Origin of the sequence: Micromonospora matsumotoense, assembly GCF_900091525.1 — a bacterium.
GTDB lineage: Bacteria > Actinomycetota > Actinomycetes > Mycobacteriales > Micromonosporaceae > Micromonospora > Micromonospora matsumotoensis.
Genome location: NZ_FMCU01000003.1, coordinates 1 through 57,671 on the forward strand (window position 1 = coordinate 1; position 57,671 = coordinate 57,671).

Below are 57,671 nucleotides of genomic sequence, written 5' to 3' on the forward strand. Positions count from 1 at the left end.
GGGCGGAGGGGCAGGAGGCAGGAGGCTGGGGTCAGGGGGTCAGGGGGTCAGGGGGTCAGGGGGCTTCGCGGCGGGCCCTGGCGCGGCGTTTTCCCTCGTGCATCGCCTGCACCCGGGGCACCGGGATGGTGCGCCCCTCGGCCACCAGGTCGGCCGGGAGCCGCTGCGGTGCGGGCATCGCTTCGGCCCACGGGTCCCGGTCACCGAGCAGCGCGGGGACCGTCCGCACGGTGAAGTCGCCGGGGGTGATCCCGTCGAGGTCGTCCCAGGCCACCGGGAACGACACCGGCAGCCCGGGACGCAGCCGGGGGCTGTACGCGGCCACCACGGTCGCCCCACCGGCCCGGGTCGGGTCGACGAAGACCCGACCGCCCCGGTCCTCGCGGATGAAGGCGGTGGTGGCGGTCTCCGGATCGAGGCGTGCGGTGTGCACCGCGAGCGCCCGGGTGGCGGCGGCCACCTCCTCGGCGGTGGTGTCCGGGTGCACCGGGACGAAGATGTGCAGCCCTTTGGCGCCACTGGTCTTCACCGCGCCGGCCAGCCCCACGGCGGCCAGCGCCCGGCGGACCGCCCCGGCGACCCGGGTCACCGCCGCGAAGGCGTCCCCCTCGGGTGGGTCGAGGTCGAGCACGAGATGGGTGGGCTGCTCCGGGCGGGTCGCGGTGACCAGCGCCGGGTGGTACTCGATCGCCCGCTGGTTGGCGAACCAGAGCAGGGTACGTCGGTCGTCGCAGAGCGCGTACGACACCTGGCGGTGGGAGGTCTCGGCCCAGATCGCGGTGCGGCGTACCCATTCCGGGGTGTATTTCGGCAGGTTCTTCTGCATGAACGGCTCCTGCCCGCGCAGCAGCCGGACCACCGACAGCGGCCGGTCGCGCAGGCCGGGCAGGATGCGGTCGTGCACGGTGTCCAGGTAGTCGACCAGGTCCCGCTTGGTCACCTCGTCACCGGCGAGCAGCAACTGCTCCAGGTTGGTCAGGCCGACCCCGTCCCGCGTCTCCTGCGCCCCCGCCATCCACCCACCCTCCCGGCCTCGCCGGCCCGGCGCAACCCCGACACGGGCGGGCCGGTACGGAACCGGTCGGCGAGGGCGGGACGGCGACGGGTGTGCCGGCGGGAGGCGGGACAGCGGCTGCACGCTGCGCGAGGCGCTGGACCGGGTGGGCGAGGTCGGTGCCCGACCCGGGGCCGGGCGGGCCTGTGGTGAACGCCACCGCCTTTCTCTGACCGATCGGTCAGGATCTGACCGATCGGTCAGGCATGCTGGAACGCATGATCCGTCGCACCCCTCGCACCCATGGCGAGATCCTCGCCGCGGCGGCCCGACGGTTCGCGGTGACCGGTTACAAGGGCACCTCGTTGCAGGACATCGCCCGCGAGGTGGGCTGTTCCAAGGCGGCGGTGCTCTACCACTTCGCCGGCAAGGAGGCCCTGCTCGCCGAGCTGATGGCCGGGCCGATCTCGGTGCTCTGCGAGCTGGACGAGCGGATCTCCGCGCTGACCGGGGCAGCGGCGCAGCGGGTGGCGGCGGAGGGCTTCGTCGACCTCGCGGTGCGGTTCCGGGGCGAGATCGCGCTGCTACGCGGGGAGTTCCCGGAACTGCTCGCCCAACCGGCCTTCGCCCACATCCAGCGCATCTCGGAACGGCTGATCGAGGCGATGACCGGCCCCGACGGCGGGCAGGACGCGCGGGTCGCCGCGCTGGTGCTGCTCGCCGGCATCGCCGAGGGGTGCGGCGCGTTCGCCGACATCCCCGACGAGGAACTGCGTCCCGCCCTGCTGGCCGTCGCCCAGCGGGTGCTCGTGACTGCCGCACCGCCGCCACCACGGCCAACTCTCGACCACCAACACCAGGATTGAGGACAAGGATCTGATGGCGACCCTGCTGTACCGGCTAGGCCGGGCATCGTTGCGCCGCCGGCGACTCGTCGTCGTCGTCTGGCTCGTCGTACTCGTCGGCCTCGGCATCGCCGCAGCCACCCTGAAGGGCCCGACGGCCAGCAACTTCACCATGCCCGGCACCGAATCGCAGCAGGCGTTGGACCTGCTCGCCGAGCGGTTCCCGGCGGCCAGCGGCGCCACCGGCACCATCGCGGTGAAGGCGCCCGCCGACGGCCAGTTGACCACCCCCGAGGGGCAGTCCGTGGTCAAGGGGGTCGTCCAGGAGGCGGCGACCCTGCCCGGCGTGGTCGGCGCGGTCGACCCGTACCAGTCCCAGGCGATCACCCCCAACGGCCGGTACGCCCTGATCCAGGTGCAGTTCGCCACCGGCGGGGACGACGTCACCCCCGAGCAGCGCGAGGCGTACGAGAAGGTCGGCGCGCAGGCCGAGGCGCAGGGTTGGCAGATCGCCCCCGGTGGTGAGGTGCTCAACTCCGAGCCGGAGGTCGGCTCGACCGAGGCGCTGGGCGTACTGGTCGCCGCGATCGTCCTGATCGTCACCTTCGGCTCGCTGGTCGCGGCCGGGATGACCATGCTGAACGCGCTGATCGGCGTCGGGGTCGGAATGGCCGGCCTGTTCGCCCTCAGCGGCACGGTCGAGCTGACCAGCACCGCACCCATCCTGGCCCTGATGCTGGGCCTGGCGGTCGGCATCGACTACTCGCTGTTCATCACCTCCCGGCACCGCCAGCATCTGCTCGAAGGGCTCACCCCGGAGGAGGCGGTCGGCCGGGCCGTCGGCACCGCCGGTTCCGCCGTGCTGTTCGCCGGCGCGACAGTGGTCATCGCGCTCGCCGGCCTCGCCGTCGTCGGCATCCCGTTCCTGACCGTGATGGGTCTGGCCGCCGCCGGCACGGTCAGCGTGGCGGTGCTGGTGGCGATCACCCTCGCCCCGGCGCTGCTCGGTTTCGCCGGCCGCCGGGTCCTCCCCCGCAAGCTGCGCAAGGTCGAGGCCGCACCGGCCACCGAGGCGGCCCCCGAGGGCACCCCGGCCACCGAGGCCGCCGAGGACCGCTCCGGTTTCGGGTTCCGCTGGGCGCAGTGGGTGACCCGGCTGCGCATCCCGGTCATCCTGGTCGGCCTGCTCGGCCTCGGGCTGCTCGCCCTGCCGGCCCAGGACATGCGGATCGCCCTGCCGGACGCCAGCACCGCGGCCGTGGGCAGCCCGGCCCGCACCAGCGCCGACCTGATCCGGGAGGGCTTCGGTCCGGGCTTCACCGGCCGACTCGCCGTGGTGGTCACCTCGGACTCCCCGCAGGACACCGCGACCGCCGTGCCGCAGGTCGCGGCGCTGATCCAGCGTACCGACGGGGTGTTGGCGGTGGCCCCGCCGCAGCTCGACCCCTCGGGGCGGACGGCGCTGATCGGGGTGATCCCGAAGAGCGGGCCGACCGACGCCGCCACCGAGACGCTGGTCCACGACATCCGGGACCGGGTCGGCTCGGTCGGCAACGCCGAGGTGCTGCTGACCGGGGTGACCGCGATCGGCATCGACGTGTCCGAAAAGCTCTCCGCCGCGATGCCGGTCTATCTGCTGCTGGTGGTGGGGTTGTCGATCCTGCTGCTGATGCTGGTCTTCCGGTCGATCCTGGTGCCGGTCAAGGCCGCGTTGGGCTTCCTGCTCACGGTGGCCGCCACCTTCGGCATCACCGTCGCGGTGTTCCAGCAGGGTCACCTCGCCAGCCTGGTCGGTCTGGACAGCCCCGCCCCGCTGATCAGCTTCCTGCCGATCCTGCTGATCGGCATCCTGTTCGGCCTGGCCATGGACTACGAGGTCTTCCTGGTCTCCCGGATGCGGGAGGACTTCGTGCACGGTGACACGGCCCGGCAGGCCACCATCAACGGGATGGGCCACGGGGCCCGGGTGGTGACCGCCGCCGCACTGATCATGATGTCGGTCTTCGGGGGCTTCGTCTTCCTCGACGACCCGGTCATCAAGTCGATGGGCTTCGCGCTCGCGGTCGGTGTCGCCATCGACGCCTTCGTGGTCCGGATGACCATCGTGCCCGCCGTGATGTCGCTGCTGAACGCCAGGGCCTGGTGGCTCCCCCGCTGGCTCGACCGGGCGCTGCCCAACGTCGACATCGAGGGCGAGGGCCTGCGCGCCCACCTCGACAAGCAGCCGGTCAAGGTCTGACCCCGCCGATCGTGGGATTGTGGTGCCGGGCAGGGATGGCGACAGCCGCCCGGCCCGGCACCACCACTCCGTGATCCATCACCCACCCCAGGCACCAGCGACGATGACGGCCAGGACCGGCCGCACACCGGTCAGACGCCGGCGGGGTAGGTCGCCAACTCACCGAAGGTGGTCAGGGCGGGCAGCGGGTGCAGGGCGGTGGAGTCGTCGCACCAGATGAAGGCGTCGTAGCGGTCGGCCAGCCGGCTCGGGACGTAGTTGCCCCAACGCTCGAAGGTCGGGTCGTAGACCACCCCGATGGCCCGGTGGTCGGCCACCCCGGTGACCCAGTCGGGCTGGTCGGGGCCACCGAAGACAAGCACCGCCCGCTCCGGCAGCAGCTCGTGCAGCCGCCACTCCACCGAACCCTCCCGGGCCGGCGGCACCGTCATCACCTCGGCCGGTGAGCCCCAGTGCGGGGCGGCCACCACCGTCCCCTGGTAGCCGCCGAGACCGATCAGCGCCACCGCGTCCCGGCCCAGCCGTTCCCGGGCCAACTGGCCGATGTTGACCATCCCGTCGCCGGCCATGTCGGTGGCACGGGCGTCCCCGATGTGGGTGTTGTGCGCCCAGACGATCCCGCGCGATCCCGGACCGTAGCGGGTCAGCAACCGGGCCAGGGTGTCGGCCATGTGGATGTCGCGCACGTTCCAGGAATCCGGACCGCCGTGCACCATCGCCCGGTAGTACCGCTCCGCACCGGCCACCACCTCCGCGTTCTGCCAGGCCGCGAAGGCGTCCGGGCCGTCCGAGACGACATGCGCCCGGGTACGCGCCAACAGCCGGATCACCTCCTCCTCGCAGCGCGCCGAGACGAACCGGCTGGCCGCGCCGTACTCCTCCACCCGCCCGCCGTACGGCTCGAAACACCGGTACGCGTCCTGCGCGGCGTCCATCGACTTCGGGTCCTCCTCGCCGAGATAGTCGAAGATCGCCTGCATGGACTCCCACAGGCTGTAGACGTCCAGCCCGTGGAAGCCGGCCCGTTCCCGCTCCGGACGCTCCAGGTTCCACGCCCGCAGCCAGTGGCAGAACCGGTCCACCTCGGCGTTCGCCCACATCCAGGTCGGCCAGCGGGTGAACCGCCCCAGCGCGGTCCGCGGGTCCTGGGCGCCACCGGGGGCGCCGACCACCGACCGGTGCACCCGGTCGCAGTCCGGCCAGTCCCCCTCCACCGCCACGAAGTCGAACCCCTGCTCGGCGATGAGCCGCCGGGTGAGCTGCTCACGCAACCGGTAGTAGTCGTAACTGCCGTGCGTCGCCTCACCGATCATGACCACGCGGGCGTCCCGGACGCGCTCCAGCAGCGGGTCGAAGTCGCTCGGCGTACCGAGCCGCTGTACCAGCATGGGCAGGGCTACCCGGCAGAGTCGGCGGACAAACCGCCGATAGGGGTGGCAGGGCCGGGCGGCGGCGGGGGCGGCCGGCCGGTGTGGCGGCGGACGGAACGGGTAGCCGGCGGCATGAGCGTCACCGGGCTGCAGTTGCAGGAGTACCTGGCCGGGCTCGACTACCCGGTCTCCCGCGAGGATCTGGTCCGGTGGGGTCAAGAGAACGGGGCGAGCACCGAGTTGCTCCAACTGCTGCGGGCTCTGCCCGCCGAGCAGTTCAACGACCCGGCCGACCTGAACGAGGCCCTCACCACCCTCGCCTGACCCCGCCGCCCGGGAACCTGAGCCCGCTGCCTGGTGAGCTGACCCCCACGCCCGATGGGCTGATCCCGCCGCCTGGGGACCTGAGCCCACCACCCGGGGAACGCTCACCGGCGGCCGGTGACCTGCCCCCACCGCCCCGGGACCGCTCATCGGCGGCGACCGCCGGACCGGCCCGGTGCCGTGGGGGCGTGCAGCAGCCGGAACAGCACCAGCCACTGTTCCGGCCAGACCAGCCCGACCGGAGTGGCCGGGTCGATCCGCGCCGCCTGCAGCGCACCGTCGACCCGCCGACCGAGATGGGCCGCCCGCAGCGAGGCCGCGAGCGACCCGCCCGCCCCGCCGAACCCCAGCTCCACCATCCGCCGGTACGCGGGGAGCCCGGCCACGGCCAGCAGCGGCTCCGGCCGACGGTCGATCCGCAGGATGCCCCCGTCGACGGCGGGCACCGGACGGAAGGCGGTGCGGGACACCCGGCCGGCGAGCCGCCATTCGTACTCCGGCCAGGTCAACACGGTCAGCCGGCTCCACCGGCCGAGGTCACCGGTGCGCTTGCGGGCGTACTCCCACTGGGTGAGCAGGGTGGCCGCGCGCAGCCGGGGCGCGGCCAGGCACCAGCGGACCACCGCCGCGGTCAACGACCACGGGATGTTGCCGACCACGGCGAACGGCTCGGCGGGCGGCGCGGCGGTCAGGAAGTCGGCCTGCCGGCGCTCGACGTGCGGCAGCGCCGCGCACACCGCCGCCAGCTCGGGGGCGACGGTCGGGTCGACCTCGTAGGCGATCAGCCGGCCACACCGTCCGGCCAGCGGCCGGGTCAGCTGACCTCGTCCGGCGCCGACCTCCAGCAGCAGGTCGTCCGGGCCGGTGCGGGCCGCCCGGACCATCCGCGTCACGGTGGCCGGGTCGACGAGGAAGTTCTGGGACAGTACGCGACGGGACCGGTCGCGTGCGGTGGTGCGGTCTCGGCGGGGCGCCACGGGTTCGTCCTGTCTGTCGCCGCTCGGCGACGGTACGGACAGGCGCAGCACGACGCGGGGCCTGTCCGAGTGGATCGGGACTCGGACGACCCTGGAGATCGGCGGGGGACGCGACGCGGTGACGGTGCAGGCGGCGATGAGACCGAGGCGGTGATCAGGCGGTAGACCTGCTCAGTTAAGCCGTGAGCAGGGGCGGGCGTGATCAGACCGAGGCGGTCATCAGGTCAGGCGCGGTGGGCGTCCCGGCCGGCCAGGGCCGGACGCCGGACTCGCGGGCGGGCCACCAGGAGAGGGCCCCGCGCGGCCGACGTGACGGCCACGGTGATCAGGGCGTGCATGCACATGGCCGCCACGCTAACGCACTCCCCACGTTCCGCAAGGCATTTCCCCACCGGCCCACAACCCCGCCGGCCCACGACCCCACCGGCCCGCGTCACCTGACCGGGTGAGCACCCGTGCCACTACCCGCCGGTCCGGCACGATCGGCCGCGCTGACGGTGCTGGGCAGGACGGTGCCGACCAGCGCCGCCGTCGGGCAAGTGCGCACCATGGCCACCAGGTACCAGACGTGACCCCGGCAGGACACCCATTGCCCACGGCACCCGATGGGCCCGACGCCACGACAAGGCCGACCCACGACATGCCGGAAGGGTCGGGGGTCAGCGGTGGAGGTCGACGGTGCGGGCCTCGGTGCGGGCGGTCTCCGCCGCCGCCAGGACGGCCACCACCTCACGGCCGAAACGGACGTCACACCGGTGGTCCCGACCACCCGAGTCGATCTCCGCCAGCAGTTGGTCGACGGCCGTGCCGAAGGCGGTCAGCGCGTTGCCGTCGCCGGGCGGGACGGACTCGACGCCGTTCTCGCCATAGAAGACGAAGTCCCGGGTCACCGCAGTCGGCGGAGCGTCCAGGGTCAGCGACAGCGCACTGGTCGCACCCCCGTCGTGGGTGAGCAGCAGGTGCACCATCCCCCCGGGGCCGTCCAGCGCGGCGACCCGGGTGACCCGGCCGAGCACCGGCACGACGATCGACAGCGCGTGTGGGCCGATGTCCCACAGCGCCCCCTGCTCCCGCCGCCAGCGGGAGTCGCCGTACGGGCTGCCGGGCTGGTAGATCGAGGCAAACTGGGTGGCCCGGGCGTGCTGCCACCCGCCGGCCGCAGCGGTGGCGGCGAGAAAGCCGTTGACGTTGGGGTGGAACCGTTGGGTGAAGAACACCACCGAGGCGACCCCGGCGGCCTGCACGGCGGCGACCACCCGATCGGCCTCGGCGAGGCTCAGCGCGAGGGGCTTGTCCAGCAGCAGGTGCCGGCCGGCCGTGGCGGCCCGTACGGCGATCTCGGCCTGCACGTCCGGGGGCAGCGCCACGGCCACCGCGTCACAGGCGTCGAGCAGCGCGTCGACGTCGTCGAACGCCGGTACGCCGTGCCGGGCGGCCAACGCGGCGGCCCGGTCAGGGTGACGTCCCCAGACACCGACCAGTTCGGCGCGCGGATGCGCGTCCAGCCCGGCGCCGTGCGTCTGCGCCGCCCAGTGACCGGTGCCGAACAGGCCGAACCGCAGCACGGGGTACCCCCGGTCTCGTCGGGCCACGCCCGATCGTGGCCGTGATCCACGCTAGTCGCCCATCCGCACCGCCGCAGCCCGCACCGCCGGACGTCGCCCCCCAGCACCGCGAACGCCGACGGGCCACAGACCGCAGCCCCCGGAGACCAGGGACGGCAGGCCGCAGGCCGGGAACCGAAACGACGGCAGACCGGGGACCGGGACGGCAGCGATTACTACACCGGTTAGTAGGCTGTGCCGGTGACCGAGACACCCATCGGATGCCCGCGATGACCGGCGCGGCGTCGGCCGGCTCGCCGGTGGACGGACTACTCGCCACGGTGACGATCGGGCTGTCGCTCGTACTCGCGCTGTGGAGCCTGGTGGCGGCGGTCCGGCACCGGCCGCCGGACCTGGCGCAGTCCATCGGCCTGGGCCTGCTGGAGGTGGCGCTGCTCGCGCTGACCGTGCTGGCACTGGTCGCCGTCGCCGGCGGCGAACGGGCCGGCGAGCCCGGCGCGTTCTTCGGGTACCTGGTGACGTTGGTCTGCCTGCCCCCGCTGGCCTGGGTGCTGGCCCGGATGGAGCCGACCCGGTGGGGGTCGGCGATCGTCTGCGCGGTCTGCCTGGTCGTCCCGGTGGTCGTGGTCCGGCTCCAGCAGACCTGGGAGGTCGTCGGTGGTTGATCCCCAACCGTCGAGGCGCGCCCCCGACGCCAAGCCGACGCACGCCACCGACGCCGGGCCGACGCACGCCACCGACGCCGGGCCGACGCACGCCACCGACGCCGGGCCGGCACGCGCCACCAACGCCGGGCCGGGGCGGCTGCTGATCGCCGTCTACATCCTGTTCGCCATCGCCGCCACCTCGCGGGCCGGTCTCCAGATCGCCACGAAGTTCGACGAGGCGCCGGTGGCCTACCTGCTCTCGGCGGTGGCCGCGCTGATCTACATCGTGGCGGCGGTCGGGCTGGCCCGGGCCGGGCACACCGGCCGCCGGGTCGCGCTGGCCTGCTGCTCGGTGGAGTTGGCCGGGGTGGTCGGTGTCGGCGTGCTCAGCCTGGTCGACGCCGAACTCTTCCCCGACGAGACGGTCTGGTCCGGCTTCGGCAGCGGGTACGGCTACATCCCGCTGGTGCTGCCGGTGCTGGGGCTGCTCTGGCTCTGGCGCACCCGCACCCGCACCGGTTCCGGCACCGACGCCCCCATCGCCGCCTGACCGCCGCCGACACCGCACGGCCGCCTGACCGGCACCACCGTCCGACCGGCCGCCTGACCGGCACCGCCGCCCGGTGCGGACCGGACGGCGGTGCCGGGTCGTACCGGTCAGTCCTTCGGGCCGCCCGCGACGTAGATGACCTGGCCGGAGACGAACGACGCGCCCTCGCTGACCAGGAACGAGATGGTGTGCGCGACATCCTCCGGCCGGCCGGGACGGCGGACCGGGATCTCGGCGGCGGCGTGCTTCTGGAGGTCGTCGAAGTCGACCTTCATCCGGGCGGCGGTGGCGGCGGTCATGTCGGTGACGATGAAGCCGGGGGCGACCGCGTTGACCGTCACCCCGAACGGCCCCAGCTCGATGGCGAGGGTCTTGGTGAAGCCCTGGAGACCGGCCTTCGCCGCCGCGTAGTTGGCCTGGCCCCGGTTGCCCAGCGCCGAGGTGCTGGAGAGGTTGACGATCCGGCCGTACTTCCGCTCGACCATGTGCCGCTGAGCGGCCTGGCTGAACAGGAACGCGCCACGCAGGTGCACCCCCAGCACGGTGTCCCAGTCGGCGTCGGTCATCTTGAACAGCAGGTTGTCCCGCAGCACCCCGGCATTGTTGACCAGCACGGTCGGCCCGCCCAGCTCGGTGGCGACCCGCGCGACGGCGGCCTCCACCTGGGCCCGGTCGGCGACGTCCGCGCCGATGCCGAGGGCCCGGCCGCCGGCGGCGGTGATCGCGTCCACGGTCTGTCCGGTCGCCGCCTCGTCGATGTCGACCACGGCGACGGCCATCCCGTCGGCGGCCAGCCGACGGGCGGTGGCCGCGCCGATGCCGCGCGCGGCTCCGGTGACGATGGCGACGCGGGACTCCTCCGACACGATTACCTCCCGGTAACTTGTGGCTCGATCGGAGGAGCTTAACCCAGCGGCAGGCCGGACGACCCGGTCGCCGGCCGGCACCACGGCCGACCGGCGACGGGTACGGCGGTCAGTAGGCGGTGGACCGGCGGAGCCGGATCCAGCGGTAGCCGTGGCCGCTCAGCTTCAGGCTGTCCAGTTTGCCGACATCGCCGTAACCCCGGTCGGTCAGGACGTCTATCGGCAGGTCCGCCTCGGCGGCCAGGGTGCTCAGATCCACCTCGACGTCCTCGGTGCCGAGATTGTGCAGGAAGACCATGGTGCCGGTGGGTCCGTCGGCACGGTGGGCGAGCACCCCGGCCGGCATCGGCACGTCGATGTGCGAGGTCGAGCCGGAGCCGATCTCCGGGGCCTCCCGCAGCGTCCGGATCATCCGCTCGAACCAGGCCAGCAGCGACGTCGTGTCGCCCCGTTGGGCGGTGACGTTGACCTGCTGGTAGCCGAAGTCACCCTGGTCGATCACCGGGCGGATCAGCTTCTCCGGGTCCGCCGTGGAGAAGCCGGCGTTCTCCTTGTACGACCACTGCATCGGGGTACGGATCGCGTCCCGCCCGTCCAGCGCGAGGTTCTCCCCCATCCCGATCTCCTCGCCGTAGCGCAGCACCGGCGTGCCGCGCAGCGAGAACTGGAGCGCGTACGCCAGTTCGATGTGCCGGCGGTCGTTGCCGAGCATCGGGGCGAGCCGCCGCCGGATGCCCCGACCGTAGAGCTGCATGTTCTCGTCCGGCCCGAACTTCGCCAGCACGTCGTTGCGCTGGTCGGCGGTGAGCCGGGACAGGTCGATCTCGTCGTGGTTGCGCAGGAAGGTCGCCCACTGGCCGCCGGTGGGCAGCTTCGGGGTGTCGCGCAGCGCGTCGACGATCGTCTCCGGGTCCTCCCGGGCGAGGGCGAGCATGAGCCGGCCGTTGAGCATGAAGTCGAAGAGCATGTGAATCCGGTTGCCCGAGCCGCTGCCGTCGCCGAAGTAGACCGGCAACTGGTCCGGTTCGACGTTCGCCTCGGCCAGCAGCACCGCGTCGCCGCGTCGCCACTGCACGTGCTGGCGCAGGTCGGTGAGGAAGTCGAAGTCCTTCGGCGCGTTCGGGTTGCCCGGCTCGGTCTGCTCGATGATGAACGGCACGGCGTCCATCCGGAACCCGGAGACGCCGAGCTGGAGCCAGAACGAGGTGATCTTCTTGATCTCGGCGCGGACCTTGGGGTTCTCGATGTTCAGGTCCGGCTGGAACGTGTAGAAGCGGTGGTAGAACCACGCCTTGGCGGTCCGGTCGTAGCTCCACGTCTCGTGCTGCTCGCCCGGGAACACCATGCCCTGGTGCCGGTCCGCCGGCTCGTGGTCGGCCCAGACATACCAGTCACGGTACGGCGAGTCGGGCGAGGACCGGGCCGACTGGAACCACGGGTGCTGGTCGGAGGTGTGGTTGACCACCAGGTCGATGATCACCCGGATGCCCCGGTTCTGCGCCTGGTGCAGCAGTTCGGCGAAGTCGCCGAGGGTCCCCAGCCGGGGGTCGACGTTGTAGAAGTCGGTCGCGTCGTAGCCGTCGTCCTGGTTGGGCGAGGGGTGGATCGGGTTGAGCCAGAGGCAGGTCACCCCCAGTCGCGCCAGGTAGTCGAGCCGGCCGATGAGGCCACGGAAGTCACCGACCCCGTCGCCGTCGGAGTCCGCGTACGTGTCGACGTCGAGGCAGTAGACGACCGCCTCGGAGTACCACCTGTCACCCATGCCGGCCTAATGTCTCCGATCCACCGCCGCCGCAAACGCGAGCCCTCCTCCGACGGGTCCGGGGTACGGTGCCGACATGGCTGATCATCCGACGGACGGCTCCCGCGCGGTCGACTGGAACGAGGGCCGGTGGCTGCACCCCCCGGTGCGGGTGGACCGGACCGACGACGGTGACCTGCTGGTGGAGCCCGGGGCGGAGAGCGACCTGTGGCGGCACACCAGCTACGGCTTCGTCCACGACGATGCCCCGGCGCTGCTCGCCGCGCTGCCCGCCACCGGCGCGGTCGAGGTGAGCTTCGTGCTGGACTATCCGGCGCAGTTCGACCAGGCCGGGGTGCTGGTCCGGGTGGACGAGCGGAACTGGGTGAAGGCGGGGGTGGAGATCAGTGACGGGCTGCCGCAGGTGGGCGCGGTGGTCACCCGGGAGTTCTCGGACTGGTCGGTGGCGCCGGTGCCACAGTGGCGCGGGCGCGAGGTGACCGTGCGGGTCAGCCGGGACGGCGACGCGTTGACGGTCCGGGCCCGGGCCGACGGCGAGGCGTGGCGGTTGGTCCGGCTGGCCCCGCTCGCCCCGGACGCGGTCGCCCTGGCCGGGCCGTTCTGCTGCTCACCCTCCCGGGGCGGGCTGACCGTCCGGTTCACCGGCTGGCGGCAGGGGCCGGCGGACCGGGAGCTGCACCCGACGGACTGAGCCCCGGATCAGGCCGCAGGCGGTGGCCCGGCTCACCGACAGGTGTAAGTGGCGGCCGGGCGGGTACCACTGTCCGATCCCGCCCGGCTCGTGGAAGGACGCCCATGGCTCTCGCCCAGAACGTCGACCCGAACCGGTTCACCGGGCTGACCGGCTGGGTGGCCGGCGTCATCGACTCCCTCGGCGCGGTCGGCGTCGCCTGCCTGGTGGCGCTGGAGAGCATCGTCCCGCCGATCCCCAGTGAGATCGTGCTGGCGATGGCGGGCTACCTCGCCGCCGAGGGCCGGTTCCACCTGGCGGTGATCGTGCTGGCCGCGACGGTCGGCTCGCTGGTCGGCGCGCTGGTGCTCTACTGGCTCGGCGCCGCGCTCGGCGAGGAACGGCTCAAGCGCTGGCTGGACCACATCCCGCTGGTCGACCGGGAGGACCTGGAGAAGGCCGACCGGTGGTTCGAACGGCACGGCCGGTGGGCGGTGCTGATCGGCCGGCTGGTGCCGGTGGTCCGCAGCCTGGTCTCCGTCCCGGCCGGCGCGAACCGGATGCCGATGGGCGAATTCGTCCTGCTCACCACGCTGGGCAGCGGGGTGTGGAACGCACTGATCGTCGGTCTCGGCTACACGCTGGGCTCGCGCTGGCAGGACGTGGAGAAGTACAGCGACTGGTTCAACTATGCGATCTTCGCGGTCTTCGCCGTCATGGTCGGGGGCTGGGTGGTGAAGAAGGTCCGCACCCGGCGGGACCGGGGCGACCGGCAGTCGGTGACCGCCGGCCGCTGACCGGGTACGCCGGGCCGGTGGGGGTCCGCACCACGCCGGCCCGGACCCCCGCCGGGCCGCCTCAGCGGCGGAAGGTGAACCAGTTGACGTTGACGAAGTCGGCCGGCTGGCCACTGCTGAAGGTGAGATAGACGCTGTGCCGGCCGGTCACCGCCGACACGTTGCCCGGCACCGACCGCCAGCTCTGCCAGCCGCCGGTGTTGGCGAGGGCGAAGCTGCCGATCGGGGTCCCGGTCGGGCTGTCCAGCCGGACCTCGACCAGGCCGCCCACCCCGCCCGCCGCCCCGGAGGCCACCCGGGCCAGGAAGTCGCGCGGCCCACCGGTGCCGAAGTCCACGTTGTCGTAGCGGGCCCAGTCGCCGTTGCGCAGCGCGGCGATGTTCTGGCCGCCCTCGGCGCACGTCTCGACGGCCACCCCGTTCTGCCCGGAGAACGCCTCGGCCTGGATCATGCCGTAGGCGTCCACGGTGCCGGACGGCGGCGGCGTGGTCGGGGCCGGCGTGGTGGGGGTCGGCGTCGGGGTGGAGCCGCCGCCCCGGCGGTAGACCGCGACGTAGTCGACCACCATCGGCCGACCGGAGACGGTGGCGCCGGTCGGCGTGACGGCACCGGCCACCCCGTCCGGGAAGGAGCCGCCCATCGCCACGTTGAGCAGCAGGAAGTAGCCGCCGTGCCCGGTCATCTGGGCCCAGTAGCCGGCACCGACCTGGGTCTGGGTGACGGTGTGGAACAGCTGCCCGTCGACGTACCAGCGCAGTTGCTGCGGGCTGACCGAGGTGTCCCACTCGGTGCGGTAGGTGTGGAAGGCGGCCTGGCAGGCGCTGCCGGGGCAGACCCGGGTGGCGCCCAGCCCGCTGAACTCGTTGCACGGGCCGCCCGGGGCGACCCCGCAGTGCAGCGCGCCCCAGACCTGGTTGAGCCCGTTGACGTTCTCCATCACGTCGATCTCGCCGATGCCCGGCCAGTTCTGGTAGTTGCCCCGGTAGGGCGCGCCGAGCGCCCAGAACGCCGGCCAGTAGCCGGCCGCCTGGGCCCCGGTGACGTTGGGCATCTGGATCCGCCCCTCGATCGCCAGCACCCCGCCGGACGGCGGCGTGAAGTCGGTGCGCACGGTCTCGATCCGGGCCGAGGTCCACCGGCCGGCGGAGTCGCGCAGCGGGGTGATCCGCAGGTTGCCGGAGCCGTCCTGGGCCAGGTTGGTGGTGCTGCCGGTGTACGTCTGGATCTCGCCGGTGCCCCAGTTGGCCGGGCCGCCGGGGTAACTGGTGCCGGTGTCGACGATCCAGTTGGCCGAGGACGGCAGGGTGCCGGCCGTGCCGGTGAAGTCGTCGCTCCACATCAGGTTCCACCCCGACGGCGGCGTCGGGACGGCGGCCTGGGCGGCGACCGAGACGCCGGTCAGCGCGGTGGCGGCGGCGAGCGTGACCGCCAGGGCGAGCCGGCGGCGGGGCCGGCGCGGGGCGGTGGGGGCGACCGGAGCCGCCGGGACAGCGTTCATCGGGATGCCTCTCTGGAGGACGGGAGCAAGAGAGCGCTCTCTGAGCGGTTTTCTACGCCCCCGCCCCACCAGTTGTCAACGCTCGTCGATGGCTCCGGCCGGCACCGGTTGCGGCCGACGCAGCAACGCGTGCTCCGCGGCCGTCCACCCGGTGGTGGTGACCAGATAGAGCACCGCCGCCAACGGCACCACCAACGCCAGCAGCACCGTGCCGTACGGCAGCAGCGGGATCACCCGGGCCAGCAGCGCCGCCCCCGGCTGGCCCGTCGGGGCGCCCGCCGACGCCGCCGTCCGCTGCGCGCGCCAGGACAGGAACCGGGCCAGGCCGAGCAGGGCCGCCAGCAGCACCCCGAAGACCACCAGCACCGACGGCGACAACCCGTCGCCCAGGTGCCAACCCAGCGGCACCCCGGCCAACCGTGCGTCGAGCAGCCCGCCGGCACCGTCACCGGTGCCGAACAGGCGGTACATGACCAGGAAGAAGGGCGCCTGGAGCAGCGCCGGCAGACACCCCGCCACCGGCGACGCCCCGGCCCGGCGGTAGAGCGCGAACATCTCCGACTGCAACGTCGCCGGGTCGCCCGCGTACCGCTGCTGGAGCTGACGCAGTTGCGGGGCGAGGGCCGCGCGGCGCCGCTCCGCGCGGACCTGGGCGACGGTGAGCGGCGAGATCAACAGTCGGACGGCGATGGTGAACAGCACGATCGCGGCGGCGGTGGCGGCCCCGCCGCCGAGCGGCGTCAGCAGTTCGGCGAGCCAGCCGACGACGGAACCCGCGGCGGCAGCTGCGTCGTGCACAGGTGAGAAGGCGAGCATGGGGGAACCCCTCGGTCCGATTCCGGAAGTCCGCACGGGACGGGCGCCGGCGGCCCCGTCAGGGGCTGCCGGTGGTCCACCATGGGACGGATGACGACGGAACCGGTCGGGGTCGGCGGCGCGCGGACTCAGCCCGCGACCGGGGACCACCCGACCGGAGGGGAACCCCCGGGTGCCCGGGGACGGGGTCGACCCGCCGCGTCCGGATCGACCTGACGGGGCACGCGCCGACGCCGGGCCCGGTCCCGCAACCCGACCGCCCGCCGCCGCCCGCATCCCGGGCCGGTCCTCGGTCGGGGCCGGGCCGCCAGCGCGACGACGAGCAGCAACGCCGCCACCGCCGCACCGGCCAGCAGGTCACCCGGCCGGTCCGCGAGCAACGTCAGCCCGATGAGCGCGTACGCCCACAGACCCGTCACCAACCGCAGACCCGACATGCGCGTCAGCCTAGGACCCGCTGTCACGTCCGACCGCCGCGACGGCGTCGGCCACCACCGCCGGCCGGTCCACGTGCAGCAGGTGCCGGGCGTCCCGGAACACCTCCTGCCGCCCGGCGGGGAAGCTCGCCGCCAGCCGGGCGTGCCCGACCCGCCACGCCGCCCGGCCTGCCGCGGTGGGCACGTCGCCGAGCACGGTCAGCACCCGCACCGGGAGCGTCGGCGCGGGCGTCACGGCACGCAACGCCACCAGCTCCGCCGCCACCGCCGGATGCGCCAGCCACTGCACCAACGCGCCTACCAGCACCGTCCCCGAGCCGTACGGCACCGCCGACGCCGGGTCGGGTGGCCGGACGCTCATCCGGCGTACCGCCCGACGCCAGGCCCACGGGCCGCACCGACGGGCCAGGCCGGAGCGGTCGAGCACTCCCACCAGCACCGGGGCGACGGTGGTCACCGCACCCGCCGACCACGCCGACCACGCCGACCAGCGCGCCCAACCGACCGCCCGGGTCCCGCCCGGGTCCACCAGGCTCGGGTCCACCAGGCTGGGGTCCACCAGCACCAGCCCGGCGAGCCGCCCCGGGTGCCGCCGGGCGTACGCCTCGGCGGGCAGCGCCGCCGCCGAGTGCGCCACCAGCACCGGCCGTCCCAGCCCGGCCACCCCGGCGTCGATCCGGGCCACCTCGTCGGTCAGGGTGGGCGCGCGACCGTCCGCCGGCCCCGGCCGGTCCAGCAGGCCCACCCGATGCCCGGCGGCCCGCAGCAGGGGGACCAGCCGGTCCCAGGTCTCCGCCCCCTCCCCCATCCCCGGGCAGAGCAGCACCCCCGGACCACCGGCCCCGCCCGCCCGACCGACCACGTCGGTGCGCGTCGCCTGGTCGGTGCGCGCCGCTTGATCACTGCGCGCTGCTTGGTCGGCGGCAGCGGGCCGGTCGGCGGCAGCGGGCCGGTCGGCGGCAGCGGGCCGGTCGGCGGCAGCGGGCCGGTCGGCGGCAGCGGGCCGGTCGGCGGGTCGGCCGGTCACCGGGGCTGCTCCGGGCGGGGGCCCCAGCGGGCGACGACGGCGGCGAGCAGCAGCCAACCGGACAGCCCGGTCAGCTGGGTCCGCTGCCACAGGCCCAGGCCCAGCTCGGGGCGCACCGCGGCGACCAGCGTCCCCACCGTGCCGACCGCCACCACCACCGCCACCACCAGCCCGGCCCGACGGCGGGCCGGGCCACGCAGCACGGCGAGGATCACCACCAGGGAGAGCAGCGCGCCGGCCACCGCCACCGACGAGGTGACGGTGTGCGCCTGGTGCCGCCAGGACAGGTCGCCCAGCTCCTCCAGCCGCGCGCAGCGGGCGTCCACCGAGGGGGCGCAGTCCATCGAGGTCCGGCCGCCGTCCACGGCGGTGGCCACGCCGAAGACCAGCAGCCCCCACCAGGCCGGCCGGGGCACGTCCCGGGCCCACCGGGCCAGCAGCAGCCCGGCGACCGTCGCGCAGATCCCGGTCGTCACGTCGCCGAGCTGGAACACCAGGTGGTACGGCTGGTCCCGGGCGGCCAGCTCGCTCAGGTAGCTCTCGACCGGCCGCAGCCCCGGGTTGAGCACCGGGCCGAGCAGCCAGGAGGCGTAGCAGACCGCGGCCAGCACCAGCGCCACCGCCGCCCCGGTCCGGGCGGCCGGAGAGTCCGCACCGGCCCGACGCCCGTCGCCGTGACGGTCGTCCCCCCGGGCGGCCGGGCCGGACGCCGCCGCACCTGGCGTCCCGGCCGACGGGTGCCGGGCCGGCCGGTGCGGCCGGCGGGCCGGGCCGGGGCGGTTCACGAGGACTCGCGGACCATCGGGAACGGCAACGTCTCCCGGATGGACCGGCCGGTCAGCAGCATCACCAGCCGGTCCACGCCCAGCCCCAACCCACCCGTCGGCGGCATCGCGTACTCCAGCGCGGTGAGGAAGTCCTCGTCCAGCTCCATCGCCTCCGGGTCGCCTCCGGCCGCCTTCAGCGACTGGGCGGTCAACCGCCGCCGCTGCTCGGTCGGATCGACCAGCTCCGAGTACGCGGTGCCCAGCTCCATCCCGAACGCCACCAGGTCCCACCGCTCCGCCAGCCGGGGGTCGGCCCGGTGCTGACGGGTCAGCGGCGAGACGTCGGTCGGGAAGTCCAGATAGAACGTGGGCACGTCGGTACGCGCCTCGACCAGTCGCTCGTACAGCTCCAGCAGCAGCTCGGCGCGCTCCCAACCCGGGGAGTACGGCACCTTGGCCGCGTCGGCGAGGCGGCGCAGCGCGACGGTGTCGGTGTCGACGGTGACCTCCTCGCCCAGCGCGCCGGAGACCGCCTCGTGCACCGTACGCGCCGGCCACGGCCCACCGATGTCCACCAGCTCACCGGTGCCCGGTCGACGGGCCAGCGGCGCACCGTGCACCGCCACCGCCGCCGCCACGATCAACTCCCGGGCCAGCTCCCGCATGTCGTGGTAGTCGGCGTACGCCTGGTACGCCTCCAGCACGGTGAACTCCGGGTTGTGGCTGAAGTCGACACCCTCGTTGCGGAACACCCGGCCCAGCTCGTACACCCGCTCGACGCCGCCCACGGCGAGCCGCTTCAGATACAGCTCGGGGGCGATCCGCAGGGTCAGCCGCAGGTCGTAGGCGTTGCTGTGGGTGACGAACGGGCGGGCGTTGGCACCGCCGTGCACCCGTTGCAGGATCGGCGTCTCCACCTCCAGGAAATCCCGGGTCACCAGGGTGTGGCGCAGGCTGGTCAGAGTGGCGCTGCGGGCCCGCAGCAGGTCCCGCGCCTCGGTGCTGGTCGCCAGGTCCAGGTAGCGGCGGCGGACCCGCGCCTCCGGATCGGCCAGGCCGTGGTGCTTGTCCGGCAGCGGGCGCAGACACTTGGCGGTGAGCCGCCAGTCGGCCACCCGGACCGACACCTCGCCGCGCCGGGTGGCGTACACCTCGCCGGTCGCGCCGACGTGGTCGCCGATGTCGACGGTGGCCCGCCACCGGTCCAACTCCTTCTCCACCATCAGTTGCAGGTCGCCACTGCCGTCGCGGACGGTGACGAAGCAGACCCGGCCGTGGTCGCGGACCAGCAGCACCCGGCCCGCCACCGACACCGTCTCCCCGGTGCCGGTGTCCGGGGCCAGCCCGGCGTGCCGCTGTCGCACCGCCGCGCAGCCGTCGGTACGCGGCCACCCCACCGGGTACGCCTCGACGCCCTGCGCCCGCAGCCGGTCCAGTTTCGCCCGACGGACCCGGACCTGCTCGGGAAGCTGCTCGCGGACCGGTTCGGGGCTGACCGCGTGCACCGCTCCCGCCTCGGGCGGCACGAACCCCACCCCGCCACCGGCCGGCGGCACCCCGTGCAGCGGGGACGGTCGGCCACCGGGCAACGCCAGGAAGCCCTCCGCGACGGCGGCGGCCAACCCCACCCGGGCCAACTCCCGCCGCTCCCCGAAGCACAGGTAGCGGGGCGTCCAGTGCGGCTGGTACTTGGCGTTGGACAGGTACAGCGACTCCAACTGCCACCAGCGGGAGAAGAACAGCAGGGTACGCCGCCACAGCCGGATCACCGGGCCGGCGCCGATCCGCGCGCCCTGCTCGAAGACCGACCGGAACACGGCGAAGTTCAGCGACACCCGCTCGACGCCCAGCCGGGGCGCCGCACCGAGCAGCGCGGCCACCATGAACTCGGTGACCCCGTTGTCGGCGGTGCGGTCCCGACGCATCAGGTCCAGCGACAACCCGTCGGTGCCCCACGGGCTCAGCGACAGCAGCGCCCGCACCCGGCCGGTGCCGTCCCGGGCCTCGACCAGCACACAGTCGCCGTCGGCCGGGTCGCCGAGCCGGCCCAGCGCCATCGAGAAGCCCCGCTCGTGCTCGGTGTCCCGCCAGCGGGTGGCCAGCGCGGCGAGGTCGGCCAGCTCGTCCGGCGGGATCTCGGCGTGCCGACGGACCAGCGCGGTGTGCCCGGCCCGCTCGACCCGGTGCACCGCCTGCCGGACCGGACGCATGTCCCGCCCGCCCAGGTCGAACTCCCGGGCCAGCAGGATCGCCTCGTCGCCCAGTTGCAGCACCTTCAACCCGTGCCGGTGGTAGGCCCGCGCGCCGACCTCGCTGGCCCCCATCACCGCCGGGGTCCAGGCGTACTCCCGGGCCTGCTCCAGCCAGGCGGTGATGGCCGGCCCCCACGCCTCCGGATCGCCGACCGGGTCGCCGCTGGCCAGACTCACCCCGTTGACCACCCGGTAGGTCAGCGCCGCCTTGCCGCTGGCCGAGAAGATCGCCGCCTTGTCCCGCCGGGTGGCGAAATAGCCGAGCGAGTCCCGGTCGCCGTAGCGGGCCAGCAACTCCCGGATCCGCTGCTCCTCGTCGGGGTGCAGCACGGCGGCGGCGCGCTGCGAGCGCAGCAGGGTGAACAGGCCGGCCAGGAAGGCGACCGCACCCATCCCGCCGAGCAGCAGGTTGACCCAGCCGGGGGCCTGGCCGTGCCGGGTGACGTCCAGGGTGATCGCCCCACCGAAGACCTTCTCGATGGCGTACCCGACCCGGTCCAGCCAGCTGCGCAGGCTGCCGGGTACGGCGGTGAGCAGCAGGTAGCCCAGCCCGACGGCCGCCGCGGCGAGGCCGAAGAACACCCCGAGGGCGCGGCGGGTGCTGCCGCTGCGCACCCGGGCGTAGAACTCCCGCCGGGCGGCCAGCAGCAGGGCCAGGGCGGCGGCGGCGAACCCGATCCCCACCCAGACGCCCACGGTCTCGACCAGGGTGAACAGCCGCCGGCCAGTGTCGTCGGTGAGCCGGTCCGCGCCGACGGTCACCAGCAGCAGGCCGGTCAACACGCCGACGATCAGGCTGAGGATGAAGTAGACGACCAGCACCCAGTACGCCAGCCGCTTGCGGCGCAGCACCGCCGCAGCGAGGGTGCCGAGGAAGACCGCGTACGCCAGGTTGGCCGGCGCGGGCACCAGCAGCGTGTCGATCGTGGTCCGGATCGGCTGGAACTCGGCGTTGGCCGCGCTGCTCACCGCCGCCAGCGCACAGATCGCGGCGATGAACCACAGTAGCGCCGCGAGCATCCGGGGCACCTGCCGCCGCCAGTCCGCGCCGGCCCGCCGGGCGTCGCCGGGCCGGCGCGCCGGGGTCGGGGGCGCCACCCGGGGCACCGTCGTCGGGGTCACCTGACCTCCCTCACGTCCCCGCCCCGACCCACCCCAGGTCGGGGCGGGGGTGCGGCAGGGCACCGGTCGGCGGGACCGGGTCATGGTAAGCATCCGGCGCGATGGCGTGCCGTGTCGCGTTTTCTCGGCCGGACACTCTGGGTAATGGGCCGGGCAGCACCGCGGCGAAACCGCCGTGGCGGAACGGGACGGACGGTGATGGCGATGACCAGTGGGGTGGCGGTCGGGGCGACGGCTCCGGAGCGGACCGGGCCCGACCGGCTCACGGTGGGCGTGGAGGAGGAGTTCCTCCTGGTCGATCCGCACACCGGCGCTGCGGTGCCCGCCATCGACCTGGTCATGGCGCAGGTGCCGGCCGAGTTGCGCGGTCAGGTGGAGCGGGAGTTCCAGACCAGCCAGATCGAGATCGGCAGCCCGCCCGGGTTGGAGCTGAGCTCGATCCGGCACTCGCTGGGCGTGCTGCGCGGCGCGTTGGCCGACGCCGCCGAGCGGGCCGGCGTACGGGTGCTGGCCATCGGCACCGGCCCGGTGGCGGGACCGGTGCCGCCGGTGGTGGACAAGCCCCGCTTCGACCGGATGATCGCACGGTTCCGGCTGCTGGTGCCCGGCCCCGGCAACAACGGCATGCACGTGCACGTGGGTGTCCCGGACCCGGACACCGGGGTACGGGTGCTCAACCACATCCGGCCGTGGCTGCCGGTGCTGCACGCGATGACCACCAACTCGCCGTACTCCGAGGGCGTCGACACCGGCTACGCGAGTTGGCGGTCGGTCGAGTGGGAGCGCTGGCCGTCGGTGGCCCCCACCCCCTACCTGGAGTCGTACGCGCACTACGAGCGGCTGATCCGGCAGTTGATCGCCAGCGGGGTGATGCTCGACGAGGGGATGCTCTACTGGTACGCCCGGCTGTCGGCGAAGTACCCGACGGTGGAGGTCCGCATCGGTGACGTCTGCCCGTCCGTGGACGACGCAGTGCTGGTGGCGGGGCTGGTCCGGGCGCTGGTCGCCACCGCCATGGCCGACGTGGCCGCCGGCCGCCCGCCGGTGAACACCGACCACCACCTGCTGGTCGCCGCCCACTGGCGGGCCGCCCACGACGGGTTGGAGGGCGACGGTGTCGACCTGGCCACCGGCGAGCTGCGGCCGGCCTGGGAGTTGGTCGACCAGCTGGTCGAGCGGGTCCGCCCGGCGCTGGAGGCGCACGACGACCTGGCCGAGGTCACCGACCTGCTGGCCGGGTTGCGTCGGCACGGCACCGGGGCGGCCCGGCAGCGGGCCGTGTTCGCCCGGTCGGGCCGGCTGGAGGACGTGGTCGCCGAGGTGGCCCGGCAGACCCGTGGCTGACCGCCGAGGTGACGGCCGGCGCGTGGACGACCGGACCGTGCGTGAACGGCGTGCCGCCCGGCGGCCCGGCGGTGGCCGGTCCGGGGGTTGCCGGCGTGTCGGGGGACGGCCCGTGGACGGCCGGTGCGTGGAAGACTGGGCGTCGTGACCGAGCGGCTGATCGTGGTCGGCGGGGACGCCGCCGGGATGGCGGCGGCCTCCCAGGCCCGTCGCCGCCGGGGCGTCGACGACCTGGAGATCGTGGCGTTCGAGCGGGGGCACTTCACGTCGTACTCGGCGTGCGGCATCCCGTACTGGATCAGCGGGCTGGTCGAGGAGCGGGACGCGCTGATCGCCCGCGACCCGGCCACCTTCCGCGACGACTTCGCCATCGACGTGCGGCTGCGTACCGAGGTCACCGGCATCGACCTCGACCGCCGGGAGGTCACCGCCCGCCGGCTCGACGACGGCGGCGAGGTGCGCGAACGGTTCGACACCCTGATGTACGCCACCGGCTCGGTCCCCAACCTGCCGGACTGGGCGACCGGTGACGTCGACGGCATCTTCGGCATCCAGACGCTGGACGACGCGGCGGGACTGCGCGGCTGGCTGGACGCCACCCCCGCCCCCCGCCGCGCCGTGGTGGTCGGCGGCGGCTACATCGGGGTGGAGATGGCCGAGGCGCTGATCCAGCGCGGGCTCGCGGTCACCCTGGTCGAGCGGGGCGAGCAGCCGATGGCCACGGTCGACGAGGACATGGCCGGCCTGGCCGCCGAGGCTATTCGCGGCCTGGGCGTCGAGATCCGTACCGGCACCACGGTGAGCGGGGTCGAGCAGCGCGACGGCCGGGTGTCCGCGGTGCTCACCCCGGCCGGCCCGGTGCCGGCCGACGTCGTGGTCCTCGGCCTGGGCGTACGCCCCAACACCGCGCTCGCCGCCGCCGCCGGCTTCCCGCTCGGCCCCACCGGCGGGGTACGGGTGGACCGGCGGATGCGGGTGGCCGGGGTGCCCGGCGTCTGGGCGGCCGGCGACTGCGTGGAGACCCTGCACCGGGTCACCGGCATGTCGGTGCACATCCCCCTCGGCACCCACGCCAACAAGCAGGGCCGGGTCGCCGGGATCAACATCGGCGGCGGGTACGCCACCTTCCCCGGGGTGATCGGCACCGCCGTGACGAAGGTCTGCGACCTGGAGGTGGGGCGTACCGGGCTGCGGGAGCGGGACGCCACGGCGGCCGGGTTCGAGTTCGTCTCGGTGATCGCCGAGTCGACGAACCGGGCCGGCTACTACCCGGGGGCCGAGCCGATGACGGTGAAGCTGATCGCCGAGCGACCCACCGGGCGGCTGCTCGGCGCACAGATCGTCGGCCGCTCCGAGGCGGCAAAGCGGATCGACGCGCTGGCCGTGGCGTTGTGGAACGAGATGACGGTGGACGAGATGACCGCCCTCGACCTGGGCTACGCGCCGCCGTTCGCGCCGGTCTGGGACCCGGTGCTGATCGCCGCCCGCAAGGCCGTCGACGCCCTCGGTCGCTGACCCACCACCTCCTCTGTGGAGAGTTCTTGTCGCCGGGGCGGCAAGAACTCTCCACGATCGCCACAATGGGCGGGTGGAGCTTCCGGCGGGGTTGTCGTGGGTGCGGCAGCGGCCGGACGGGCGGGAGTGGCTGGCGGCGTTGCCCCGATGGCGGGACGAGTGCGCACAGCAGTGGTCGCTGCGGCTCGGCCCACCCTTCCCGGATGCGTTCGCCTCGCTGGCCATGCCGGCCGACCTGCCCGACGGCACCCCGGCGGTGCTGAAGTTGCAGTACCCGGACCCGGACAGCCGGCACGAGGCCGACGCGTTGGCGCACTGGGACGGCGAGGCGGCGGTCCGGCTGCTCGCCCACGACCCGCAGCGGCGGGCGCTGCTGGTGGAGCGGTGCCGACCCGGTTCACCCCTGCACGAGCTCGCCTGCGACGAGGCGGTGGACGTGGTGGCCGACCTGCTGCCCCGGCTCTGGCGGCGGGCGCCCGGGCCGTTCATCCCGCTCGCCGAGGAGGCCACCGGCTGGCGGCACCGGCTGCCCGAGAAGTGGGAACGGGCCGGCCGGCCCTACGAGCGACGGCTGGTCGACGCGGCCCTCGACCGGCTCGCCTGGTTGATCGACAGTCAGGGCGAGCAGGTGCTGGTCAACCAGGACCTGCACGCCGGCAACGTGCTGCGGGCGACCCGCGAACCGTGGCTGGTGATCGACCCGAAGCCACTGCTGGGCGAGCGGGAGTTCGCGGTGGTGCCGATCGTGCGCGGCGTCGAGCTGGGGCACTCCCCCGAGGCGGTACGGCGGCGGCTCGACCGGATCAGCGGCGCGCTCGGGCTGGACCGGGAGCGGGTGGCCGGCTGGACGGTCGCGCACTGCCTCGCCTGGAGCCTGGACGGCGACACGGTCTTCACCCCCCAGGTCGAGGTGGCCCGCTGGCTGGTCGACGGCCACTGAGTCAGGGTTGGCAGGTGGGGCACCAGTAGAGGTTGCGGCCGGCCAGCCCGCCCCGGCTGACCGGGCTGCCGCAGACGTGGCACGGGGCACCGTCGCGGCGGTAGACGTACACCTCGCCGCCGTGCCGGTCGACCCGCGCCGGGCGGCCCATCGCCTCGGGCAGGTGGCCGTCGCGGACGGTGTCGATCCGACCGCGCGCCACCGCCAGGGTCATCAGCGCCACCAGGTCGGCCCAGAGCGCCGCCCAGCCGACCGGGGTGAGCTGCCGGCCGGGCACCGTCGGCCGCAGGCCGGCCCGGAACAGGGCCTCGGTCACGAAGATCAGGCCGGTGCCCGCGACCACCGACTGGTCCAGCAGCAGCGCGGCGAGCGGGGTGGCACTGCGCCGGATCCGGGCGTACGCACGGTCGGGGTCGGCGTCGGCGCGCAGCGGGTCCGGGCCGAGCCGGCCGCGTAGCGCCGCCACCTCGGGCGGGGTGAGCAGTTCACAGGCGGTGGGTCCGCGCAGTTCGAGCCAGTGCCGGTCACTGGCCAGCCGTAACCGGATCTGCCCCACCGGCACCGGCGGCTCACCGTCCCCGTCGGTGAACCTGCCGTACAGGCCCAGGTGGACGTGCAGGGTCCGCTCGTCGGCGTGGTGGTGCAGCAGATGCTTGCCGTACGCCTCGGTGCGGTCGAGGACGGTGCCGGAGATCAGGGCGGCGCCCTCGGTGAAGCGGCCCTGCGGGCTGCTGGCGGTGACCTTGTCGCCGGCGAACAGCTCGGCGTGCCGGGCCGCCAGCCGGTGGATGGTGTGTCCCTCTGGCACGGGTGCCAAGGGTAGTCAGGCGGCCGGGCCCCACCGACGCCGGTGCCACGGCCCGCCGATCGGAGTGTGGTCGATCGACGCGCGGGGTACGTACCGGTCGTTCCCGCGTGGCGGCCACCGGCCCTTCCGAGGGCTCCACGCATCGACAAGGAGGTGTAGTGGTGAACGTTCCTTCGCTCCTGCGACGCCGTACGGCGCAGGACAGCAACGGTGACGGGGTGGTCGACGCGCGCGACGGGCAGCCGGTGGTGACCGACCGGGACGCCGACCGGGCGACGTACCGCAGCGGGTCGCTGGCCACCGACGACGAGCGCGACGCCGACGCGGCGCGACGCACCGCCGAGCGCGACGCCGACGCGGGCGGGGTCGGCGGCCGACCGACCGGCGAACGCACCGTGGACGCCGGGCCTGACGCCGACGCCGAGCGGCGGGCGGCGGAGCGCGGCGCGCTGGCGCGGGCGGCGACCGCCCGCAGCGCCGTCGACGGCACGCGGAGCGCCGCTGCCGCCCGGCCCTCGACCGTCGACGACGAGCCGCGCACGCCGACCGACCCGATCCGGGTCGCCGACGCCGGCCCGGTCCGCACCGCACCGCGCCCGGTGGACGCCGACCGCCCGACCGACCGGGACCGGAGGACGCCCGTCGACCCGACGACGCCCACCGCCGGCGTCGCCACCCGCCCCGCCGACCGGGACCGGGTGGCCGCCGACGAGGCCCGCCCGGAACCGCCGGTGGTGGCCGGTCCGAAGCCGAGGGCCAGCCTGCTCGCCACCCTCGGCCTGATCGTCTCGGTGGTGGGCGCGGCGTTCGTACTCACCGGCTCCCTGGCCGGGTACGGCATCGCGCTCGGCGCGCTCGGCGCGGTCTTCTCGGTGCTGGGCCTGATGGCGACCCGGCGTCGGCACGTGGCCGGCACGACGGACGCGCTGATCGGCGTGCTGGTCGGCCTGGCCGCGGTGGTGCTGGGCGTGCTCGCCTTCACCGGCCAGTTCGACTGGCCGACCACCGACGGCGACTGGGTGGCCCGGTTCCGGGAGTGGCTTGACTCACAGTTTGTGGACCGGTTCTGACGGGCACATTTGATCTCGCCGGCGGTTCGCCGGCGACGTTGGACCAGCCGGTTCGCCGGCACCGCCCGACCAGTCTGGTGGTTCACCAGCCGGGCACCCCATCGTTCGGTGGCAGCGGTTCGCCGCCACCGATGCGCACAGGGGCCGTCACCTCCGCTGAGGTGACGGCCCCTTCGCTGTGCGCTGCCACGCAACGGATCGCCGCCGCGCTCGGGCCACACGCAACGAACCACTGTCGTACGCAAGCCTCGGTGGTGGTTGTCGCACACCCGGGCCGCATACCGTTGACCCACGGCGCCAGCCCGTGGGCCACGGAGGCCGGGCGCGCCCGACCCCAGGAGCAGGACAATGACGATGGACGCCACCAGCCAGCGCTTCCTGATGTGCCGGCCGACGTACTTCGCCGTCGACTACGCCATCAACCCGTGGATGGACCCGACCGCACCGGTCGACACCGCGCTGGCGATCCGGCAGTGGGAGCAACTGCGCCGCACCTACCTCGACCTCGGCCACACCGTCGAGCTGATCGACCCGGTCGCCGGCCTGCCGGACATGGTCTTCGCCGCCAACGGCGGCACGGTCATCGGGGACCGCGCGATGGCGGTGCAGTTCCGCGACCCGCAGCGCGCCGACGAGGCCCCCGCCTACCGGGCCTGGTTCGAGGCCGCCGGCTTCGAGGTGTACGACCCGAAGCACGTCAACGAGGGCGAGGGCGACGTCCTGCTGGTCGGTGACCACCTGCTCGCCGGCACCGGGTTCCGCACCGCGCACGCCTCGCACGCCCAGTTGCAGGAGGTGTTCGGTCACCCGGTGCTCACCATGCAGCTGGTCGACCCGCGCTTCTACCACCTGGACACCGCGCTGACCGTCCTCGACGAGCGGACCGTGGCGTACCTGCCGGAGGCGTTCTCCCCCGGCAGCCGGGCGGTGCTGCGCCGGCTCTACCCGGACGCGGTCCACGCCACCATGGCCGACGCCGAGGTGCTCGGCCTCAACGCGGTCAGCGACGGCCGGCACGTGGTGCTGCCCGCGCAGGCCACCGGGCTGGCCGCCAAACTGCGCGACCGGGGTTACCAGACCATCGGTGTCGACCTGTCCGAGCTGCGCAAGGCCGGCGGCGGACCGAAGTGCTGCACGTTGCGACTCCGTCAGGGAGAGGCGAGCCAATGATCGAGGACATGTTGCGGACCCCGTCCGCCGTCCGGGACGCGGAGCGGTACACCGCGCACAACTACCACCCGCTGCCGGTGGTGATCTCCTCCGCCGAGGGCGCCTGGCTCACCGACGTGGACGGCCGTCGCTACCTCGACTGCCTGGCCGGCTACTCGGCGCTGAACTTCGGCCACCGGCACCCCACCCTGGTCCGGGCCGCCCACGAGCAGCTCGACCGGCTCACCCTCACCAGCCGGGCGTTCATCCACGACCAGTTCGCCGACTTCTGCCGGGAGCTGGCGGCGCTCTGCGGCAAGGATCTGGTGCTGCCGATGAACACCGGCGCCGAGGCGGTGGAGACCGGCATCAAGGTGGCCCGCAAGTGGGGCTACCAGGTCAAGGGGGTCGCCCCGGGGCAGGCCAACATCATCGTGGCCGACGGTAACTTCCACGGCCGCACCACCACCATCGTCAGCTTCTCCACCGACTCCGACGCCCGCGCCGACTTCGGGCCGTACACGCCGGGGTTCACCGTGGTGCCCTACGGCGACCTGGCGGCGCTGGAGGCGGCGATCGACGGGAACACCGTCGCCGTGCTGTTGGAGCCGATCCAGGGCGAGCAGGGCGTGGTGCTGCCGCCGGCGGGTTACCTGCCGGGCGTGCGCCGGGTCTGCACCGAGAACGACGTGCTGTTCATCGCCGACGAGATCCAGTCCGGGCTGGGCCGGACCGGGCGTACCTTCGCCTGCGAGCACGAGGACGTCGTGCCGGACCTGTACCTGCTGGGTAAGGCGCTCGGCGGCGGCATCGTGCCGGTCTCCGCCGTGGCCGCGGACGCGGACGTGCTCGGGGTGCTCCGGCCGGGCCAGCACGGCTCGACCTTCGGCGGCAACCCGCTCGCGTGCGCGGTCGCCACCGAGGTGGTCCGGCTGCTGGCCACCGGCGACTTCCAGCGCCGCTCCGCCGAGCTGGGCGAACGGCTGCGGGCCGGGCTGGAGGGGCTGCTCGGCAAGGGTCTGGTGGCGGTGCGGGTGCGCGGCCTGTGGGCCGGGGTGGACATCGACCCGGCGCTGATGACCGGACGCCAGGCGTGCGAGCGGCTGATGGCCCGTGGGGTGCTGGCCAAGGACACCCACGGCTCGACCATCCGGCTGGCCCCGCCGCTGGTGATCACCCCCGACGAGATCGACCACGCGGTGGCTCAGCTCGCCGCCGTGCTGGCCGGCTGACCCCGTACCACGAGCAGGGTGCCGGGACCGCGATGGTCCCGGCACCCTTGCGCCGGTGCGTCGCTCTCAGCCCGCGCGCAGCGGTCGGCCCACCTCGTGCAGATGCGCCAGCCCCTGCCGGTACGACTCGATCAGCCCGGTCTCCGTGTACGAGATGCCCTGCTCGGCGCAGTACGCCTTGACCAGCGGCTGGGCCCGGCGCAGGTTGCCCCGGGGCATGTTCGGGAACAGGTGGTGCTCGATCTGGTAGTTCAGACCGCCCAGCGCCAGGTCGACCAACCAGCTGCCGGACACGTTGCGCGACGTGAGCACCTGCTTACGCAGGTAGTCGAGGTCGTCCTCGTCGGTGGGCATCAGCATGCCCTTGTGGTTGGGGGCGAACGCGCACCCCATGTAGAAACCCCAGAGCCCCTGGTGTACGGCGGCGAAGAGCAGCGCCTTCACCGGCGACATCACCGCCAACAGCAGACCGACATAGCCGACGGCGTGCACCACGAGCAGCGATGCCTCTATCGCCCGGTGTCGCATCGGCACCCGCCACCTGCCGTCGGACTCCCGGCCGATGATCGCCTGGATGCTCGCCACGTGCAGCGCCAGCCCTTCCAGCAGGAGCAGCGGGAAGAACAGCCACGCCTGCCGGCGGGCCATCCACCGGCCCAGGCCCCGGGTCGCCATCACCTGCTCGTGCGTCCAGACCAGCGCGCCCGCGCCGACGTCGGGATCCTCGTCGGCGTGGTTGGGGTTGGCGTGGTGCCGGTTGTGCTTGTCCACCCACCAGCCGTAGCTGAGCCCCACGGCGAGATTGCCGGCGATCAGGCCGGCCGCCTCGCTGGGCCCGCGTCGGCGGAACATCTGCCGGTGCCCGGCGTCGTGCCCGAGGAACGCCACCTGGGTGGTGGCCACCGCCATCGCGACCGCCAGCGGCAGCTGCCACCAGGAGTCACCGACCACCGCCACCAGCACCCAACCGGCCAGGAAGGCACCCAGGGTTCCTACGATTCGGACCGTGTACCGGCTGGGTCGTCGATCCAACAGTCCCGCTTCAGCGACCCGGCGGGACAGGCGCGCGTAGTCGCTGCCCCGCCCGGTGGTCGACGCTGCCAACGTCGATGAGCTCATGTGATGTCGCCTCCGGCGTCGTGGGCCACACGCGGTGTGCGACCCCTCCGTCACCATCCTGGCGGCATTGGTGTCACGGGGCGATCCTGCCAGACCCCGATTCCGGGGTGGTGATACCCCTACGGGACCGGGATCGACGGAACACCGCCGGGCGGAGGCACGACGGCGGACGTCGGGACCGTCGTCCTGACGCCCGCCGTGCTGGCCACGCCCGCAGCGGTGGCCGGATCAGTTGCGGGGCAGTCGCATCGCCATGGTGGGGGCCTCGGCCATCACCGAGGTCGGGGTAAACGCCGCGCCGGTGGGCAGTTCCCGGGCCCGGCCGACCTGCACCCCGGGGTAGAGCTCCACCATGTCCGCGCCGCCGAGCACCCGGGACTGGTTCGGGGCCAGCGGGACGCGCTCCGCCTCGGCCATCGAGCCGTTCGGCCGGATACCGGAGCCGTTGGTGCTCACGTCGGTGACGATCACCTCGCCGACCCGCAGCTCGAACCGGACGTGAGCCCGGCTGATCCAGCGCCGCGTCTCGTCGTTGAGCCACTGGCCGAGCATCACGCCGCCGGGCTCCTCGGGCGCCCGGCCGACCACCACCGGCTGGTCCTCGGTGAGCACGAAGCGGCGGCGGATCAGGCCACCGATCCGGACCGCCAGCACCTCGCTACGCGGGCGCGGCCCGGCGTCGGAGAGCCGGGCACCGTGCCGGGGGCAGGTCGGCACCCCCTGCCGCAGGGCCGGTGGCGGCTGGCCGGCCGGGGCGCGGTCCACCCGGGCCAGGTCGGCGAACGCCCCGCCGCCCCCACCACCGCCGAAGAGCGCGCAACCCGGCTCCGGGCACCGCCACTGCCGGGCGAGCAGCTGCCCACCGACCGGGGAGCGGTCCCCCTCGACCGGGGTGTGCCCGCCACCGACGTGCGCGACGAAGGCCGGGCCGCCGGCACCGGGCACCGGGGCGACCACCCGCCCCGGCTGCTCCACCAGCCACGGGAACCGACCACGCAAGCCGTCGAAGCGGACCCGGCTGACCACCGGCAGGCCGAGCAGGTCGGCCACCTCCAGCATCCGGTCACCCGGGTTGTCGAGCACCTCGACCAGTCCGTCGTCGGCCCACCGGCGGACCACCATCCGTTCGTTGGAGGTGAGGTCGGCGTCGGAGAGCAGCGCCCGGTGCACGATCGCGTAGACCGGGACACTGTCCTCGGCCAGCTCGCGGGAGAGGGCGTCGATCACCATGCCGAGCCGCAGCAGGCTGGCCGGACGGCCACCGTCGAGATCCTGGTAGCGGATCACCTCGGCCAGGTCCAGCACCGCTCGGGCCAGGGACGGGTCGGTGCAGACCCGCCCCTCGATGGCGTCCAGCACCTTGCTGATCTCGAATCTCATCGCGCGCTCCGGAGGATCTCGTCGCTCTGCCGGGCCGCCACCGCCGGCCCGACCAGCACCTGCGCGCCGGTCGGCGGTGGGCAGGCGCTGCCTTGGCACGACCCTACCGGTGGACGGCTCAGCCCATCCGGCCCACCGCCGCCCGCAGCCGGGTCACGTCCCGTCGACGCCGCTCGTAGGTGGCCGCGAGCGTGATCAACGTCAGCCCGCCGACGGCCAGGTAGATCCAGCGGGGCAGCAGGTCCCAGCCCCGGACGAGTTCGTGCAGCGCGAGCAGGACGAGGCTGCCACCACCGAGCACCACCGGCGCCTGCCAGCGCCGGACCGCCCCGACCAGCACCACGCCCAGCGCGGCACCGCCCAGCAGCAGTCGCCGCCAGGGCTGCGGGTCCGGGGCCACCAGCACCGACACCAGGCTGGGCAGCAGCCCGGCGGCGAGCCCGGGACCGAGCGCCAGCCAACTGGTCAACCCGGGCCGGGTGCGCAGCGCCAGCAGGCCGGCCACCAGCGTCAGCCCGGCCGCCGGCAGGGTGTACGCCTCCAGCAGCACGACCTCGCCGCTGATCAGCAGCAGCCACGCCCCGAGCAGTTCACTGCCACCGGCCACCGCCCCGAAGGCCCACCGCCGGCCGGCCGGCTGACCCGGGTACAGCACCCGCAGCGCGGCGGCGGCCCCCCAGAGCACGCAGATCGCCGCCGCGTGTCGGATCGCACCGACGGTGAGCAGCAGGGCGAGCACCGCCACCGCCTGCGCGGCAGCCTCCAACGCCCGTACGGTGAGTGAGCCGCGCCGGGCCAGCAGGGGTGCGCCGAGCAACACCGCCACCGCCACCACGAGCACCGGGAAACCGGCCGTCCGGGTCGGCAGGCCGGCGGCCAGGGGTGCGGTGAGCGCGAAGCAGGTGGCCGCCGCGACCGTGGTCAGGCAGCCGAGCAGCCGTACCCCGGGCCGCCGGCCGACCGTGCCGATCACCGCCGTCACGATCACCAGCAGCGCCAGCCCGGCCAACGTGCCGGCCCGGGTGGCGAGCAGCCCGACCAGACCGAAGACGGTCCACAGCAGACCGATCGGAGTGGTGACCGGCACCAGCAGCGCCCCGCCACCTGTCCGACCCGGCATCGCCCCACCGGCGACCGGTGCGGCCCCAGCCCCGGGAGCAGCCGGACCGGAAGGCGCGGCGGGGGCCGCCGGCACGGTGTGCCCGCCCGGGGCGGTGTGCCCGGCGACGGGCGGGGCGGTCACGCGTGGATCGATCACGGCCGGCCCGGTCCCGCCGGAGCCGGCGAGGGCGGCGGTGAGCAGCGCCGCGCTGCCGATGAGCAGGACCACCGCCGGCACCACCGGCCAGGGTGCGGGGCCGGCGAGCAGCAGCACGGGCAGCGCCGCCGCCCCGAACGGCAGCGCGCCCACGGCCGCCCCGGACCGCCGGCCGGTGTGCCGGTGGCCGAGCAGCGCGGCGGTGAGGGCCAGGACCAGCAGCGCCACCCCGACCACCAGGGCACCGGCCGGGCCGTCCCCCGTCGGCACCCCGGACCACGGCCGGACCGGCCCACCGTAGGGGGCGACCAGCGCGGCGAGGGTCACCGCAGCGGCGGCGACCAGGGCCAGGCCGGCCAGCCCGACGCCGACCACCCGGCCGGGCGTCACCGCCGCGGTACGCCGGTCGGCCAGCACCAGCACCCCGACCGCCAATGCGGCATAGAGCGCCAACGACTCCCCACCGGGTACGACAGTCGGCGTGACCACGGCGGCGAGCGCCACGGCGAGCGCGGTGCCGGCGTACCCGTCGAGGTCGGGGCGGCGGCGACGCAGCACGAGGAGCGGAACCAGCAGCAGCGCGGCGGCGGCGAACCCGGCCCGCAACTGCCACCAGGCCGGCGACCCGGCGGCCCGCAGCGCGACCGCCGTGCCGGCCGGCACGGTGAGCAGGGCGACCGACAGCGCGACCCCGGCGACCCGGCCCGCGACGGCGTTCGCCGGGCGGGCGGGCAGCGCCACCGCCAGTCCGACGAGCAGCACCACCCCGAGCGCCGCCAGCATCCCCACCGGGTCCGCCGCCGCCACCAGCAGCCCGTGCCCGAACAGCACGGCGGCACCCGACGCACCGACCAGCACGGTCGAGGTGCGACGGCACCGCAGCACCGCGAGCGGCAGCAGCGCGGCCCCGACGACCAGGTCGACCGCGAGGGTGGCCGGCCACGGGGTGACCGTCACCGCCGGCAGCGCGGCGGCGGTGACCACCACCCCCAGCAGCACGGTCACCGGACGGGCCGCCCTCGGCAGCAACAGCAGGCCGGCCCCGGTGGTGAGCAGGGCGACGAGCGGGAGTTGCCAGCCCCAGGCGAGATCAGGACCGGCATCGGCCCCCTGCCAAGCAGGCAGTGACCGGCCCACCGCGAGCACCGCGAGGGCTCCGGTGGCGAGCACGGCCACCTGGGCCGAACCGGCCGCGACCAGCAACGCGCCGACCCGGGGGCCGGTGCGGTGCCGCTGCGGCAGCAGCCGGACGGCACCGGCCAGGCCGGCCGTGACCAGACCGGCGGCGAGCAGCAGGAACCCGGCCCGCAGCTCGGCCACCGGCCGCAGCGCGGCAGTGGCCAGCAGCGGCACCAGCAGCCCCGCGGTGAGCTGGCGGAACACCCGGACACCCGAGACCCGGGCCGCACCGGCCAGGACCAGACCGACGAGCAGCAGCGGCAGGCCGGCGAGCAGGGGCTGCCCACCGGCCCGGCCCAGGGCCAGCGGCACCAGCGCGCAGCTCGCGGCGACCGTCGACGCGGCACCGAAGCCGAGCCAGCCGAGCACCCGGCCGGCGAGCACGGCGGTGACGCCGGCCGTCCCGGCGACCGGCCCCCCGCCGGCCGCCGGGACGGTGGTGGTGCCCGACCCCCCGGCGGGCACCACCACCCCTCCCCCCGGACCCGCAACGGCCGGAGCCGACCCGGGTGGCACCGCTCCGGCCGGCACCGGAGCAGCGGGATTCGGCCCGGCCGGCACCGGGCGGGTCTGTTCCGGCCCGGCCGGCACCGGGCCGGTCGGGCCGGTGGTCGCCGGGGCGGCAGCGGCCGCCGGAGCGACCGGGGCGGGCGACCGGTGGCGCAGCACCGCCACCACCGCGAGGTCGATCAGGGCCACCCCGAGGAAGACCAGCGTCCCACCGGTGGCACCGGGCCGGGACTCCGCCGCCGCCAGCGGCAGCACCGGTTGGACGACGAGCAGCGCCGCGAACCACGGCACGGTGAGCCGGCTGAGCAGGGCATAACCGGTCGCGACCGCCGCGCTGACCCCGGCGACCAGGGCGGCGTACCGGGTGCCCGGCCAGTCGGCGGTGCCGAGCAGGTTCACCGACCAGGCGGCGTACCCGTCGAGGACCACCAGCAGCAGGCCCACCGCGGCGAACGTCTCGGCGGTGCCGCGCAGGCCGCGCCACTTCGCCACCAGCGGCACCGCCAGGGCGAGCGCGGTGAACGCGGCCAGGATCAGCGCCCGGCCGGCCACCCCCACCGCCGACCAGGCGACCGCCGTGAAGACCACCGCCGCCGTACCGAGCAGAAGGCCACCGAGGACGAACAGCAGCCACTGGATCGTCCGGGTCGAGGTCTCCGGGCGGCCCGGCGTACCCTCCGCTGCCGGTGCGGTGCCGAACCCGGCCGGCGGCACGGACCCGCCGGCCGGGACGACGCCGCCGGGGCGCACCGGCGTCGCCGGGCGCGCGGACGGGACCACCGGGCGGCCGGCCGGCGCGACCGGATGAGCACCCGGCGCGACCGGGCGGACCGCGGGTGGGACCGGGCGGGCCACCGCACCGACCGGGGTCGGTGCGGGGATCTCGCGGCGGATCCGGGCCGCCAGTTCCGCCCGCTGGCGCTGCGCCGCGAGCAGTCGGGTGCCGAGCCCCTGGTACGCCTCCCGGGCCCGCTCCACCTCCCGGCCGAGCGAGACGATCTCCCGGTCCAGCCGGACCACCTGCGCGGCGGGCGGGTACGGCCCGAGCCCGCAACCGACGCACCCGCGGGTCAGCTCGGCGGGCGCACCGCAGCGGGGGCAGGGGTAACCGGTGTTCTCCACCCGGCCATCCTGCCGGTGGGCGGCAACCCCTGGCCAGAGTGCCCGTACCTAGGTACGGGTGGTCTCGTGCACCCAGATCGCGTACGCCGGGTCGCCGCTGTCCACCAGGGTGACCAGGATCTCCGGTATCTCGTAGGGATGGTTGGCCCGGATCTGGCCGACCAGCGCCGTCGCCCGGTCCGGCGCGGTCTTGAACTGCACCGACCACTCGGTGCTGGTCTCCACCCCGGCCCGCCACCAGTAGGTGCTGTCGACCTGGCCGCCGACCTGGGCGCAGGCCGCCAGCCGTCCGGCCACCGCGGCGGCCGCCATCAGGTCCGCGACGGACCGCGAGTCCACCACCGTCGTCACCACGCAGATCTGGTCCACCTGCGCACCCTACGTGGGAATGGCGTCGCAGCGGTCGACCGTCACGCTGCGTTCACGCAGTGGTCACGTCATCGCGGTTGGCGGCGATCCACCGGTCGATCCGGTCCCACCAGTCGAAGAGCCAGTCGATGCGCTCCTGGCGGCCGGTCGGGACGTCCTCCGGGGGCACCGACCAGAACCGCATCACGATCCGTTTGTCCATCGGCAGTTCCCGCCAGACGTCGGCGACGGTGAGCATCCGGTCCAGGCCGGTGTGCGCCACGAAGATCACTCCGGCCTCGGGGGCGGCCTCCAGGGCGGCGAGCACCCCGCCGGGCTGCGGGGCGAGCACGTGCTGCATCCGCTCGGCGCGCAGCGCCATCCGCTCCAGCCCAAGCGAGCGAAGCCGGTCGATGGCCCGCAGGCGTCGGCCGGGGGTGAAGTTGCCACCCTCCGGGAAGATCACGAAGGCGTCGTCGTCGTCCAGGCCGGTGGCGAGGTGGCCGATCTGCCGGACCGCCGAGTCCCGGCCGTCACCGGCGGCGATGAAGCGGTTGGGCAGGCGGTTGAGCAGGACGTCGATCGCCGGGTCCCACTGGAGCGCCTCCTTGAGCACGATCCGGGGCTCCCGCTGGAACCAGTTGACCAGGGAGTGGATCAGGATGAACGAGTCACCCGGGCCGGCGTGCCGACAGAGCACCAGCTCCGGCCGGCCGGGCAGCGCGGTGTCCGGGTCGGTGCCGACCACGTCGATGCTCAGCCGCAGCGTCCACCGGGCCTGCCAGAACAGTGCCCGGAGGAACCAGCCGGCGAGCACGTAGTGCGCCCGTTGGAAGGCCGGCGACCGCTTCCACCGGCCGAACCCCGAGGCCAGCCAGAGCACGAAGAGGGCGATCAGCGCGGCGGCGTCCCACAGCAGATAGACGCAGCCGATCCAGAGCAGCCGCAACGGACGCAGCCGGCCCGGCACGAACGGCGACACGGCCAGCGCGAGCAGCGCCCAGGCCGGCACGGTGGTCAGCACCGTGACCGCGAGCAGGATCACCCCGGGCGCGAACAGCAGCCGGCGTACCCACCGTGGGGGTAACGGCATCAGCGGTCCAGGGTCGCCAGGTAGTGCCGGGAGGCGGTGTAGGCGCGGCTGATCCGCCGCCCCACCGCCGCCATGTCCCGGTACGCCCAGGGGCTGTCGTCGCGCGGCTCCGACCCACCCGTCGGCAACACGTGCACCCGTACCCCCTCGGGCAGGGCGGCCATCTCCCGGGCGAACCGGTGCCGGCGGGCGATCTCGAACGCGACCTGGGCGATCTCCCAGGGCCGTCGGGGCGGCGTCAACTCCCGCTCGATCCGCCCCACCTGGAGGACGAAGATCTGCGTCGCGCCGACCGCGACCGCCTCGCCGATCGGGATCGAGTTGACGATCCCGCCGTCGATGTAGTGCTGACCGTCGATCTGCGCCGGTGGCAGCAGCCCCGGCACGGAGGCGGAGGCGAGCACCGCCGGCACCAGCGGTCCGGTGTGGAACCAGTGTTCGGCGGCCCGCTCGATGTTGGCCGCGCAGCAGCGGAACGGGACCTTCAGGTCGGCGAAGGTGGTCTGTGCCCCCAACTCCCCCTCCAGCAGCTTGCGCAGCGGCCGGGGCGAGTGCAGGTGGGTACGGGCGGCGAACCGGCGCAGTTGCCGGGCGACCGAGTCGCCGTACACCTCGCTCGCCTCCGGTGAGGCCCACAGGCGTACCAGCCGGTCGGTGACCGCCTCGGACGGGTCGGCGGCGACCAGTGCGCCGTTGACCGCGCCGATCGAGGTGCCGAGCACGACGTCGGGGCGGATCCGGGCCCGGAACAGGGCACGCAGCATGCCCACCTCGACCGCGCCGAGCACTCCCCCGCCGCCGAGCACGAACGCCACCGGACCGCCACTCATGTCGTTCATCCTGGCACGCCGCCGCCCGTGCCTGCGGCGCAGCCGCTGGTCACCGCGGCGACCCCGCACCGGTGGCGGCGGGCGAAACCACCACTGCGGAGGGTGAGTGGGCAAATGGACAACCGTTGACAGGGGGGACACATTCCCGCAACCTGACACCACCCCGAACCCCAGGCAGGTGCGAACACTGATGGCAGCCCTGAACGCCGGTAGGTTGCTGGCCCGCAGGTACCGGCTACTCGACAGGATCGGGGCCGGCGGGATGTCGGTGATCTGGCGGGCCCGCGACGAGGTGCTGGACCGGGTCGTCGCAATCAAGGTGCTCGCGCCGTCACTGGCGGCCGACGCCCGCTTCCGGGACATGGTCCGCGAGGAGGCCCGTTCCGCCGCCCAACTGGTCCACCCGCACGTGACCTCGGTGCACGACTACGGCGAGGCGCTCGCCCCGGACGGCGAGATCACCTCGTTCGTGGTGATGGAGCTGCTCACCGGCGAGGAGCTGGAACACCGGCTGTCCGAGGGACCGCTGCCCTGGCCGGAGGCGGTCGAGGTGGGCGCCCAGGTGGCCGAGGCGCTGGCGGCGGCGCACCGGCTCGGCATCGTGCACCGGGACATCACCCCGGCGAACGTGATGATGACCCGGACCGGCGCGAAGGTGCTCGACTTCGGCATCGCCACCCAGATCGGCACCCCCGACGACGACGAGGACGGGGGCACCTTCGGCACCCCGGCGTACGTGGCCCCGGAACGGCTGGACGGGGCGCCGGCCCAGCCGTCGACCGACGTCTACTCCCTGGGCGTGCTGCTCTTCGAGACGTTGACCGGCCAGCCGCCGTACCCGGCGGAGACCTGGGAACAGCTCGCCGACGCGATCGTCGACGAGACACCGCCGTCGCTGGACGGCGTACCGGGGCTGCCCCCGGTGGTGGTGGACATCTGCCTGCGCTGCCTGGCCCGGGACCCGCACGAGCGGCCGACCGCGCACCAGGTCGCCACCGCGCTGCGGGACCAGTTGCTGCCGGGTGATCCGCAGGCGGCCACCATGCTCGCCCCGACGGTCACCCTGCCCGCGCTCGCCACAGCGGGAGCCGACGCCACCGGCACGGGTGCCCGGACCACCGCCACCGGCCGGGTCACGGCGGACGCCGGGACCGGCCCGGCGTCCGGCGTCGGCACGGCGACCGGCATCGGCACGGCGACCGGCATCGGCACGGCGTCCGGCGTCGGCACGGCGTCCGGCACCGCAGCGGTCCCCGGCGGCGCGGCCGGCGACGGCACCGGCGCCGGACGGGTCGGTGCCGTCGGCACCGCGGGAGGCGCGACGACGGGCGACGGCACGGCAGGCGGCAGACCGGCAACGGACCGGCCCGCAGCGAACGGCGGCGCAGGAAGTGACGGCGCAGGCGGCGGACCCGACGAGCCGCAGCTGCCGCCGTCGCGCCGGCCGCTGGTGGCGGTGGGCGCCCTGGTGGTGTTCACCGTCGCGGCGGTCCTCCTGCTCGCGCCACTTCTGGAGCCGGGGACCCACACCCCGCCGACCGCCCGGCAGACCGAGGCCCCGGCGACCGAGCCGTCGCCGCCGCGCACCCAGCCGCCGGCGGACCCCACCTCGGCACCGGCCCCCAGGAGGGCCACCACGACGCCCACACCGCCCCGCCCACAGCCCACCCCCACCTCCCCGGGCGGTGGGCAGGGCGGTGGCGGGCTGACCGAGGCGGCCGACCGGATGCGCCAGCTGATCGACGACGGGGTCCGCACCGGCGAGGTCCGCGAGGACGTCGGCCTGGACCTGCGCAACGTGCTCGCCAACCTGACCCGGGCCGCCGCCGAGGGCCAGTCCGACGTGCCCGCGCAGGCCGCCGCGCTCCGCGACAAGGTCACCCGCCGGATCGACGAGGGCGGCATCACCACGGCGTACGGCCGACAGCTCGACACCGCCGCCCGGGAACTGGCCGCGGCCACCACCTGACGGCCTGAGCCGGCACGGCCCGCCGCCCGCTGCGCAGACCCGCCGCCCGGTCCAGCGGGTGCGCAGTGGAACCGGCCGACGCACGGTTCAGCGGGTGTGCAGTGGAACCGGCCGACGCACGGGCGGGGCCACCCCGAGCGCGACGGCGCGATAGATCGCCTCGTAGCCGCGCGCCATCCGCTCGGTGGAGAAGTTGTCGGCCACGTGGGTGATGCAGGCCGCCGGGTCGAGCCGGACCACCTCGCGCAGCGCCGCGGGCAGCTCCTCGGCACGGTCGCGGACCAGCCCGGTCACCCCGTCGACCACCACCTCCGGCACCGCGCCCCGGCGCAGCGCCACCACCGGTGTGCCGGTCGCCATGGCCTCCACCATCACCATGCCGAACGGCTCCTCCCACTGGATCGGCATGATCAGACAGCGGGCGTCGACCAGCAACCGCAGGGTCGCCTCCCGGTCGGCATTCATGATCACGTTGACGTCGTCGCCCAGCATCGGCTGGACCACCTCGGCGAAGTAGTGGTGCTCGGCGGGCTCGTTGCACTTGCCGGCCAGGGTGAGCGGCAGGCCGGCCGCCCGGCAGGCCCGGATCGCCGTGTCGGGGCCCTTGTCCGGGCTGAACCGGGCCAGCCAGAGCACCGGGCCCCGCCCGGGTCCCCGCTTGGCCGGCACGTCCCGGCTGTTGAGGGCGTTGTGCACCGTACCCACCCAGGGCAGTCCGGGGTTGGCCCGCCGTTGGGCGTGGGAGATCGCCACCAGGCCCACCCCGTGGTCGGTGTCGCTGAGCACCGCGCCGTACTCGCCGACCGGGTTGCCGTGCACGGTGGCCACGGTGGGCACCGCACGCCGGCCGGCGACCAGCGGCCCGATCGTGGTGTGGTCGTGGATCACGTCGAAGTCGGCAGCGGAGATCAACTGGTTGGCCCGCGCCAGATGGGCCAGCTCCGGCAGCGACTCACCGAGCCGGTCGTACTGCACCTCGTCGATGGTGGAGACGAAGTCGGCGGCGGTGCCGTGCTGCCGGCCCGCGCCGAAGAGCGTCACCTCGTGGCCGTGCCCGGCCAGCGTGTCCACCAGCCCGTGCACCACCTGCTCCAGCCCGCCGTAGCCGGGCGGCGGCACCGACAGCCAGGGCGGAACGAGCATCGCGATCCGCAGTGGCGGCCCGGACGGTGAGCGTTCCGACGAGCGGTGGGTCACTGCCACGAATCCTCCCCCGTTGTCCCGATACGGAACCTCGTCCCGACCCGGGATCGGTGGCGGTTTCCCGCTGGCCGGACGGTCAAACGCACCCCGGTCGGGTGGGCCCGTCCGGGGTGCGTACGGCGGCGGGCGGCGGAGCCAACCCCCTTGGCTCCACCGCCCGCCGCCCGGAGGAGGTAGGTCTGAGAACTATGACGTCTCGGCGAGCGTCACGGTTGCCGTCGCCTCGACACCATTTCGCTTGTAGGTCACCTGGACCCGGTCACCGACCTTGCCGGCCTGCACCGCGCCGACCAGGTCGTTGGAGTCGTTGATCGCCTTGTCCCCGAACTTGGTGATCACGTCGCCCCGCTGGATGCCGGCCTTCTCGGCGGCGCTGCCCCCGGTGACGGCGGCCACCAGGGCACCGCCGTCCTCGGCCGCGTTGACGCTGACGCCGAGGGACGGGTGGCTGATCTTCTCGCCCCGCTGGAGCTTCTCGGCGACGTTCTTGGCCTTGTTGCTCGGGATGGCGAAGCCGACCCCGATGTTGCCGGTGCTGCCCTGCCCGGCGGTGGCGATGGCGGTGTTGATGCCGATCACCTCACCGCGGGTGTTGACCAGCGCGCCACCGGAGTTGCCCGGGTTGATCGGGGCGTCGGTCTGGAGCAGGCCGGAGATCGAACTGGCGCCACCCTGCGGGGCCTGCTGCGGGCTGTTGCCACTGCCGGCCTGGATGGTGCGGTCCCGGGCGCTGAGGATGCCGGCCGTCACCGAACCCTGCAGACCGAGCGGGCTGCCCAGGGCGAGCACCTGGTCGCCCACCTGCATGGCGTCGCTGTCGCCGAACTTCGCCGCCTTGAGGTTGTCGAGACCGCTGGTCTGGACCACCGCGAGATCGGTCTTCGGGTCGGTTCCGACGATCTTGGCCGGGGCGGACTTGCCGTTGGCGAAGACCACCCGGACGGTGTCGCCGGAGGCGGACGCGACCACGTGGTTGTTGGTCAGCACGAAGCCGTCGGCGCTGAGGATCACGCCCGACCCCTCGCCGTTGTCGGTCATGATCGAGACCACGCTGTCCTGCACCGACGCCGCGATCTTCGGCAGGTCGGCGCTGTTGATCACCGGCGCGGCCGAGTAGTTGCGGGTGATGCCGCCCCGGTCGCCGTCGACCGCCAGGGCGAGCGCCCCGCCGGCCACGCCGGAGCCGAGCATCAGGGCGAAGACCGCCACCCCCGCGCCGACGAACTTGGCCACCTTGCCGGCCTGCGGCGCCGGGCCGGACGCCCACGGCGGGACCGGCTGGCCGGGCTGCTGCGGCCCGCCCGGACCACCGGGGCCGGCCGACCCCGGGTAGCCGGCGGACGACTGCCCCGGATAACCACCGGACGACTGTCCCGCGAGGGCCGTGCCGTGCTGGCCGGGGTAACCCGCACCACCGGGCTGACCGCCGACGGCGGAGCCGGGCTGACCGCCGACGGCGGAGCCGGGCTGACCGCCGACGGCGGAGCCGGGCTGACCGGGGTAGCCCGCGGGCTGGGCACCCGCGCCGGGCTGGCCCGGGGTGCCGGGGCGGTGCTGGCCGGGGTGACCGCCGGCCCAACCGGACTGCTGCTGGCCGGGCTGCTGGTAACCGGCCGACGGGTACTGGCCCGCCTGCGGGTGACCCGGATAGCCGGTGGACGCCGGATACCCGGGCCGGTAGCCCTGGTCTCCGGAGGCCGCGCCGGCCTGGTACGGCGACTGCGGGTACGGGCTGGCAGAGGGCGGGGCGTACGACGAGGACGGCGGTGCGTACGACGACGACGGCGACGCGTACGACGATCCGGGGTGGGACGCGCCGGCCGGCGCCCCCGCGGTGCCGGCGGGGTCGCCCGGAGAGGCGGTGGTGTCGGACTCGCCGCGCTCGACGCGGGACGGCTCGGCGGAGGGGTGCGACGGCTCGGCGTCGGTGGCAGCCGGCCGACGCTGCGGGTCGGTCTCGAACTCGGTCATGCCCCTAGTTTTCCCCGTGCCACTGTCACCAGCCTGGAACCCCCCTGGAAGTTTTCTGAAAGTCACTCCGGGGCCGGTGGTGGATCACTCGCCGTCGCCGTCGGACTCGGGCAGCAGCGGCAGCCGGACCCGGAAGGTCGCCCCACCGCCGGGCGTCTCGTCCACCTCCACCGTGCCCTGGTGCGCGGTGACCAGCGCGGCGACGATGGCCAGTCCCAGCCCGGTGCTGGTGATCCCGCTGGCCCGGCGGGTCCGGGCCGCATCGGCCCGGTAGAAGCGCTCGAAGACCCGCTCGGCCTGCTCCGGCGCGAGTCCCGGCCCGCTGTCGGCGACCTCCACCACGGCCAGGTTCCCGGCCTCGGAGCGCAGCCGCAGGGTCACCGACGCCTCTGCCGGGGTGTGGGTCAACGCGTTGGTCATCAGGTTGCCGATCACCTGCCGCAGCCGGGCGTCGTCGGCGTGCACCACCAGCGGGCCGGAGCCCGGCGCGATCTCCAGTTCGATGCGCCGTTCCGGAGCGACCACCCGGGCCGCCTCGACCGCCTCGGAGGCGAGCACCGGCAGCTCCACGGGGGCCAGCGACAGCGGGCGCTCCCGGTCCAGCCGGGCGAGCAGCAGCAGGTCCTCCACCAGCAGGCCCATCCGGGCCGCTTCGTCCTCGATGCGACGCAGCAGGTCGGCGGTCTGCTCCGGGGCACGGGCGGCACCCTGCCGGTACAGTTCGGCGAAGCCCCGGATGGTGGTCAACGGGGTGCGTAGCTCGTGGGAGGCGTCCGCGACGAACTGCCGCATCCGCTCCTCCGACCGTCGGGCGCGGGCCTCGGACTCCAGGGCGGCGTGCGCCGCGTCCCGGGCGCCGGCCTCCGCCGTACGGGCGGCCATCTCCGACGCCGCGCGGGCGGTGAAGGCGGTCTCGATCTGGGCCAGCATCGCGTTCAACGCCCGGGAGAGCCGGCCCAACTCGGAGGTGGCGCACTCCTGCCCGTCCTCCGGGTCGGGCACCCGGCGGGTCAGGTCGCCGCCGGCGATCGCGGCGGCGGTGCGTTCGATCTCCATCAGTGGTTTCAGGCTGGTCCGCACGATGGCCGCGCCGACCGAGGCGAGCAGGATCAGCACCGCCCCGCCGACCAGCATGTCTATCCAGATCAACCGCTTGACGGCCAGGTCGACGTCGGTGAGGTGCTGCCCGACGGCGAGCACCCGACCGTCGGACAGTTCCCGATAGAGCATCCGCCACCGTTCCCGGCCGTCCTGGGAGCGGACCGTGAACGGCTCGCCCTCCTCGGCCCGGAAACCGGGCAGGTCCGCCGGGACCGGGGGAAGGTCGTCCGGTTCGAGCGCCCGGTCGTACCCGATGAAACGGGTGGAGTCCTCCCCGGCGAGCGCGACGACGTAGTCGGTGGGCAGGGCGGCCTTGGCCCGTCCGCTCTCCAGGTCCGGCAGCACCCGGCCGACCTGGACGCTGGCCGACTGCAACTCGCCGTCGACCTGCCCGATCAGGTACTCGCGCAGGAAATAGGTGGTCAGCGAACTGATCACCACGAGGGCGACGGCGACCAGGGTGAGGACCGCCGCAACCAGCTTGACCCGCAGCGGGATGCTTCGGATCCGCCCTTTCGCCTCGTCGAGCGGGCTCACGCCGCCGGCTTGCGCAGGACGTAGCCCACGCCGCGCAGGGTGTGGATCAGACGGGGCTGGGTGTTGTCCACCTTGCGGCGCAGGTAGGAGATGTAGGACTCGACGATGTTGTCGTCGCCCCGGAAGTCGTAGTTCCAGACGTGGTCGAGGATCTGCGCCTTGGACAGCACCCGGTTGGCGTTGAGCATCAGGTAACGCAGCAGCTTGAACTCGGTCGGCGAGAGCTGCACCCGCTGGCCGGCGCGGTGCACCTCGTGGGTCTCCTCGTCCAGCTCCAGATCGGCGAAGGTGAGCCGGGACGGGGCCTGCTCGCCGGTCGCGGTGCGTCGCAGCACCGCCCGGATGCGGGCGGTCAACTCCTCCAGGCTGAACGGCTTGGTGACGTAGTCGTCGCCGCCCAGGGTGAGCCCACGGATCTTGTCGTCGGTGGCGTCCCGGGCGGTCAGGAACACCACCGGGGTACGCGTGCCGCCCTCGCGGAGCATCCGGATGACCTCGAAGCCGTCCAGGTCGGGCAGCATCACGTCGAGCACGACCAGATCGGGGCGGTGGTCCTTGGCCGCGTGCAGGGCCGCGCTGCCGCTGGTGGCGGTCGCCACGTCGAACCCCGCGAAGCGGAGGCTGGCGGAGAGCAGTTCGAGGATGTTGGGGTCGTCCTCGACGACGAGCAGTCGCGCCTCAGTCTGGGTAGCGGCCATGCTGGCCATCATCCGTGATGTCGCTGCGCCAGCGCTGGATGGTTCCTGCAAAATCCCTGTGAAGCCGGGTGCGGCTGTCAGCGCAGCAGCCGGCGCAGCCCGTCCAGCGCGCCGTCGAGGACCCGGATCGCGGTACGCAGCTGAACGTCGCTGAGCCGCCCGGCCCGGACCAACGCGCCGACCTCGACGGTGAACTCGGCCAGCCGCTGGTCGAACTCGGCCAGCAGAGGGGACCCGCCCGGAGCGGGGGCCGCCGGGCGGGGCGTCGGGGCGGGTGCCGGCCGGTCCCAGCGGGTCTGCCGGGTCTGCCGGGTGGCCTCGCGCAGTTCGCGCTTGAGGTCGCGCACCGAGCCGCGTACCTCGGTCTGGATCTCCCCGGCCAGCGCGGACAGATCCTCCACCGAGGCGGTGATGTCGGATTCCAGGGTGGTCACCTCGTCGGCCCGCTGGCGCAGCTCGGCCCGGCCGGCCTCGGTGATCTCGTAGACCTTGCGGCCACCGGCGGCGGTGTGGGTGACCAGACCGTCGGCCTCCAGCCGTTGCAGCCGGGGATAGATGGTGCCGGCGCTGGGCGCGTACAGGCCGAGGAAACGCTCCTCCAGCAGTCGGATCAGCTCGTAGCCGTGCTTGGGCCCGTCGTCGAGCAGCCGGAGCAGATAGAGCCGCAGCCGCCCGTGACTGAACACGGCGGTCACGGCAGCTCCTCCTGGTCGGCGTCCACCGGCCGGGCGAGCAGCGCGATGCTGCCGGACGTCGCGGACGCCCAGAGCTTACCCTCGCCCGCGCCGAGCACCCCGCGGCTGTCCTTGACCGGGCCGACACCGACGCCGCCGTCGACCTGGGGGAAAGCGCTGGTGATCCGGCCGGAGGTGGTGTGCAGGTGGACGGAGAGGTCGCTGTCCTCGCGGACCCGGACGGTGATCGGCCCGGAGATGGTGGTGAGTCGGATCTCGCTGCGCCGGGGGTTGTCCAGGTCGCAGGTGATCGCCCCGGAGACGGTGTTGGCGTGCACCCGGCCGGCCGCGCTCTCGGCGAGGGTCACCTCGCCGGAGACCGTGTCCAGGGCGAGGTCGCCGGTGACGCCGAGCGCCTCGACGGGGCCGGAGACGATCCGCGCGTTGGTGCGCCCGGCCAGGCCCATCAGGGTGATCTGCCCGGAGGTGACGTTGACGGTGGTGTCGTTGACCAGCCCGGAGGCGACCAGCGACCCGCTGACCAGGTGCAGGTTGGCCAGGACGTCAGCCGGGACGGCGATGGACACCTCGGCGCGGAACCGGCGACCGAGCTGCCCGAGCCACCACAGGAACCCGGGCCAGCGCGGTTGGCGCTCGTGCCGGACCCGGAGCACGCCGTCGTGGTGTTCGACGATGACCGGCCGGCTGCTGATCCGGGTGACGTCGACCCGGACCGGGCCGTCGGTGCCGACCACGTTGAGCCGCCCGGTGATCAGCCGGACGTCGAGCCGGGTGACCGGCCCCTCGATGGTGAGTTGTTGCGGTCTGTCGACCGTCCAGGTGGTCATGACGTCTCCCTCCGGTGGGTCACGGCCGGCAGCCGTGCCACTTCACGGAGGAAGCGTAACGCGATACATCGCGATAGAACAAGACTGTCGCGAGTCGTGGAGCCGACCCGCGCGCCGGCGTCGTGATCCACTCGCCCAACGCCTCGCCCCACCTTGATCCACTCACTTGGGCCGATCTTGCGGTAACCAGTCACCCGGGATAGCGCAACATCGGCCCCGCTGAGTGGATCAGGCTGGCGACCACGCCGGCCGGGGGTTCGGTCATCCCGGTCGGCGGGTGGTCCGGGTGGATTTCGCCAGGCGGTCCTGACCGACCAACGCTCAAAGGACCCCTCGGCGCGATGCCGAGCGGTCCTCTGGTGTATCTGCCAGGCGACCTGACCCACAGTCAGCCGAGGCGTCCCCACTCCGGCGGACGAGTATTCCTGTCCGTCATATTCATGCCGCAGCGTCATACCACCCACCCCCCAGAACGGGCCGTCCTGCCCACGCCCGACAACGGGCGGACCTGCCGTCCCGCCCACGGGCACACCACCACCAGATCGCCGCCTCGATGACGTGATCCACTCATCTGGGTCGATGTTGCGGTAACCGGCCGCCAGGACACCGCAACAACGGCCCACCCGAGTGGATCCTGCCGTCGAAGCGGCCCTCGGGTGAGACGGGTCAGGCGGCCAGGCCGAGGCCCGTCCCGGCGGCCGGCGCGGACGCGGACCCCGGCGGGGCCACCACGGGCACGGCGGCCAGGGTGGGACGGCCGGCGACCGGGCGGGGCGGGAGCAGGTGCACGGCCGACTCGGCGGCCCGGGCCAGCAGCCGGCGGTCCGCGCCGGGGGCCGGGTGCAGGGCGGCGGTCACCACGACGTCCACCACCAGGTCCCGGGCGGCCAGCACCCGGCACACCGAGCGCCACAGGGTCTCGTCGCCGAGGAAGGCAGCGGTGGTGGTCGTCGCCCCGGTGGCAGCAGAGCGGTAGCTGATCCGGAGCGGCACCACCGGCGCCCCGGCGTCGATCGCCGCCTGGAAGGCCGCCGGCCGGAATCCTCGGCGCGGCCGGCAACCGGCCGAGGGGGCGACGCCGCACCAGGTCGTACCCTCGGGGAAGACCGCGACCGGGTGACCGGCCCGCAGGGTGGTCGCGAGCCGGCCCACCGTGCGGGGCAGGTCCCGGGGTCGCGACCGGTCCACGAACAGCGCGCCCCCGGCGCGGGCCAGCAGCCCGAGCACCGGCCAGTTCCGCACCTCCCGCTTGGCCAGCAGTCGGGCCGGCGCGACCGCCAGCACCGCGAGGATGTCCAGCCAGGAGACGTGGTTGGCGACCAGCAACGCCCGCCGTCGGGGCAGCCGCCCGCGGACCGCCAGCCGCACCCCGAGCGCCCCGGCGGTCCCCCGGGCCCAGCCCCGGACCACCGCCGCCCGCTCCGCCACCGGCAACACCGGCAGCAGTACGACCAGACCGGCCCCGACCAGCATCATGCCGAGCAGGCCCAGCAGCCGGGCCGCCCGCCGGCCGAGGGACACCTCCGCCCGCCGCGCTCCCGGCAGGCAGTCCGGGCCACAGCCGGCGGTCGGCCGCCACAACTCGGCGCTCACTGTGCCACCCCGCCCAGGAAGTGCCGCAGGTAGCGCGGGTTCATCCGGTTCAGCGAAAAGAGGACGTAGAAGTCGGCGCAGCGGAACTCCGGATCGTAGGCCGGCTCACCGGCGATCCACGCGCCGAGCCGCAGGTAGCCGCGCAGCAGTGGCGGGACCACCGCCCGCCCGGCCGGGCCACCGGTGGCGACCTCCGGCGTCACCGCAGCCGGCTCGGCGAACCAGGGCCGCAACGGGCGGACCCGCAGCGGCGGGGGTGCCAGGTGACCGGCCCGGCTCAGCGCCCACGCCTCGGCGACGGCCCGACCGCCGTCGTCGACCGGTACGGAGGCGCAGCCGCCCAGCCAGTTGGAGCCGCGCAGGTGCAGGTAGCGGGTCAGCCCCGCCCACATCAGATTGATCACCGCGCCGGAGCGGTGGTCCGGGTGGACGCAGGAGCGGCCGGTCTCGACCAGCAGGTCACGCAGGGGGTCCAGCGCGGTCAGGTCGAACTCGCCGGCGGCGTACCGGCGGTCGGTGCGGCCCGGTGGCAGCAGCCGGTAGGTGCCGACCACCTCGCCGGTCCGCTCCTCGCGGACGATCAGGTGGTCGCAGTGGACGTCGAGGTCGTCGGCGTCCAGTCCGGCGACGCCGGGACGCAGGGTCGCGCCGAGTTCGGTGGCGAACACCTCGTGGCGCAGGCGTTGCGCTGCCGCGACCTGGGTCGGGTCGTCGGCGATCAGCAGGGTGTATCCACTGGTCGTCAGGGATGCGCCAGCGGCATGCAGAACAGCCATGGGACCTGTGTAGGGGGCCCGGGTTGCCGGCCCCCCGGAGACGGGTGTCGATCCGGTGAACGCCGGTCGGCGGGCCGTCCCCCACCGTGACCTGCGGGACGGACGCGACCGCCGGGCCGGCAGGGGCCACCGGGCCGCGGGGTACGGGTGGGCCGCCACCGCGTTTCGTGGGGCGGGCGGGGCGTGCGAGGCTGCCTGCGGGCACCCGGCCACCCGGGCCGGACGGACGAAGCGGCGGAGCGGCGATGATCATCGAATCCCGGTACAACGGCCCGCCCGGCTCGGGCAACGGCGGCTGGAGCGCCGGGGTCTTCGCCGGGGCGTACGGCGTGGACCGGCCGGTCGAGGTGACGCTGCGTCGCCCGCCGCCGCTGGACACCCCGCTCACCCTCACCGACGGCGACGTGTACGACCCCGACGGGCACCTGGTCGCCGAGGTACGCCCGGCCGGCGACCTGCCCGCCCCGGTCCCCCCGGTCGACCCGGCGACCGCGCGTGCCGCCTCGGCCGGCTACCCGGGTCTGGTGGACCACCCCTTTCCCGGCTGTTACGTCTGCGGCCCGGACCACCCGGACGGGCTGCGGATCTTTCCCGGCCGGCTGCCCGACGGCCGGACCGCCGCGTCGTGGCGGGCGCCGCAGCGGGTGACCGCGCCGACCGCCTGGGCGGCGCTGGACTGCCCCGGGGGTTGGGCGGTGATCGCTCCCGGCCGGCCGTACGTGCTGGGCCGGATCGCCGTGGCGCTCGACGCGCTGCCCGAGCCGGGTGAGGAGTGCGTGGTCACCGGTAGGGTGATCACCGCGGAGGGGCGTCTGGCGGTGGTGCACACCAGTCTCTACGGCAGCGCCGGTGGACTGCTCGGCCGGGCCCGCGCCACCTGGGTGGCGTTGCCGCCCGAGTCTCGTCCCTGAGGACGACCGCCTCCTGCCTGAGACGGAGTACGACTTACCGACCCGGGCTGATGGCATATCTTGACCAGGCTTGCCAGGCTGGTCAGCGGCGCATTCCGCAACGGCGCCGCAGAATGCGGCGCGCGACGCGCCGCCGCACGGGAGGAGAACGATGTCCGACGGGCAGTGGAGCCCCAGCACCGGCCAGATCGTCGTGTCCGGACTGACCAAGCAGTACAAGAACGTACGGGCGGTCGACAACCTGTCCTTCACGGTCGAGGCCGGTCGGGTGACCGGCTTCCTCGGCCCGAACGGCGCGGGTAAGACGACCACCCTGCGGATGCTGCTGAACCTGGTCACCCCGACCGGTGGCACGGCGACCATCGGCGGCCAGCGGTACGCCGACCTGACCGACCCGCTGCGGCACGTGGGCGCGGTGCTGGAGGCTTCCAGCGCGCACAAGGGCCGCACCGGCATCAACCACCTGCGGGTGATCTGTGCGGCGGCCGGCCTGCCGAAGAGCCGCGCCGACGAGGCGTTGGCCCTGGTCGGGCTCACCCCGGCGGCGAAGCGCAAGTTCAAGGGTTACTCGCTGGGCATGAAGCAGCGGCTCGGTATCGCCGCCGCGATGCTGGGTGACCCCCGGGTGCTGATCCTCGACGAGCCGGCCAACGGTCTCGACCCGGAGGGCATCCGCTGGATGCGTGGCTTCCTCAAGGGCCTGGCCCACGAGGGGCGCACCGTGCTGGTCTCCAGCCACCTGCTGTCCGAGATGCAGCTGCTCGCCGACGACGTGGTGATCATCGCAGCCGGCAAGTTGATCCGGCAGGGTCCGGTCGAGCAGGTGCTCGGCTCGATGTCGCAGGGCGGCCGGGTGCGGGTGCGCACCCCGCAGGCCGAGGAGTTGACCGTGGCGCTGCGCGAGCAGTCCGCGACGGTGGAGACCGACGAGCACGGCGTGCTGCTGGTCAGCGGGGTGGACGCGCCGGCGATCGGCCGGGTCGCGCTGGCGGCAAAGGTCGAGCTGCACGAACTGACCCCGGAACGACCCGACCTGGAACGGGTCTTCCTGGAGCTGACGGCCGGGAAGGCGGGCATCCGATGAACCTGGTCCGATCCGAGCTGTTGAAGATCCGTACCACCAGCACCTGGTGGATCTTCGGGCTGATCACGCTGCCGTTGTGGGCGCTCACCGCCCTGATCAACTGGTTGCAGACCGACGCGCTGGCCAACAACAACTTCGGCGACGTGCCGGCCGACCAGGCCGACCAGATCCAGGCCGTGCAGTCGGTGGACAGCCTGGCCGCCAACGTCTACACCAACGGGCAGTTCTTCGGGCTGATGATCGTGATGCTGCTCGGCATCATCGTGGTGACCAGCGAGTTCTTCCACCAGACGGTCACCACCACCTTCCTCACCGTGCCGCACCGGACGGCGGTGATGCTGGCCAAGCTGGCCGCCGCGGCCATTCTGGCCGTGCTGTTCTGGCTGGTCACCACCGTGTTCAACCTGATCCTCGGGGCACTGGTGATGAGCAGCGTCGACCTGGGCTCCCAGCTCGGCAGCGGCGCGGTCTGGCGGGCCACCGCGCTCAACGGCCTGGCGTACCTGCTCTGGTCGGTGCTCGGGGTCGGGATCGGGGTGCTGATCCGCAGCCAGATCGGCGCCACGGTCACCGGCATCCTGCTCTACCTGGGCGGTGCGGTCGGCGCGGCCATCGCGATCAGCATCCTGGCCGCCCGGTGGGGCGACTGGATCAACGACCTGCAGGTGCTGGTGCCGTCGCTGGCGTCGTCGCTGATGGTCAGCGGGGCCGAGATCCCGGGCAACCCGCCCCGCTGGGCGGGCGCGGTGGTCCTGATCGGGTACGCGGTGGTGGCCGGCGCGATCGGCACGCTCACCATGCGGCGGCGGGACATCTCCTGACCGACCGCTCTCCGGCGGGCCCGGCCCGGCGCGACGACTGTCGCGCCGGGCCGTTCCGGCTCTCGGAGGGGTGCCGTCGCCCCGACCGCTCCGCTCCGGAGCCGATGGAACACGAAGAGCTGATTGACTAACTGCATGTTCTGTGAAACAGGCCACCCATCCGAGGTGGAAATGCCTATCGTATTCTCACGGCGTAGCCTGGAAGCCGTCTCCCGTCCCTCCACACTTCCGAACGACGGCGGACACCGCGTGACACACAAACCCGCGTGAAAGAGGCGATTACCGGCCGTGTCGACCCAGCAGACTTCGCAGGAGAACCCACTGGCGGGTTTCGGCCCGAACGAGTGGATCGTCGAGGAGATGTACCAGCGCTACCTCGCCGACCCATCAAGCGTCGACTCGGCCTGGCACGACTTCTTCACCGACTATCGACCCGCCCCGGGTGCCGCGACCCCGCGCCCGGCCGACGGCAAGGCCGCGACACCGGAACCGGCCGCGCCGCGGGAACCGGCCGCCGCCGCGAAGGCCGCCCCGGCCGCGAAGACGCCGACGCCCGCGAAGGCCCCGACGGCCGACGCCAAGCCGACCGCCACCGCGAAGCCGGCCACCGCTCCGAAGCCCGCCACCAAGCCGGCGGCGACCGACAAGGCCGCCCCGGCCAAGCCGGCGGCGAAGGCGCCGACGGCCAGCGGCGCGGGCACCACGCCGCTGCGCGGGGTGGCCGCCCGGATCGTGCAGAACATGGACGCCTCGCTGTCCGTGCCGACCGCCACCAGCGTGCGCGCGGTGCCGGCCAAGCTGCTGGTGGACAACCGCATCGTGATCAACAACCACCTCGCCCGGGGGCGTGGTGGCAAGGTCAGCTTCACCCACCTGATCGGGTACGCGCTGGTCCGCGCCGTGGTCGAGCACCCGGAGCTGAACAACTCCTTCGCCGAGGTCGACGGCAAGCCGGCGATGGTCCGCCCGGAGCACGTCAACCTAGGTATCGCCATCGACCTGACCAAGCCCGACGGCTCCCGCAACCTGGTGGTGCCGTCCATCAAGGGCTGCGAGCAGATGGACTTCCGGCAGTTCTGGCAGGCGTACGAGGACGTGGTCCGGCGGGCCCGCCGCAACGAGCTGACCATGGAGGACCACGGCGGTACGACGATCTCGCTGACCAACCCGGGCGGAATCGGCACGGTCCACTCGATCCCTCGGCTGATGCAGGGGCAGAGCGCGATCATCGGGGTCGGCGCGATGGAGTACCCGGCGCCGTACCAGGGGATGAGCGAGGCGACCCTGGCCGAGCTTGCGGTCAGCAAGATCATCACGCTGACCAGCACGTACGACCACCGGATCATCCAGGGCGCGCAGTCCGGCGAGTTCCTCAAGGTGATGCACGAGCTGCTGCTCGGCGAGCACGGCTTCTACGACGAGGTCTTCACCTCGCTGCGCATCCCGTACGAGCCGGTGCGCTGGATGCGGGACGTGGCCGTCGACTCCGAAGGCCAGATCAACAAGACCGCGCGGGTGCACGAGCTGATCCACGCCTACCGGGTGCGGGGCCACCTGATGGCCGACACCGACCCGCTGGAATTCACCATCCGCAAGCACCCCGACCTGGACGTCCTCCAGCACGGGCTGACCCTGTGGGACCTGGACCGGACCTTCCCGGTCAACGGCTTCGCCGGCAAGCAGCGGATGAAGCTGCGCGAGATCCTCGGGGTGCTGCGCGACTCGTACTGCCGTCGGCTCGGCATCGAGTACATGCACATCCAGGACCCGGAGGAGCGGCGCTGGATCCAGGAGCGGATCGAGCGGCGCTACGAGAAGCCGGCCGCCGACGAGCAGAAGCACGTGCTCAACCGGCTCAACGCCGCCGAGGCGTTCGAGACCTTCCTGCAGACCAAGTACGTCGGCCAGAAGCGGTTCTCGCTGGAGGGCGGCGAGTCGCTGATCCCCCTGCTCGGCGAGGTGCTGGAGGCGTCCGCCGAGGACGGGCTGGACGAGGTCGTGATCGGCATGGCCCACCGGGGCCGGCTCAACGTGCTCGCCAACATCGTCGGCAAGCCGTACGAGAAGATCTTCTCGGAGTTCGAGGGTCACCTGGACCCGCGCTCCACCCAGGGCTCCGGCGACGTGAAATACCACCTGGGGCAGAACGGCAAGTTCACCACCCCGGGCGGCGACCACTCGGTCAAGGTCTCCCTGGTGGCGAACCCGTCGCACCTGGAGGCGGTGGACCCGGTGCTGGAGGGCATCGTCCGGGCCAAGCAGGACCGGATCGACCTCAAGCTGGAGGGCTACACCGTGCTGCCGCTGGCGGTGCACGGTGACGCCGCCTTCGCCGGGCAGGGCGTGGTCGCCGAGACGCTCAACCTGTCCCAGCTGCGCGGTTACCGCACCGGCGGCACCGTGCACGTGGTGGTCAACAACCAGGTCGGTTTCACCACCGCCCCGGAGTACAGCCGGTCCAGCCTCTACAGCACCGACGTGGCCCGGATGATCCAGGCGCCGATCTTCCACGTCAACGGCGACGACCCGGAGACGGTGGTCCGGGTCGCCCGGCTGGCCTTCGAGTACCGGCAGGCGTTCAACAAGGACGTCGTGATCGACATGGTCTGCTACCGCCGGCGTGGACACAACGAGGGCGACGACCCGTCGATGTCCAACCCGCAGATGTACAAGATCATCGACTCGAAGCGCTCGGTCCGCAAGCTCTACACCGAGGAGCTGATCGGCCGGGGCGACATCACCGTCGAGGACGCCGAGGAGTTGCTGCGCGACTACCAGTCGCAGCTGGAGCGGGTCTTCAAGGCCACCCGCGACGCCGCCACCACCCCCCGCCAGGCCGGTCGGCCGCGCCGGGAGGACGAGCAGGAGCCGCAGGTGGCGACCGCCACCGACGCCGCCGTGGTCAAGGCCATCGGCGAGGCGCATGTCAACCTGCCGGAGGGCTTCACCCCGCACAAGCGCATCCAGCAGTTGCTCGACCGGCGGGCCCGGATGTCCGCCGAGGGCAACATCGACTGGGGGTACGGCGAGATCATCGCGTTCGGCTCGCTGCTGCACGACGGGGTCACCGTCCGGCTCGCCGGGCAGGACTCCCGTCGGGGCACCTTCGTCCAGCGGCACGCCTCGATCGTCGACGCGAAGACCGGCGACGACTACCTGCCGCTCAAGACGCTCACCGCCGACGGCGAGCGGTCCCGGTTCTTCGTGCACGACTCCCTGCTGAGCGAGTACGCCGCGATGGGCTTCGAGTACGGCTACTCGGTGGAGAACGTCAACGCGCTGGTCGCCTGGGAGGCGCAGTTCGGTGACTTCGTCAACGGCGCCCAGTCGGTGATCGACGAGTTCATCTCCTCCGGCGAGGTGAAGTGGGGCCAGCGCTCCGCGGTCACCCTGCTGCTGCCGCACGGCCACGAGGGGCAGGGCCCGGACCACACCTCCGGGCGTCCGGAGCGGTTCCTCCAGATGTGCGCCGAGGACAACATGCGGGTGGCCATCCCGACCACCCCGGCGAACTACTTCCACCTGCTGCGTCGGCAGGCGCTGTCGCCCAAGCGCAAGCCGCTGGTGGTGTTCACGCCCAAGTCGCTGCTGCGGCACAAGCTCTGCGTCAGCCCGGTGGAGGACTTCACCACCGGCACCTTCGCCCCGGTGCTGGCCGACACCGCCGCGCCTGCGCCGGAGCAGGTCAAGCGGGTGCTGCTCTGCTCGGGCAAGGTCTACTACGACCTGTTCTCCGCCCGCGCCGAGCGGGGCGTCACCGACACCGCGATCACCCGGATCGAGCAGCTCTACCCGCTGCCGGTCCAGGAGATCCGCGACGCGCTCGCGGCGTACCCGAACGCGGAGGACTTCGCCTGGGTGCAGGAGGAGCCGGCCAACCAGGGGGCGTGGAGCTTCGTCGCGCTCAACCTGCTGGAGCACCTGGCCGACGTCCGGCTGCGCCGCATCTCCCGCCCCGCCGCCGCCGCACCGGCGGTCGGCTCGGCCAAGATGCACGAGGTGGAGCAGACCGGGCTGATCGACGCCGCTCTCCCCCGCCCCTGACCCGACCATCCCGACCCATCCGGCCCGCCCCTGTCAGGGGGCGGGCCGGGCCCGTCAGCAAGGAACGAGGAGCCCGGTGTACTTCACCGATCGTGGCATCGAGGAGCTGGTGCAGCGGCGGGGCGACGAGCAGGTGACCCTGGAGTGGCTCGGGGAGCGGCTGCGCGACTTCGTCGACCTCAATCCCGAGTTCGAGACGCCGATCGAACGCTTCGCCACCTGGCTGGCCCGCCTCGACGACCTCGACGAGGACTGACCCCGGTGGTGGTCAGCCGCCGTTGCGGACGGCGGGCCCCAGGCCGGTGCGGCGCAGCTTCTGCCAACCCAGCCGGCCGCCGGTCACCGCGGTGACCACCGCCTGGACCATCACCAGGTACATCAGCTGCCGGTAGACGAACTGTTGGAGGGGCAGCACCCACAGCACCCCCAGCTTCTCCCGGTCCAGCCGGAACGCCACCACGGCGGTGGCGGTCTGCACCCCGAGCATCACCAGCCAGGCCACCGCCGTGGCCTTGCGGTCGAGGAAGAACAGGCCGTACAGGGCCAACAGGTCGATCACCGGCGCGAGCAGCGGCAGCAGCACCCCGAAGAGGCTGAGGAAGAACAGGCACCGGCGGGTGAACCGACCCGACGCCCCCCGGTCCCACACCGAGCGACGGTGCTTCCACATCGCCTGCATGGTGCCGTAGCTCCACCGGTAGCGCTGCTTCCAGAGTTGGCCGATGGTCGCCGGTGCCTCCGTCCAGGCGCGGGCGGTCTCCTCGTAGACCACCTTCCAGCCGGCCCGGCCCAGGGCGATGGTGATGTCGGTGTCCTCGGCCAGGGTGTCGTCGGTCATCCCCCCGGCATAACGCAGCGCCTCCCGCCGGAACCCGCCGATCGCACCCGGCACCGTGGACATGCAGCGCAGGGTCTCGTAGAGCCGCCGGTCCAGGTTGAACCCGATGACGTACTCGATGTGCTGCCACTTGGCGATCAGGCTGCGCCGGTTGCCGACCTTGACGTTGCCGGCCACCGCG

General features: G+C 73.8%; 47 protein-coding genes (1 of these 47 running past the window's edge). 19 read left to right on the forward strand and 28 right to left on the reverse strand.

Annotated elements, in window-relative coordinates; genetic code table 11:
* Positions 1-55: 55 nt before the first annotated feature.
* Positions 56-1,015 (reverse strand): non-homologous end-joining DNA ligase, encoded by a 960-nt coding sequence (gene ligD / locus GA0070216_RS07055; protein ID WP_091241039.1) that lies wholly within the window; start codon positions 1,013-1,015, stop codon positions 56-58.
* Between the two features lie 257 nt (positions 1,016-1,272).
* On the opposite strand from ligD, the gene GA0070216_RS07060 reads away from it, so the two are divergent.
* Together GA0070216_RS07060 and GA0070216_RS07065 are read left to right on the forward strand one after the other, a co-directional pair.
* Complete coding sequence (locus tag GA0070216_RS07060) at positions 1,273-1,860, forward strand: TetR/AcrR family transcriptional regulator (protein ID WP_091242553.1); 588 nt, start codon at positions 1,273-1,275, stop codon at positions 1,858-1,860.
* A gap of 13 nt (positions 1,861-1,873) precedes the next feature.
* The gene (locus GA0070216_RS07065; RefSeq protein WP_091241043.1) at positions 1,874-4,078 is read left to right on the forward strand and encodes an MMPL family transporter; all 2,205 of its coding nucleotides are present in this window, start codon (positions 1,874-1,876) and stop codon (positions 4,076-4,078) included.
* A 131-nt stretch (positions 4,079-4,209) separates the two neighbouring features.
* Here the strand turns inward: GA0070216_RS07065 and GA0070216_RS07070 are convergent, their stop codons facing one another.
* A complete protein-coding gene (locus GA0070216_RS07070; RefSeq protein ID WP_091241047.1) occupies positions 4,210-5,466 on the reverse strand; it encodes an erythromycin esterase family protein in 1,257 nt (418 codons plus the stop codon).
* A 114-nt stretch (positions 5,467-5,580) separates the two neighbouring features.
* On the opposite strand from GA0070216_RS07070, the gene GA0070216_RS07075 reads away from it, so the two are divergent.
* Positions 5,581-5,772, forward strand: a complete 192-nt coding sequence (locus tag GA0070216_RS07075) for a DUF2795 domain-containing protein (protein ID WP_091241051.1) — start codon at positions 5,581-5,583, stop codon at positions 5,770-5,772.
* 146 nt (positions 5,773-5,918) lie between these two features.
* On the opposite strand, the gene erm is transcribed toward GA0070216_RS07075, so the two are convergent.
* Both erm and GA0070216_RS07085 read right to left on the reverse strand, forming a co-directional pair.
* A complete protein-coding gene (gene erm, locus GA0070216_RS07080) occupies positions 5,919-6,749 on the reverse strand; it encodes an ErmE/ErmH/ErmO/ErmR family 23S rRNA (adenine(2058)-N(6))-methyltransferase (protein ID WP_091242557.1) in 831 nt (276 codons plus the stop codon).
* 659 nt (positions 6,750-7,408) lie between these two features.
* Positions 7,409-8,311, reverse strand: a complete 903-nt coding sequence (locus GA0070216_RS07085) for a Gfo/Idh/MocA family protein (RefSeq protein ID WP_091242562.1) — start codon at positions 8,309-8,311, stop codon at positions 7,409-7,411.
* A gap of 263 nt (positions 8,312-8,574) precedes the next feature.
* On the opposite strand from GA0070216_RS07085, the gene GA0070216_RS07090 reads away from it, so the two are divergent.
* Entirely contained in the window at positions 8,575-8,979 is a 405-nt protein-coding gene (locus tag GA0070216_RS07090; protein WP_091241054.1) for a hypothetical protein, read from the forward strand.
* Positions 8,980-9,118: 139 nt separating this feature from the next.
* Positions 9,119-9,511, forward strand: coding sequence for a hypothetical protein (locus tag GA0070216_RS07095; RefSeq protein WP_091242565.1), 393 nt, complete (start codon positions 9,119-9,121; stop codon positions 9,509-9,511).
* 107 nt (positions 9,512-9,618) lie between these two features.
* On the opposite strand, the gene fabG is transcribed toward GA0070216_RS07095, so the two are convergent.
* Positions 9,619-10,377 (reverse strand): 3-oxoacyl-ACP reductase FabG, encoded by a 759-nt coding sequence (gene fabG / locus GA0070216_RS07100; RefSeq protein ID WP_091241057.1) that lies wholly within the window; start codon positions 10,375-10,377, stop codon positions 9,619-9,621.
* Between the two features lie 109 nt (positions 10,378-10,486).
* Positions 10,487-12,139, reverse strand: a complete 1,653-nt coding sequence (locus GA0070216_RS07105; protein WP_091241060.1) for an alpha-amylase family protein — start codon at positions 12,137-12,139, stop codon at positions 10,487-10,489.
* Positions 12,140-12,215: 76 nt separating this feature from the next.
* Here GA0070216_RS07105 and GA0070216_RS07110 point away from each other — a divergent pair, with 76 nt between their 5' ends.
* Positions 12,216-12,830 (forward strand): DUF1349 domain-containing protein, encoded by a 615-nt coding sequence (locus GA0070216_RS07110; protein WP_091241065.1) that lies wholly within the window; start codon positions 12,216-12,218, stop codon positions 12,828-12,830.
* Positions 12,831-12,934: 104 nt separating this feature from the next.
* Positions 12,935-13,606, forward strand: a complete 672-nt coding sequence (locus GA0070216_RS07115) for a DedA family protein (RefSeq protein WP_091241067.1) — start codon at positions 12,935-12,937, stop codon at positions 13,604-13,606.
* A 61-nt stretch (positions 13,607-13,667) separates the two neighbouring features.
* Here GA0070216_RS07115 and GA0070216_RS07120 read toward each other — a convergent pair whose 3' ends face one another.
* The 6 genes from GA0070216_RS07120 to lysX form a co-directional block, all read right to left on the reverse strand.
* On the reverse strand, positions 13,668-15,104 hold the full coding sequence (locus GA0070216_RS07120; protein ID WP_091241069.1) for a carbohydrate-binding protein: 1,437 nt from the start codon (positions 15,102-15,104) through the stop codon (positions 13,668-13,670).
* 75 nt (positions 15,105-15,179) lie between these two features.
* Positions 15,180-15,902, reverse strand: a complete 723-nt coding sequence (locus GA0070216_RS07125) for a YidC/Oxa1 family membrane protein insertase (RefSeq protein ID WP_245722354.1) — start codon at positions 15,900-15,902, stop codon at positions 15,180-15,182.
* Positions 15,903-16,048: 146 nt separating this feature from the next.
* Entirely contained in the window at positions 16,049-16,357 is a 309-nt protein-coding gene (locus tag GA0070216_RS07130) for a DUF6412 domain-containing protein (RefSeq protein WP_091241073.1), read from the reverse strand.
* Between the two features lie 10 nt (positions 16,358-16,367).
* The gene (locus tag GA0070216_RS07135; protein WP_091241078.1) at positions 16,368-17,384 is read right to left on the reverse strand and encodes an alpha/beta fold hydrolase; all 1,017 of its coding nucleotides are present in this window, start codon (positions 17,382-17,384) and stop codon (positions 16,368-16,370) included.
* Positions 17,381-18,169, reverse strand: a complete 789-nt coding sequence (locus tag GA0070216_RS07140; protein WP_091241081.1) for a DUF998 domain-containing protein — start codon at positions 18,167-18,169, stop codon at positions 17,381-17,383. Before GA0070216_RS07140 ends, GA0070216_RS07135 begins: the two co-directional genes overlap by 4 nt.
* Positions 18,166-21,525 (reverse strand): bifunctional lysylphosphatidylglycerol synthetase/lysine--tRNA ligase LysX, encoded by a 3,360-nt coding sequence (lysX, locus tag GA0070216_RS07145; RefSeq protein ID WP_245722355.1) that lies wholly within the window; start codon positions 21,523-21,525, stop codon positions 18,166-18,168. The genes GA0070216_RS07140 and lysX overlap by 4 nt, the downstream gene beginning before the upstream one ends.
* Positions 21,526-21,729: 204 nt before the next feature.
* Here lysX and GA0070216_RS07150 point away from each other — a divergent pair, with 204 nt between their 5' ends.
* The 3 genes from GA0070216_RS07150 (at position 21,730) to GA0070216_RS07160 (ending at position 25,324) form a co-directional block, all read left to right on the forward strand.
* Positions 21,730-22,869, forward strand: a complete 1,140-nt coding sequence (locus tag GA0070216_RS07150; RefSeq protein ID WP_176738872.1) for a carboxylate-amine ligase — start codon at positions 21,730-21,732, stop codon at positions 22,867-22,869.
* 144 nt (positions 22,870-23,013) lie between these two features.
* Positions 23,014-24,384 (forward strand): FAD-dependent oxidoreductase, encoded by a 1,371-nt coding sequence (locus tag GA0070216_RS07155; RefSeq protein ID WP_091241091.1) that lies wholly within the window; start codon positions 23,014-23,016, stop codon positions 24,382-24,384.
* 73 nt (positions 24,385-24,457) lie between these two features.
* Positions 24,458-25,324: an aminoglycoside phosphotransferase family protein gene (locus GA0070216_RS07160; RefSeq protein ID WP_091241095.1), complete on the forward strand. Its 867-nt coding sequence runs from the start codon at positions 24,458-24,460 to the stop codon at positions 25,322-25,324.
* 1 nt (position 25,325) lies between these two features.
* Here the strand turns inward: GA0070216_RS07160 and GA0070216_RS07165 are convergent, their stop codons facing one another.
* Complete coding sequence (locus tag GA0070216_RS07165) at positions 25,326-26,132, reverse strand: Fpg/Nei family DNA glycosylase (protein WP_091241098.1); 807 nt, start codon at positions 26,130-26,132, stop codon at positions 25,326-25,328.
* A 161-nt stretch (positions 26,133-26,293) separates the two neighbouring features.
* On the opposite strand from GA0070216_RS07165, the gene GA0070216_RS07170 reads away from it, so the two are divergent.
* The 3 genes from GA0070216_RS07170 to rocD all read left to right on the forward strand — a co-directional run bounded on the left by GA0070216_RS07170 (position 26,294) and on the right by rocD (position 29,583).
* Positions 26,294-27,202 (forward strand): DMT family transporter, encoded by a 909-nt coding sequence (locus GA0070216_RS07170; protein ID WP_245722356.1) that lies wholly within the window; start codon positions 26,294-26,296, stop codon positions 27,200-27,202.
* Positions 27,203-27,556: 354 nt separating this feature from the next.
* The gene (gene ddaH / locus GA0070216_RS07175) at positions 27,557-28,372 is read left to right on the forward strand and encodes a dimethylargininase (RefSeq protein ID WP_176738892.1); all 816 of its coding nucleotides are present in this window, start codon (positions 27,557-27,559) and stop codon (positions 28,370-28,372) included.
* The gene (rocD, locus tag GA0070216_RS07180) at positions 28,369-29,583 is read left to right on the forward strand and encodes an ornithine--oxo-acid transaminase (RefSeq protein WP_091241109.1); all 1,215 of its coding nucleotides are present in this window, start codon (positions 28,369-28,371) and stop codon (positions 29,581-29,583) included. Before ddaH ends, rocD begins: the two co-directional genes overlap by 4 nt.
* Positions 29,584-29,649: 66 nt before the next feature.
* Here the strand turns inward: rocD and GA0070216_RS07185 are convergent, their stop codons facing one another.
* The 6 genes from GA0070216_RS07185 to GA0070216_RS07210 form a co-directional block, all read right to left on the reverse strand.
* Entirely contained in the window at positions 29,650-30,702 is a 1,053-nt protein-coding gene (locus tag GA0070216_RS07185; protein WP_091241113.1) for a fatty acid desaturase family protein, read from the reverse strand.
* Between the two features lie 228 nt (positions 30,703-30,930).
* Positions 30,931-32,082 carry an FHA domain-containing protein gene (locus GA0070216_RS07190; RefSeq protein ID WP_091241115.1) on the reverse strand — a complete coding sequence of 384 codons (1,152 nt, stop codon included), beginning with the start codon at positions 32,080-32,082 and terminating at the stop codon, positions 30,931-30,933.
* A gap of 118 nt (positions 32,083-32,200) precedes the next feature.
* The gene (locus GA0070216_RS07195) at positions 32,201-36,151 is read right to left on the reverse strand and encodes an SCO7613 C-terminal domain-containing membrane protein (RefSeq protein WP_091241118.1); all 3,951 of its coding nucleotides are present in this window, start codon (positions 36,149-36,151) and stop codon (positions 32,201-32,203) included.
* Positions 36,152-36,199: 48 nt separating this feature from the next.
* Complete coding sequence (gene cutA / locus GA0070216_RS07200; RefSeq protein WP_091241121.1) at positions 36,200-36,520, reverse strand: divalent-cation tolerance protein CutA; 321 nt, start codon at positions 36,518-36,520, stop codon at positions 36,200-36,202.
* 52 nt (positions 36,521-36,572) lie between these two features.
* Positions 36,573-37,592 (reverse strand): 1-acyl-sn-glycerol-3-phosphate acyltransferase, encoded by a 1,020-nt coding sequence (locus GA0070216_RS07205; protein ID WP_091241124.1) that lies wholly within the window; start codon positions 37,590-37,592, stop codon positions 36,573-36,575.
* On the reverse strand, positions 37,592-38,422 hold the full coding sequence (locus GA0070216_RS07210) for a patatin-like phospholipase family protein (RefSeq protein ID WP_091241126.1): 831 nt from the start codon (positions 38,420-38,422) through the stop codon (positions 37,592-37,594). The genes GA0070216_RS07205 and GA0070216_RS07210 overlap by 1 nt, the downstream gene beginning before the upstream one ends.
* Before the next feature lie 190 nt (positions 38,423-38,612).
* Here GA0070216_RS07210 and GA0070216_RS35325 point away from each other — a divergent pair, with 190 nt between their 5' ends.
* Positions 38,613-40,391 (forward strand): serine/threonine-protein kinase, encoded by a 1,779-nt coding sequence (locus tag GA0070216_RS35325; protein WP_245722357.1) that lies wholly within the window; start codon positions 38,613-38,615, stop codon positions 40,389-40,391.
* A gap of 87 nt (positions 40,392-40,478) precedes the next feature.
* Here GA0070216_RS35325 and GA0070216_RS07225 read toward each other — a convergent pair whose 3' ends face one another.
* The 8 genes from GA0070216_RS07225 to GA0070216_RS07260 all read right to left on the reverse strand — a co-directional run bounded on the left by GA0070216_RS07225 (position 40,479) and on the right by GA0070216_RS07260 (position 49,792).
* Positions 40,479-41,588 (reverse strand): glycosyltransferase family 4 protein, encoded by a 1,110-nt coding sequence (locus GA0070216_RS07225; protein ID WP_425413141.1) that lies wholly within the window; start codon positions 41,586-41,588, stop codon positions 40,479-40,481.
* A gap of 192 nt (positions 41,589-41,780) precedes the next feature.
* The gene (locus GA0070216_RS07230; RefSeq protein ID WP_091241134.1) at positions 41,781-43,565 is read right to left on the reverse strand and encodes a S1C family serine protease; all 1,785 of its coding nucleotides are present in this window, start codon (positions 43,563-43,565) and stop codon (positions 41,781-41,783) included.
* An 84-nt stretch (positions 43,566-43,649) separates the two neighbouring features.
* A complete protein-coding gene (locus GA0070216_RS07235; RefSeq protein ID WP_091241137.1) occupies positions 43,650-45,203 on the reverse strand; it encodes a sensor histidine kinase in 1,554 nt (517 codons plus the stop codon).
* Entirely contained in the window at positions 45,200-45,901 is a 702-nt protein-coding gene (locus tag GA0070216_RS07240) for a response regulator transcription factor (RefSeq protein ID WP_091068807.1), read from the reverse strand. Before GA0070216_RS07240 ends, GA0070216_RS07235 begins: the two co-directional genes overlap by 4 nt.
* Positions 45,902-45,978: 77 nt before the next feature.
* Positions 45,979-46,596, reverse strand: a complete 618-nt coding sequence (locus tag GA0070216_RS07245) for a PadR family transcriptional regulator (protein ID WP_091241140.1) — start codon at positions 46,594-46,596, stop codon at positions 45,979-45,981.
* Positions 46,593-47,423: a DUF4097 family beta strand repeat-containing protein gene (locus GA0070216_RS07250; RefSeq protein ID WP_091241144.1), complete on the reverse strand. Its 831-nt coding sequence runs from the start codon at positions 47,421-47,423 to the stop codon at positions 46,593-46,595. The genes GA0070216_RS07245 and GA0070216_RS07250 overlap by 4 nt, the downstream gene beginning before the upstream one ends.
* A 666-nt stretch (positions 47,424-48,089) precedes the next feature.
* Entirely contained in the window at positions 48,090-49,016 is a 927-nt protein-coding gene (locus tag GA0070216_RS07255) for a lysophospholipid acyltransferase family protein (protein WP_091241148.1), read from the reverse strand.
* The gene (locus GA0070216_RS07260; RefSeq protein ID WP_091241151.1) at positions 49,013-49,792 is read right to left on the reverse strand and encodes a GNAT family N-acetyltransferase; all 780 of its coding nucleotides are present in this window, start codon (positions 49,790-49,792) and stop codon (positions 49,013-49,015) included. Before GA0070216_RS07260 ends, GA0070216_RS07255 begins: the two co-directional genes overlap by 4 nt.
* 245 nt (positions 49,793-50,037) lie before the next feature.
* On the opposite strand from GA0070216_RS07260, the gene GA0070216_RS07265 reads away from it, so the two are divergent.
* The 5 genes from GA0070216_RS07265 to GA0070216_RS07285 all read left to right on the forward strand — a co-directional run bounded on the left by GA0070216_RS07265 (position 50,038) and on the right by GA0070216_RS07285 (position 56,908).
* Positions 50,038-50,703: a hypothetical protein gene (locus tag GA0070216_RS07265; RefSeq protein ID WP_091241155.1), complete on the forward strand. Its 666-nt coding sequence runs from the start codon at positions 50,038-50,040 to the stop codon at positions 50,701-50,703.
* 151 nt (positions 50,704-50,854) lie between these two features.
* On the forward strand, positions 50,855-51,787 hold the full coding sequence (locus GA0070216_RS07270; protein ID WP_091241159.1) for an ABC transporter ATP-binding protein: 933 nt from the start codon (positions 50,855-50,857) through the stop codon (positions 51,785-51,787).
* Entirely contained in the window at positions 51,784-52,608 is an 825-nt protein-coding gene (locus GA0070216_RS07275) for an ABC transporter permease (RefSeq protein ID WP_091241163.1), read from the forward strand. The genes GA0070216_RS07270 and GA0070216_RS07275 overlap by 4 nt, the downstream gene beginning before the upstream one ends.
* 288 nt (positions 52,609-52,896) lie before the next feature.
* Positions 52,897-56,652: a multifunctional oxoglutarate decarboxylase/oxoglutarate dehydrogenase thiamine pyrophosphate-binding subunit/dihydrolipoyllysine-residue succinyltransferase subunit gene (locus tag GA0070216_RS07280; protein ID WP_091241167.1), complete on the forward strand. Its 3,756-nt coding sequence runs from the start codon at positions 52,897-52,899 to the stop codon at positions 56,650-56,652.
* A 76-nt stretch (positions 56,653-56,728) separates the two neighbouring features.
* Positions 56,729-56,908 carry a DUF6104 family protein gene (locus tag GA0070216_RS07285; RefSeq protein ID WP_091241170.1) on the forward strand — a complete coding sequence of 60 codons (180 nt, stop codon included), beginning with the start codon at positions 56,729-56,731 and terminating at the stop codon, positions 56,906-56,908.
* Between the two features lie 12 nt (positions 56,909-56,920).
* Here the strand turns inward: GA0070216_RS07285 and GA0070216_RS07290 are convergent, their stop codons facing one another.
* A protein-coding gene (locus GA0070216_RS07290; protein WP_091241173.1) for a bifunctional polysaccharide deacetylase/glycosyltransferase family 2 protein crosses the window boundary here: on the reverse strand, positions 56,921-57,671 show its 3' portion. 1,439 nt of this gene lie beyond the right edge of the window; only the last 751 of its 2,190 coding nucleotides appear in the window; its start codon lies off the right edge, out of view; the stop codon is at positions 56,921-56,923.

Bases quoted from the DNA above. Each gene is read 5' to 3' on its own strand.
- rocD (WP_091241109.1), top strand. From the start codon at position 28,369: ATGATCGAGGACATGTTGCGGACCCCGTCCGCCGTCCGGGACGCGGAG.
- GA0070216_RS07185 (WP_091241113.1), bottom strand. From the start codon at position 30,702: ATGAGCTCATCGACGTTGGCAGCGTCGACCACCGGGCGGGGCAGCGAC.
- GA0070216_RS07240 (WP_091068807.1), bottom strand. From the start codon at position 45,901: ATGGCCGCTACCCAGACTGAGGCGCGACTGCTCGTCGTCGAGGACGAC.
- GA0070216_RS07110 (WP_091241065.1), top strand. From the start codon at position 12,216: ATGGCTGATCATCCGACGGACGGCTCCCGCGCGGTCGACTGGAACGAG.
- GA0070216_RS35325 (WP_245722357.1), top strand. From the start codon at position 38,613: ATGGCAGCCCTGAACGCCGGTAGGTTGCTGGCCCGCAGGTACCGGCTA.
- GA0070216_RS07190 (WP_091241115.1), bottom strand. From the start codon at position 32,082: ATGAGATTCGAGATCAGCAAGGTGCTGGACGCCATCGAGGGGCGGGTC.
- GA0070216_RS07205 (WP_091241124.1), bottom strand. From the start codon at position 37,592: ATGCCGTTACCCCCACGGTGGGTACGCCGGCTGCTGTTCGCGCCCGGG.
- GA0070216_RS07130 (WP_091241073.1), bottom strand. From the start codon at position 16,357: ATGTCGGGTCTGCGGTTGGTGACGGGTCTGTGGGCGTACGCGCTCATC.
- GA0070216_RS07105 (WP_091241060.1), bottom strand. From the start codon at position 12,139: ATGGGTGACAGGTGGTACTCCGAGGCGGTCGTCTACTGCCTCGACGTC.
- GA0070216_RS07065 (WP_091241043.1), top strand. From the start codon at position 1,874: ATGGCGACCCTGCTGTACCGGCTAGGCCGGGCATCGTTGCGCCGCCGG.
- GA0070216_RS07230 (WP_091241134.1), bottom strand. From the start codon at position 43,565: ATGACCGAGTTCGAGACCGACCCGCAGCGTCGGCCGGCTGCCACCGAC.
- GA0070216_RS07270 (WP_091241159.1), top strand. From the start codon at position 50,855: ATGTCCGACGGGCAGTGGAGCCCCAGCACCGGCCAGATCGTCGTGTCC.
- GA0070216_RS07070 (WP_091241047.1), bottom strand. From the start codon at position 5,466: ATGCTGGTACAGCGGCTCGGTACGCCGAGCGACTTCGACCCGCTGCTG.
- ligD (WP_091241039.1), bottom strand. From the start codon at position 1,015: ATGGCGGGGGCGCAGGAGACGCGGGACGGGGTCGGCCTGACCAACCTG.
- GA0070216_RS07075 (WP_091241051.1), top strand. From the start codon at position 5,581: ATGAGCGTCACCGGGCTGCAGTTGCAGGAGTACCTGGCCGGGCTCGAC.
- GA0070216_RS07250 (WP_091241144.1), bottom strand. From the start codon at position 47,423: ATGACCACCTGGACGGTCGACAGACCGCAACAACTCACCATCGAGGGG.
- ddaH (WP_176738892.1), top strand. From the start codon at position 27,557: ATGGACGCCACCAGCCAGCGCTTCCTGATGTGCCGGCCGACGTACTTC.
- GA0070216_RS07210 (WP_091241126.1), bottom strand. From the start codon at position 38,422: ATGAGTGGCGGTCCGGTGGCGTTCGTGCTCGGCGGCGGGGGAGTGCTC.
- GA0070216_RS07150 (WP_176738872.1), top strand. From the start codon at position 21,730: ATGACCAGTGGGGTGGCGGTCGGGGCGACGGCTCCGGAGCGGACCGGG.
- GA0070216_RS07060 (WP_091242553.1), top strand. From the start codon at position 1,273: ATGATCCGTCGCACCCCTCGCACCCATGGCGAGATCCTCGCCGCGGCG.
- GA0070216_RS07115 (WP_091241067.1), top strand. From the start codon at position 12,935: ATGGCTCTCGCCCAGAACGTCGACCCGAACCGGTTCACCGGGCTGACC.
- GA0070216_RS07265 (WP_091241155.1), top strand. From the start codon at position 50,038: ATGATCATCGAATCCCGGTACAACGGCCCGCCCGGCTCGGGCAACGGC.
- GA0070216_RS07275 (WP_091241163.1), top strand. From the start codon at position 51,784: ATGAACCTGGTCCGATCCGAGCTGTTGAAGATCCGTACCACCAGCACC.
- GA0070216_RS07090 (WP_091241054.1), top strand. From the start codon at position 8,575: ATGCCCGCGATGACCGGCGCGGCGTCGGCCGGCTCGCCGGTGGACGGA.
- GA0070216_RS07260 (WP_091241151.1), bottom strand. From the start codon at position 49,792: ATGGCTGTTCTGCATGCCGCTGGCGCATCCCTGACGACCAGTGGATAC.
- GA0070216_RS07120 (WP_091241069.1), bottom strand. From the start codon at position 15,104: ATGAACGCTGTCCCGGCGGCTCCGGTCGCCCCCACCGCCCCGCGCCGG.